Annotated in this window: 55 protein-coding genes (1 of these 55 cut by a window edge); 35 read left to right on the top strand and 20 right to left on the bottom strand. The window is 54.3% G+C overall.

Features of this window, described 5'->3' with window-relative positions; translation table 11 throughout:
• Nucleotides 1-118: 118 nt before the first annotated feature.
• Complete coding sequence (locus tag ABWV47_RS20720; RefSeq protein ID WP_353315315.1) at nt 119-1030, bottom strand: LysR family transcriptional regulator; 912 nt, start codon at nt 1028-1030, stop codon at nt 119-121.
• A 116-nt stretch (nt 1031-1146) separates the two neighbouring features.
• On the opposite strand from ABWV47_RS20720, the gene ABWV47_RS20725 reads away from it, so the two are divergent.
• The 3 genes from ABWV47_RS20725 (at nt 1147) to ABWV47_RS20735 (ending at nt 3039) form a co-directional block, all read left to right on the top strand.
• A complete protein-coding gene (locus tag ABWV47_RS20725) occupies nt 1147-1575 on the top strand; it encodes a DoxX family protein (RefSeq protein ID WP_353315317.1) in 429 nt (142 codons plus the stop codon).
• Between the two features lie 63 nt (nt 1576-1638).
• Nucleotides 1639-2529, top strand: a complete 891-nt coding sequence (locus tag ABWV47_RS20730) for a VOC family protein (RefSeq protein WP_353315318.1) — start codon at nt 1639-1641, stop codon at nt 2527-2529.
• A gap of 9 nt (nt 2530-2538) precedes the next feature.
• Nucleotides 2539-3039, top strand: a complete 501-nt coding sequence (locus tag ABWV47_RS20735; RefSeq protein WP_353315319.1) for a cytochrome b — start codon at nt 2539-2541, stop codon at nt 3037-3039.
• Nucleotides 3040-3880: 841 nt separating this feature from the next.
• Here ABWV47_RS20735 and ABWV47_RS20740 read toward each other — a convergent pair.
• Nucleotides 3881-4756 carry a LysR family transcriptional regulator gene (locus ABWV47_RS20740; RefSeq protein ID WP_353315320.1) on the bottom strand — a complete coding sequence of 292 codons (876 nt, stop codon included), beginning with the start codon at nt 4754-4756 and terminating at the stop codon, nt 3881-3883.
• 109 nt (nt 4757-4865) lie between these two features.
• Between ABWV47_RS20740 and ABWV47_RS20745 the strand changes: the two genes are divergently transcribed.
• The 6 genes from ABWV47_RS20745 to ABWV47_RS20770 all read left to right on the top strand — a co-directional run bounded on the left by ABWV47_RS20745 (nt 4866) and on the right by ABWV47_RS20770 (nt 10478).
• Nucleotides 4866-6026, top strand: coding sequence for an ABC transporter ATP-binding protein (locus ABWV47_RS20745; protein WP_353315321.1), 1161 nt, complete (start codon nt 4866-4868; stop codon nt 6024-6026).
• 109 nt (nt 6027-6135) lie between these two features.
• A complete protein-coding gene (locus ABWV47_RS20750; protein WP_502959730.1) occupies nt 6136-7005 on the top strand; it encodes a carbohydrate ABC transporter permease in 870 nt (289 codons plus the stop codon).
• Entirely contained in the window at nt 7002-7964 is a 963-nt protein-coding gene (locus ABWV47_RS20755) for a carbohydrate ABC transporter permease (RefSeq protein WP_353315323.1), read from the top strand. The genes ABWV47_RS20750 and ABWV47_RS20755 overlap by 4 nt, the downstream gene beginning before the upstream one ends.
• A gap of 99 nt (nt 7965-8063) precedes the next feature.
• The gene (locus ABWV47_RS20760; RefSeq protein WP_353315324.1) at nt 8064-9311 is read left to right on the top strand and encodes an ABC transporter substrate-binding protein; all 1248 of its coding nucleotides are present in this window, start codon (nt 8064-8066) and stop codon (nt 9309-9311) included.
• A gap of 61 nt (nt 9312-9372) precedes the next feature.
• Nucleotides 9373-10206, top strand: a complete 834-nt coding sequence (locus tag ABWV47_RS20765) for a phosphodiesterase (protein WP_353315325.1) — start codon at nt 9373-9375, stop codon at nt 10204-10206.
• The gene (locus ABWV47_RS20770; RefSeq protein ID WP_353315326.1) at nt 10203-10478 is read left to right on the top strand and encodes a metallophosphoesterase family protein; all 276 of its coding nucleotides are present in this window, start codon (nt 10203-10205) and stop codon (nt 10476-10478) included. Before ABWV47_RS20765 ends, ABWV47_RS20770 begins: the two co-directional genes overlap by 4 nt.
• Here ABWV47_RS20770 and ABWV47_RS20775 read toward each other — a convergent pair.
• Genes ABWV47_RS20775 through ABWV47_RS20785 form a run of 3 tightly spaced genes read right to left on the bottom strand, consistent with a single transcriptional unit; the run spans nt 10475 to nt 14303 of the window.
• Complete coding sequence (locus ABWV47_RS20775; RefSeq protein ID WP_353315327.1) at nt 10475-11491, bottom strand: Gfo/Idh/MocA family protein; 1017 nt, start codon at nt 11489-11491, stop codon at nt 10475-10477. The genes ABWV47_RS20770 and ABWV47_RS20775 overlap by 4 nt on opposite strands.
• A gap of 45 nt (nt 11492-11536) precedes the next feature.
• Nucleotides 11537-12493: a 2-hydroxyacid dehydrogenase gene (locus tag ABWV47_RS20780; protein WP_353315328.1), complete on the bottom strand. Its 957-nt coding sequence runs from the start codon at nt 12491-12493 to the stop codon at nt 11537-11539.
• A 13-nt stretch (nt 12494-12506) separates the two neighbouring features.
• Nucleotides 12507-14303 carry an IlvD/Edd family dehydratase gene (locus ABWV47_RS20785; RefSeq protein ID WP_353315329.1) on the bottom strand — a complete coding sequence of 599 codons (1797 nt, stop codon included), beginning with the start codon at nt 14301-14303 and terminating at the stop codon, nt 12507-12509.
• Nucleotides 14304-14488: 185 nt separating this feature from the next.
• Here ABWV47_RS20785 and ABWV47_RS20790 point away from each other — a divergent pair, with 185 nt between their 5' ends.
• Complete coding sequence (locus ABWV47_RS20790) at nt 14489-15370, top strand: NAD(P)-dependent oxidoreductase (RefSeq protein WP_353315330.1); 882 nt, start codon at nt 14489-14491, stop codon at nt 15368-15370.
• Here ABWV47_RS20790 and ABWV47_RS20795 read toward each other — a convergent pair.
• The gene (locus ABWV47_RS20795) at nt 15365-16054 is read right to left on the bottom strand and encodes a GntR family transcriptional regulator (protein WP_353315331.1); all 690 of its coding nucleotides are present in this window, start codon (nt 16052-16054) and stop codon (nt 15365-15367) included. The genes ABWV47_RS20790 and ABWV47_RS20795 overlap by 6 nt on opposite strands.
• Before the next feature lie 194 nt (nt 16055-16248).
• Between ABWV47_RS20795 and ABWV47_RS20800 the strand changes: the two genes are divergently transcribed.
• From ABWV47_RS20800 to ABWV47_RS20825, 6 genes are all read left to right on the top strand, one after another.
• Entirely contained in the window at nt 16249-17265 is a 1017-nt protein-coding gene (locus tag ABWV47_RS20800; RefSeq protein WP_353315333.1) for a TRAP transporter substrate-binding protein, read from the top strand.
• Nucleotides 17266-17339: 74 nt separating this feature from the next.
• Nucleotides 17340-18506 carry a mandelate racemase/muconate lactonizing enzyme family protein gene (locus ABWV47_RS20805; RefSeq protein WP_353315334.1) on the top strand — a complete coding sequence of 389 codons (1167 nt, stop codon included), beginning with the start codon at nt 17340-17342 and terminating at the stop codon, nt 18504-18506.
• A gap of 13 nt (nt 18507-18519) precedes the next feature.
• On the top strand, nt 18520-19392 hold the full coding sequence (locus ABWV47_RS20810; RefSeq protein ID WP_353315335.1) for a TRAP transporter small permease subunit: 873 nt from the start codon (nt 18520-18522) through the stop codon (nt 19390-19392).
• On the top strand, nt 19392-21020 hold the full coding sequence (locus ABWV47_RS20815) for a TRAP transporter large permease (protein ID WP_353315337.1): 1629 nt from the start codon (nt 19392-19394) through the stop codon (nt 21018-21020). Before ABWV47_RS20810 ends, ABWV47_RS20815 begins: the two co-directional genes overlap by 1 nt.
• A 65-nt stretch (nt 21021-21085) precedes the next feature.
• Nucleotides 21086-21976 (top strand): NAD(P)-dependent oxidoreductase, encoded by an 891-nt coding sequence (locus tag ABWV47_RS20820; protein ID WP_353315338.1) that lies wholly within the window; start codon nt 21086-21088, stop codon nt 21974-21976.
• Entirely contained in the window at nt 21969-22865 is an 897-nt protein-coding gene (locus ABWV47_RS20825) for a DMT family transporter (RefSeq protein ID WP_353315339.1), read from the top strand. The genes ABWV47_RS20820 and ABWV47_RS20825 overlap by 8 nt, the downstream gene beginning before the upstream one ends.
• 27 nt (nt 22866-22892) lie before the next feature.
• Here the strand turns inward: ABWV47_RS20825 and ABWV47_RS20830 are convergent, their stop codons facing one another.
• Together ABWV47_RS20830 and ABWV47_RS20835 are read right to left on the bottom strand one after the other, a co-directional pair.
• Nucleotides 22893-23600 (bottom strand): FCD domain-containing protein, encoded by a 708-nt coding sequence (locus tag ABWV47_RS20830; RefSeq protein WP_353315341.1) that lies wholly within the window; start codon nt 23598-23600, stop codon nt 22893-22895.
• A gap of 55 nt (nt 23601-23655) precedes the next feature.
• Nucleotides 23656-25287, bottom strand: a complete 1632-nt coding sequence (locus ABWV47_RS20835) for a GMC family oxidoreductase (protein WP_353315342.1) — start codon at nt 25285-25287, stop codon at nt 23656-23658.
• A gap of 264 nt (nt 25288-25551) precedes the next feature.
• Between ABWV47_RS20835 and ABWV47_RS20840 the strand changes: the two genes are divergently transcribed.
• From ABWV47_RS20840 to ABWV47_RS20875, 8 genes are all read left to right on the top strand, one after another.
• Nucleotides 25552-26976 carry an aldehyde dehydrogenase family protein gene (locus ABWV47_RS20840; protein ID WP_353315343.1) on the top strand — a complete coding sequence of 475 codons (1425 nt, stop codon included), beginning with the start codon at nt 25552-25554 and terminating at the stop codon, nt 26974-26976.
• Nucleotides 26977-27033: 57 nt separating this feature from the next.
• Nucleotides 27034-28008 carry an ABC transporter substrate-binding protein gene (locus ABWV47_RS20845; protein WP_353315345.1) on the top strand — a complete coding sequence of 325 codons (975 nt, stop codon included), beginning with the start codon at nt 27034-27036 and terminating at the stop codon, nt 28006-28008.
• Between the two features lie 66 nt (nt 28009-28074).
• Nucleotides 28075-29598 (top strand): sugar ABC transporter ATP-binding protein, encoded by a 1524-nt coding sequence (locus ABWV47_RS20850; protein WP_353315346.1) that lies wholly within the window; start codon nt 28075-28077, stop codon nt 29596-29598.
• Nucleotides 29595-30602: an ABC transporter permease gene (locus ABWV47_RS20855; RefSeq protein WP_353315348.1), complete on the top strand. Its 1008-nt coding sequence runs from the start codon at nt 29595-29597 to the stop codon at nt 30600-30602. The genes ABWV47_RS20850 and ABWV47_RS20855 overlap by 4 nt, the downstream gene beginning before the upstream one ends.
• A gap of 5 nt (nt 30603-30607) precedes the next feature.
• Complete coding sequence (locus tag ABWV47_RS20860) at nt 30608-31603, top strand: ABC transporter permease (RefSeq protein WP_353315349.1); 996 nt, start codon at nt 30608-30610, stop codon at nt 31601-31603.
• Between the two features lies 1 nt (nt 31604).
• Nucleotides 31605-32705 carry a mandelate racemase/muconate lactonizing enzyme family protein gene (locus ABWV47_RS20865; protein ID WP_353315350.1) on the top strand — a complete coding sequence of 367 codons (1101 nt, stop codon included), beginning with the start codon at nt 31605-31607 and terminating at the stop codon, nt 32703-32705.
• The gene (locus ABWV47_RS20870) at nt 32702-33739 is read left to right on the top strand and encodes a zinc-dependent alcohol dehydrogenase (RefSeq protein ID WP_353315352.1); all 1038 of its coding nucleotides are present in this window, start codon (nt 32702-32704) and stop codon (nt 33737-33739) included. The genes ABWV47_RS20865 and ABWV47_RS20870 overlap by 4 nt, the downstream gene beginning before the upstream one ends.
• Before the next feature lie 2 nt (nt 33740-33741).
• Nucleotides 33742-34506 carry an SDR family oxidoreductase gene (locus tag ABWV47_RS20875; RefSeq protein WP_353315383.1) on the top strand — a complete coding sequence of 255 codons (765 nt, stop codon included), beginning with the start codon at nt 33742-33744 and terminating at the stop codon, nt 34504-34506.
• Nucleotides 34507-34836: 330 nt separating this feature from the next.
• Here the strand turns inward: ABWV47_RS20875 and ABWV47_RS20880 are convergent, their stop codons facing one another.
• From ABWV47_RS20880 to ABWV47_RS20895, 4 genes are all read right to left on the bottom strand, one after another.
• Nucleotides 34837-35607: an ABC transporter ATP-binding protein gene (locus tag ABWV47_RS20880; protein WP_353315353.1), complete on the bottom strand. Its 771-nt coding sequence runs from the start codon at nt 35605-35607 to the stop codon at nt 34837-34839.
• Nucleotides 35591-36646 carry a FecCD family ABC transporter permease gene (locus ABWV47_RS20885; protein WP_353315354.1) on the bottom strand — a complete coding sequence of 352 codons (1056 nt, stop codon included), beginning with the start codon at nt 36644-36646 and terminating at the stop codon, nt 35591-35593. The genes ABWV47_RS20880 and ABWV47_RS20885 overlap by 17 nt, the downstream gene beginning before the upstream one ends.
• On the bottom strand, nt 36643-37647 hold the full coding sequence (locus tag ABWV47_RS20890) for an ABC transporter substrate-binding protein (RefSeq protein WP_353315356.1): 1005 nt from the start codon (nt 37645-37647) through the stop codon (nt 36643-36645). Before ABWV47_RS20890 ends, ABWV47_RS20885 begins: the two co-directional genes overlap by 4 nt.
• A gap of 109 nt (nt 37648-37756) precedes the next feature.
• Nucleotides 37757-38662, bottom strand: a complete 906-nt coding sequence (locus tag ABWV47_RS20895; protein ID WP_353315357.1) for a DMT family transporter — start codon at nt 38660-38662, stop codon at nt 37757-37759.
• A 169-nt stretch (nt 38663-38831) separates the two neighbouring features.
• On the opposite strand from ABWV47_RS20895, the gene ABWV47_RS20900 reads away from it, so the two are divergent.
• Nucleotides 38832-39386 (top strand): GNAT family N-acetyltransferase, encoded by a 555-nt coding sequence (locus ABWV47_RS20900; RefSeq protein WP_353315359.1) that lies wholly within the window; start codon nt 38832-38834, stop codon nt 39384-39386.
• Nucleotides 39387-39647: 261 nt separating this feature from the next.
• Here the strand turns inward: ABWV47_RS20900 and ABWV47_RS20905 are convergent, their stop codons facing one another.
• From ABWV47_RS20905 to ABWV47_RS20925, 5 genes are all read right to left on the bottom strand, one after another.
• Nucleotides 39648-40160 carry a DUF3299 domain-containing protein gene (locus tag ABWV47_RS20905; RefSeq protein ID WP_353315360.1) on the bottom strand — a complete coding sequence of 171 codons (513 nt, stop codon included), beginning with the start codon at nt 40158-40160 and terminating at the stop codon, nt 39648-39650.
• Nucleotides 40161-40182: 22 nt separating this feature from the next.
• Nucleotides 40183-41430, bottom strand: a complete 1248-nt coding sequence (locus tag ABWV47_RS20910) for an ABC transporter permease (RefSeq protein WP_353315384.1) — start codon at nt 41428-41430, stop codon at nt 40183-40185.
• A complete protein-coding gene (locus ABWV47_RS20915) occupies nt 41430-42125 on the bottom strand; it encodes an ABC transporter ATP-binding protein (protein WP_353315361.1) in 696 nt (231 codons plus the stop codon). The genes ABWV47_RS20910 and ABWV47_RS20915 overlap by 1 nt, the downstream gene beginning before the upstream one ends.
• A gap of 21 nt (nt 42126-42146) precedes the next feature.
• On the bottom strand, nt 42147-42767 hold the full coding sequence (gene zrgA / locus ABWV47_RS20920) for a zinc uptake protein ZrgA (RefSeq protein WP_353315362.1): 621 nt from the start codon (nt 42765-42767) through the stop codon (nt 42147-42149).
• 664 nt (nt 42768-43431) lie between these two features.
• Nucleotides 43432-44202, bottom strand: a complete 771-nt coding sequence (locus ABWV47_RS20925; RefSeq protein WP_353315363.1) for a GntR family transcriptional regulator — start codon at nt 44200-44202, stop codon at nt 43432-43434.
• A 120-nt stretch (nt 44203-44322) separates the two neighbouring features.
• On the opposite strand from ABWV47_RS20925, the gene uxaC reads away from it, so the two are divergent.
• The 10 genes from uxaC (at nt 44323) to ABWV47_RS20975 (ending at nt 53466) form a co-directional block, all read left to right on the top strand.
• The gene (gene uxaC, locus ABWV47_RS20930; RefSeq protein WP_353315364.1) at nt 44323-45729 is read left to right on the top strand and encodes a glucuronate isomerase; all 1407 of its coding nucleotides are present in this window, start codon (nt 44323-44325) and stop codon (nt 45727-45729) included.
• A 24-nt stretch (nt 45730-45753) separates the two neighbouring features.
• Nucleotides 45754-46737, top strand: a complete 984-nt coding sequence (locus ABWV47_RS20935) for a TRAP transporter substrate-binding protein (RefSeq protein ID WP_353315365.1) — start codon at nt 45754-45756, stop codon at nt 46735-46737.
• Nucleotides 46738-46796: 59 nt separating this feature from the next.
• Entirely contained in the window at nt 46797-47321 is a 525-nt protein-coding gene (locus ABWV47_RS20940) for a TRAP transporter small permease (RefSeq protein ID WP_353315366.1), read from the top strand.
• Nucleotides 47321-48601: a TRAP transporter large permease gene (locus ABWV47_RS20945; RefSeq protein ID WP_353315385.1), complete on the top strand. Its 1281-nt coding sequence runs from the start codon at nt 47321-47323 to the stop codon at nt 48599-48601. Before ABWV47_RS20940 ends, ABWV47_RS20945 begins: the two co-directional genes overlap by 1 nt.
• Nucleotides 48602-48609: 8 nt before the next feature.
• Complete coding sequence (locus ABWV47_RS20950) at nt 48610-48915, top strand: cupin domain-containing protein (RefSeq protein WP_353315367.1); 306 nt, start codon at nt 48610-48612, stop codon at nt 48913-48915.
• Nucleotides 48916-48931: 16 nt separating this feature from the next.
• On the top strand, nt 48932-49756 hold the full coding sequence (gene kduI / locus ABWV47_RS20955) for a 5-dehydro-4-deoxy-D-glucuronate isomerase (RefSeq protein WP_353315368.1): 825 nt from the start codon (nt 48932-48934) through the stop codon (nt 49754-49756).
• Entirely contained in the window at nt 49753-50496 is a 744-nt protein-coding gene (gene kduD / locus ABWV47_RS20960; protein ID WP_353315369.1) for a 2-dehydro-3-deoxy-D-gluconate 5-dehydrogenase KduD, read from the top strand. The genes kduI and kduD overlap by 4 nt, the downstream gene beginning before the upstream one ends.
• Nucleotides 50486-51901, top strand: coding sequence for a mannitol dehydrogenase family protein (locus ABWV47_RS20965; RefSeq protein ID WP_502959729.1), 1416 nt, complete (start codon nt 50486-50488; stop codon nt 51899-51901). The genes kduD and ABWV47_RS20965 overlap by 11 nt, the downstream gene beginning before the upstream one ends.
• Nucleotides 51898-53067: a mannonate dehydratase gene (gene uxuA, locus ABWV47_RS20970; protein WP_353315371.1), complete on the top strand. Its 1170-nt coding sequence runs from the start codon at nt 51898-51900 to the stop codon at nt 53065-53067. The genes ABWV47_RS20965 and uxuA overlap by 4 nt, the downstream gene beginning before the upstream one ends.
• Nucleotides 53068-53154: 87 nt before the next feature.
• Nucleotides 53155-53466 carry a hypothetical protein gene (locus tag ABWV47_RS20975; protein ID WP_353315372.1) on the top strand — a complete coding sequence of 104 codons (312 nt, stop codon included), beginning with the start codon at nt 53155-53157 and terminating at the stop codon, nt 53464-53466.
• Between the two features lie 233 nt (nt 53467-53699).
• Here ABWV47_RS20975 and ABWV47_RS20980 read toward each other — a convergent pair whose 3' ends face one another.
• The 3 genes in view from ABWV47_RS20980 to ABWV47_RS20990 are tightly spaced (at most 17 nt apart) and all read right to left on the bottom strand, a layout consistent with a single transcriptional unit that may run on beyond the window.
• A complete protein-coding gene (locus ABWV47_RS20980) occupies nt 53700-55112 on the bottom strand; it encodes a 3'-5' exonuclease (protein ID WP_353315373.1) in 1413 nt (470 codons plus the stop codon).
• Complete coding sequence (locus tag ABWV47_RS20985) at nt 55112-55633, bottom strand: hypothetical protein (protein WP_353315375.1); 522 nt, start codon at nt 55631-55633, stop codon at nt 55112-55114. The genes ABWV47_RS20980 and ABWV47_RS20985 overlap by 1 nt, the downstream gene beginning before the upstream one ends.
• Nucleotides 55634-55650: 17 nt before the next feature.
• Nucleotides 55651-57013, bottom strand: partial view of a DUF294 nucleotidyltransferase-like domain-containing protein gene (locus tag ABWV47_RS20990; protein ID WP_353315376.1) — the 3' portion only. 473 nt of this gene lie beyond the right edge of the window; 1363 of the gene's 1836 nt are visible here — the last part of the coding sequence; its start codon lies beyond the right edge, outside the window; the stop codon is at nt 55651-55653.

Raw genomic sequence — 57013 nt, forward strand, 5'->3', positions numbered from 1 at the left:
GCTGGGCTATATCGTTTTGCATAGAATAGCTGACGTCAGTGGCATCTGACCTAGAAAATGGCCGCTGCAGTGAAGGGTTCTTCTTTAAAAAGACGTTCCAGATTTTCCAGTCGTCCCCTCAGGCTAAAGAAAAGTCCCGTAGGGCAGAGGCGATACCACTTGGTCCAGCCAAAAAATCCAGAAAGCTGCGCGTTTTGGCTGGTAGATAGCTGCGGTCTGCATAGATCGCTTGCAATTGCAGTTTTGGCCACTCAACTTTTGGCAGGACGACTTCCAAGCGGCCTTCGTTCAGATCATTTTGTGCGGACCAGCTTGGCACCATTGTAAACCCCATTCCAGCCATTGCGGCTTCACGAAGAATGCTTTCGTTGCCGCTGACCAACAAGGGCCTGAGTTTTACATCTAGTCCATTCTTCGCTCCGAATTTGATCCTACCGTCTCCAGCAACCTGAGAATAAGCAAGCAACGGCGCGTCATTCAGATCGCTCGGCGATTGAGGGCGCCCGAAGCTGTCCAAAAAGGCTGGGGCCGCAACCAATTGAAAGGTCACCTCCCCCAATTTGCGGGCAATGAGTCCCTCGTCCAGCTTGAATGCAACGCGCAGCGCCAAGTCAACGCCTTCTTCGACCATGTTAATTTTGCGGCCACTCAGATCAATATCAAACGCCACATGGGGGTTTTGGTGATGGTAGGCGGTCAAAATTCTCGCGAAGGCTGGGTTTGACATCCACACAGGCATTGAAATTTTCAATGTGCCGCGCGGAGACAGAGTATCGGTGGCCAATTGCGCCTCGGACTCGCTCAAGCCATCAAGCAAAGGACGGATTACCTGCAAATATCGCGCACCAGCCTCTGTCAGACTGACGTTCCGGCTATTTCGATTCAAAAGGCGTGCGCCGACGCGCGCCTCGACATGCTTGACATGTTTGCTGGTCATCGCGGGCGAAAGGCCAAGGCGATCCGCCACAGCAGAGAAGCTTTTGTATTCAGCGACTTCGGCAAAAACACGTAGGCTGAGCAGTGTATCCATTATGAACTCACAGTAAATGTTTAGTCAACAAAGAGCATAATGATGTCGCGATTGGAAACCTTTATTTCTGTTCTCATCATAAACGCTGTGTAAGCGATTAATAGGAAGAAAACGACATGACAACGATTGACACAAATCCGGTAAAAACCAGCAAAGGCTGGAACATTGGCCTGTGGGTCGCCCAAGCCCTTTTGGCTGCGATGTTCCTGATGGCCGGCGCGACGAAGCTGATGTCCGGATCGGCTGAATTGGTCGCGATGGGCATGGGCTGGGCAGAAAACGCGCCCTTCCTGCTGATCAAATTCATTGGCCTTGCAGAGGTCGCAGGCGCGCTTGGCTTGATCCTGCCATCAGTGACACGCATCATGCCAAATCTGACGAAACTGGCCGCAGCCGGTCTTGCCGTGATCATGGTTCTGGCCGCTGGCCTCCACATCGCACGCGGTGAACTCGAAGTGGTCCCGATGAACGTGATCCTATTCGCGCTGGCCGCTTTGGTAATCTGGGGCCGGATGAACAAAGCGCCAATTGCACCACGCGATTGATCCCCCCAAGCGCGCTCCGGTTTCTCCCACCGGAGCGCTTTTTTCTTCAGAAGGTTGCCTCCTATGCTCAATTTCACGTCTTCCGCCAATACAAATTTATCTCCGCTAAGTGATCGCCTGTCTTGGGGAGCGGTCGAACTTCAGGTGACCAACCTTGATCGCGCGGTTGCCTTTTGGAGCTCGGCCTTGGGACTGATTGAACGCACCTCTACAGCGCCGGGAATCGCATTGGGAACAACGCATCGAACCCTTATAGTTTTGCGCCCCGGTGCGGACAGGCCTGTTAGAGCGCCCTTTACGGGCATGTATCACGTCGCAATCGGCGTGCGCAGTCAGGTGGAATTTTCGCGCATGCTTGCCCGTTTGATCCAACTGAATGTCCAAGTCGGGCCGACGGATCACTTAATGGCGAAATCGTTATATTTCCACGATCCTGATGGTTTGGAGATTGAGATTACATACGAGACACCGGAACGGTTTAGCCATTTTGGCGATATGTCTAGAACCCTTACTTTGTACGATGTCGAAGGCAACGCGCATTCTGGCCGCGGGCCACTCGATGTCAGAGCCGAGCTGGCTCACGCGGCGGATGCAGACCCGATGACACACTTGGCGGATGACAGCTACCTCGCGCATCTGCACCTCAAAGTGGCAGCACTCGAGCCCGCTTTGGATTGGTTCGAATCCCTTGGATTTGAGCGTCATCTGACGCTTGATGCCTGGGGCTTTGCCGATATGGGCGCGGGCACGCCCAACACGCACCGTTTAGCCATGAATATCTGGGCCGGCCCCAATAAACCGCCTATGCCGCAAGATATGGCTGGGTTGGTGCATTACGAGCTGCTCGTCCATGGCGACCTTCCTGCTGCCTCTCACCATCTGCGTCAGGACGGCAATGTGCTGCGTGGTACCGATCCTGCAGGTGTCGCTGTAACTTTGCGGACCGACAAATAGGAGAACGCCATGGACACAATTCCCGCAGCTTACCGCCCAACGCAAATAATTTTGCACTGGGTTGTTTTCGCAGCTATCTGGGTGCAATGGCTTTTCAACGAGCCGATAAAACGCACCATTGCGGCCATGCAGACAGTCGCCACGCCCGCTCGCAATGACATGACCATGGCTTGGGTTCATGTGAGCTTTGGATTGACGATCTTTGTTGCTGTTATGGCACGGATCTATCTGCACTACCGCGATGGCGCGCCTGGTCGCGCACCCGGCACACCCCCTATGCAAGCCAAGATTGCCACAATTGTTCACTGGTCGCTTTACGGCGCTCTGATTGCCATTGTTATCACAGGCGTAGTGACATGGAACGGTATCGCTGATCTGGGCTATGTGCACTGGCTTATGAACGTTGTGCTCTTTGGCCTTATCACAGCTCACGCCGTTGCTGCTTTTTTCAATCAGTTCGTGCGCAAGGATGGCACTCTGGCCCGGATGATCCCTGCTCTCAAGAAATGAAAATATCATTCGAACTGCGAAGAAAACCGTGGCTCGGGCGTATCGTCCCAACGCCCACATAAGGATGGACCCTGGTATGCAACGTTTCTTTGCTTCAAACTCACCTTACCTCACATGGTCAGTGCTAGTTTCCCCCGGGATCATGATGACCTTCACCGCGCTGACAACCGATGGTCATCGGATTTGCCTCCAATTTGTCCACCCTTCCGGTGAAACCACCGCATGGTTGTTAATGATACTGATGATGGTGCCCCCATCTGGCGCTGCTGCTGAAAGGATGGCGCGGACCGCAATGGCTAAAACGCAGCCGCGGTTACTTGGGCGTTGCCTCTTTGGGCTATGCGCCGCTGCACACACTTTTCTACCTGCCGGATAAGGCATCGCTGACGGACGTGGTTGATGAGTTGTCACGCCTTTAGATCGGAACCTGCTGGATCGTGTTTATCATCTTTCTGCCGTTGGCGCCGACATGAATGGGTTACTTCATGCGTAAAATGGGCAGTTGTTTGAAGTGGCTGTAACGGCAGACCTATGCCGCTGCGGTGCTGAGCTTGGTACATTGGGCCGCTTTGCATGATTGGAACGAAGCGGTATCAACCCTTGTCCATGTTGGTTCCCTTATCGCGCTCGAGGCCCACCGTGTTTGGTGTTGGTACTTGCGCCCTCGACCGCAAGCTGCGGCCTTTCGGCAGCGGTAAAGCGCGCACTAATTGCCAGCTATGTCGTACAGATCACAATTGTGACGAGTGAGCACCGATTGCTACAGGCTTCGGCCCGCTATCGAAATGAATAATTCTGGTTTGGGTAAGCTTTTCTTCGCCTTGCGAATAACGTTCTCTGTTTACCTAAAGCCTGATGACGATGCGATTTCTATAAAGGCCTTGGCCAGTCGCAGGCGCGCCCGATCCTTTGGTGCGACCACTGCGGTTTCATGCTCCTGCGACAGCTCCGCCACGGGGATTTCAACAAGTCCTCTAGAAATCAGCCCGCTGTTGCTGAGAAAAATGGCAATTCCAGCGCCTTGGAGAACCGCTTCGCACATGAGGGGGAACGTGGTCATCTTGATTGAACGCCGGAACTGGATGCCATGCGCAGCTTGCGTCTCGCGGACGACGCGTTCTGTTAGCGAGCCGTTTTCGGGCAAGATGATGGTTTCTTTTGCCAACTCACTGAAGTGCAGATGTTTTCGGTTTGCCAAAGGCGAAGAGGGAAGAACGTAAGCAACATAGCGCGATTTTTGAATGGTCAGTCGCTCCCAGTCGTCGACATCAGGGGGATCGGTGATAAGGCCGACGTCCGCCCGGCGTTCCCTGAGCAACTGGGTCGCAGTTGTCCAGTCATAGAGTGCGAACTCGATTTCCACCTCCGGATAGGTTTGGCGGAACTGACTGACAGCTCTTAAGGCTGGGAGCGGTGCGTTGGCGATGATCCGGATATGACCGCGCTCCATAGCCTCAAAGCCTTCGAGCCTTTCGGTGATGGTGGCATCCAGCGTCACCATGCGATCCGCTAGGTCATATAGTTCGCGTCCTGTTCGGGTGAGTGTTACTCCGTCGCGACTGCGCAAGAGGAGCTGTGAGCCCACCTGTTTTTCAAGTTTGGCCACATGTTGCGTGACAGCAGATTGCGTTACCCCAAGACAGATTGCAGCCGCTGAAAAGCTGCCTTCGCGCACCACATGAGCGAAGGCTACGAAACGATGATGATTGGCACGCATAAGGTCTCCTGTGTTGCGCAAACCTTAGGGGCTATTAGTCACGCTAATATGACGTCACAAAACTGACGGTCCGCTTGCCTAAACCCGCCCTGTCAGATGGAGGAATCGGATGGCAGGACTGAAGATCGAGAACATCGCCAAGCGTTTTGCCGACGTCGATGTGCTTAAGGGCGTTTCACTAAACATCGCAGACGGCGAGTTTGTGTCTCTGGTCGGACCATCGGGCTGTGGCAAGTCCACGTTGCTGCGGATCATTGCCGGTCTGGAAGAGCAGAGCGAAGGCGATATCCATATCGGTGGGAAGTCAGTTGCTGGACGCCGTGCTGCAGACCGCAACCTCTCCATGGTGTTCCAATCCTATGCGCTTTACCCGCACCTGACGGTATTGGAGAACATTGCTGTGCCACTAAAGATGCGCCGGTTGAACGGTTGGCAACGTATGCCATTTCTCGGACGGTTTATGCCCGGGGCGCGCAGGCTTGTGAATGATATCGACGCCGAGATTTCCCAAGCCGCCAACATGCTTGAGATCGCGCATCTTTTGGATCGCAAACCCGGTCAGCTTTCTGGCGGTCAGCGTCAGCGGGTCGCATTGGGCCGTGCGCTGGTGCGCAATCCGGCAGCCTTTCTGTTGGACGAGCCGCTTTCGAATCTTGATGCCAAGCTGCGCGTGCAGACACGCGCCGAAATCGCCCAACTGCATCGCCGCCTGGAGGCGACATTCATCTATGTGACCCACGATCAGGTCGAGGCCATGACCATGTCGGACAGGATCGCAGTGATGATGGGAGGGCGCATTTTGCAATGTGCAACGCCGGATGTGATCTATGAAGACCCTGACACCATCGAGGTGGCCGAATTTATTGGCTCTCCAAAGATCAACATATTGCCGGTCAGATGTGAGGCCGGCGGGCGGTTGGCGTTTTTTGACCAAACGTTGGATCTGCGGGTAACGGAGCGGATCAACGGGGCGGTCTCGCTGGGGCTGCGGCCCGAGGCGTTGCAGCTTTGCAGCGAAAATCCTGTCTTTCAAGGCACTGTGGCGCATACAGAGAACCTTGGCGCGGAACTCTATGTGCAGGTCGGTATTCCGGGTCTTGAGGGCCGCATTGTCGTGCGTGCGGACGCGGCGCGACGTGCTGATTTGGGCATAGGAACGTTGGTAGGCTTGCGATTTGACCTCGCCCGCGCCCTTGTCTTTGACGGTCAGGGCCAGCGGGTGCGGTGTATCGAAACGCGTGCCACTGCATCCTCTCATGAGGTTGCGTAACATGGCTATGACTGAGTGTTCATGCACCCCAGCAACGACCACAGCACTAAGTGCTCAGCGACAGGAGGGGCGGGCGGCGTGGTCTTTGACGGCGCCTGCGTTGGTCCTGATGTTTGTGATCCTTTTGGTGCCGGTGCTGGTCGCAGGGTTTTTGTCCTTCACCAACTATTCGCTGGGCAATAACGGGTTTGATTGGGTTGGCACAAAGAACTACGAAAAACTATTCACCCGTTCCACGTATGAAAAGATGTTTGTTGCGACCTTCACTTATGTGGTTACGGTGGTACCTATCTCCGTCGGCTTTGGGCTTGGGGCTGCATTGCTGATCAACTCGTTGGGGCGGTTTCGCGAGGTATATAAAACCATCTATTTCCTGCCTGTGATGGCCACGCTTCTGGCGATGGCGATTGTTTGGGAGTTCATGCTGCATCCATCGATTGGCATGGTGAACCACGTGCTTGAGATGAGCTGCGGCACGCTGCTTGAAGTGATCCCTTTCATTGCGAACGGCTGCGTTGACCGCTTTCCGTTGTGGCTTGGCGATCCGGATTACGCGATCTGGGTGGTTTGTTTCATTGGCGTTTGGCAAGGCTTTGGCTTTAACATGGTGCTCTATCTGGCTGGTCTGACCTCGGTGCACCGTGAGCTGTATCACGCGGCCGAAATGGATGGGGCCAAATCCGGCTGGGAGCGGTTCCGTTTGGTCACGTGGCCTGCGCTTGGCCCGACCACGGTTTTTGTCGTCACCATCTCTTGCATCCGTGCCTTTCAGGCGTTTGACACCATTGAGGCCTTCTGGCCGCAAGGTGGCGGGCCAAACAAATCCGCCTATGTGATGATGTTCGCCATCTTTGAGAAAGGTGTACAGCAGAACCTGATCGGGATCGGCTCGGCCATCACCATGCTGTTCCTCGCCTTTGTTATGTTTCTCACCCTGATCCAGCGGTGGCTGGTCGAGCGCAAGGTGCACTACGGATGACCCGCGAAATCCTCAAACATATGGTGCTTATCTTTGGTGCCATCGTTGTGCTGGCGCCATTTTACATGATGGTCAGCTATTCCTTCAAGAGCCCCGGCGAGATTGATCGCGGCGAAGGAGGCTTCTTTGGGCGTCAGGAGCTTATGGTGGATGAGCGTTGTGTGAAGCTTCGTGATCCCAACCGCGACGACATCGCCGCTGCGCGGGCCGATTTCCCTGGCCAGTCAGACAGAGACATCAGCGCTGCCCTCATCGATCAGGCCGAGGCAGACTGCGCTATGCGCCCGGCCATGTTCAACTACACCAAAGCCTTCAGCGAAGCGCCGTTGCTGCGCTATCTGGTGAATGGCGTAATCGTCACGGCGTCGATTTTCTTGATCCAGATCGTTGTGGCGCTTCCTGCCGCCTACGCCTTGGCCAAGCTCAAATTCTGGGGGAGGGAGGCCGTGTTTGGTCTCGTGCTCTTTTGCCTGCTAATTCCGGTGCACGCCATCGCGCTGCCGCTCTACATCATGCTAGCGAAGGTCGGGCTGACCAACACTTACGCGGCGCTTGTTGTGCCGTGGACTATCTCGGTCTTTGGCATTTTCCTGATGCGCCAGTTCTTCATGACGGTACCCGATGATCTGATCGACGCTGCCCGTATGGATGGCATGTCCGAACTCGCCATTGTTTGGCGGGTCATGCTGCCCACTGCCATTCCCGCACTTTTGGCTTTTGCGATCTTTTCTATTGTGGCCCATTGGAATGATTATTTCTGGCCGCGCATCGTGGTGACAGGTAACCGCGATCTATTCACACCACCGCTGGGCCTGAGGGAATTCAAAGGCGACGGCGACGGGTCGTTCTTTGGCCCCATGATGGCCACAGCCACCGTCATCGTAACACCGCTGATCATCGTGTTTCTGGTAGCGCAACGCCGCTTTATCGAAGGGATCACGCTGTCTGGAATGAAGTAGGGCGGGGTGTCCCGCCCTACTTATCAGCCCCGCAAGGGGACAATCACCGGGGTCGTCCAATCGCCAAATCTTCCGGCCCCGACAACAGGAGTAGATGTAATGAAATATAATGTAACTGCAATGGCTTTGGCGTTTTCTGCCTCCGCCGCTTTGGCCGAGGACATGGTGACCATCGAGTTTGCTTATCCATACAGCCACCTCTTTGACGTGACCTATGAGGCGATGATGCCCGCGTTCAAAGAAGCGCACCCTAACATCGATGTGAAATTTCGCGCGACTTATGAATCCTATGAGGACGGCACCAACACCGTTCTGCGCGAAGCTGTCGCAGGCAGCTTGCCAGATGTGACCATGCAGGGCCTGAACCGTCAGCAGCCGCTGGTGGAAAAAGGCATTGCCCAGTCGCTTGAGCCATTCATCGCAGCAGAAGATGACTTTGAAAAAGATGGCTACCACAACGCGATGCTTTCACTGTCCACCTTCAACGACGAAGTGCACGGTCTGCCTTTCTCTGTTTCCCTGCCGGTTGGCTACTACAACATGGACATCCTGCGCGCCGGCGGCATCCAAGAGCTGCCAAAGACTTGGGACAACGTGATCGCTGCTTGCAAAACCATGAAAGCAAACGGCATCGACAACCCAATCTTCTGGGGCTGGAACATCACCGGCAACTGGTTCATGCAGGCGCTTTTATGGTCTCAGGACAAAGCAATCGTGGAAAACGGCCGCGTGACGCTGGACAGCCCAGAGGCACTGGTTGCGCTGAAGCAAATGCAGGAGATTTTCACAGAGTGTGAGATGCAGAACCTTGAGTGGAAGGCGGCCCTGTCGTCTTTCTCTGCCGGTGAAATTGGCATGATGTTCTGGTCCACTTCTGCCCTGGGCGCAGTTGAGCGGTCTCAAGGCGACTTTGAATTGGTGACTGGCCCGTTCCCCGGTCTTGGTAAAGCGCCAATGGGTCTTCCAGCTGGCGGAAACGCTGCCATGCTGACGTCGACCTCCGACGATCCCAAGGTGCGCGAAGCGGCTTGGACTTGGTTGAAATACATCACCTCCGGTGACGGTGCCGCGGAAGTGGCGAAAACCACTGGATACATGCCGCCCAACAAAGCTGCGAACGAAATCATTCTTGCGGATTTCTATGAGCAAAACCCAAACAAACAGACCGCTGTGGATCAGCTGCCGCTGCTACGCGATTGGCTGGCTTATCCCGGGGACAACGGTCTAGCGATCACGCAGGTGATCTATGACAGCATCGAACGCATCGTGACTGGCGACGCCACTGACATGAAAGAGCTGCAGATCGAAATGGTCGAAGAAGTGAACGACCTTCTGCCCAACGGTTAATCAGACTGGTCCGATCGCCTATGTAAACATGGGCGGCCGGATTCTTTTTTCAGGACAGGCCATGAAAATCATCCATATCTCTGACATTCACCTCACCATTCCTGGCGAAGAGATGGGTGGGCTTGACCCTCATGCCCGCTTTGCCCGTGCGCTTGCCGACGTGGCCAATCACCACGCCGATGCCGAGAGGCTTGTGATCACAGGGGATTTGGCGCATTGGGGCGAGGTTGATGCCTATGAAGCGCTGAAATCGGCGCTGGAGGGTGCCCGTATTCCAGTACGACTTATGATCGGCAACCATGATAACCGCGCCAATTTCCTAAAGGTATTTGACAGCCACCCAGCTGATGCAAACGGCTATGTCAACTACGCGGAAACGCTGAACGGTACGCGGATGATTTATCTCGACAGTGTGGGCCATAAAACCCACGCTGGTCATTTCTGCTCCCAACGCCGTACATGGCTTGATGCGGAACTCGCTAATGCGGAAAGGGCGCGGATTTTCCTGCACCACAACCCGATGCCTGTGGGGTTGCCTGCCGAGGATAAAATCGCCCTCGTTCGCGCGGATCGTGCAGCCTTTAAGGCCTTGCTTGAAACCCACAGCGCGCGAATTGACTATATCCACTTTGGACATGTGCACGCGCCGATCCACGGGCGTTTCGCGGGCATCCCTTTTGCCAGTGTTCCGTCGACCGGCAACCAGTCTCTGCCAGATATGACCGAGACCGAGGTGCTGACGGGCGCGCCGTTGGAGCCAGCTTTTTTCGTTCTGTTGATCGATGGTGATGACACTACGATCCACCAAATTCCATTTGCGTGGGACGGGCCGGTGATGACGTCTGGCACCGGTTGGGACGACTGGGCAAAGCCAAACATGACGGCAGCGGAGTGAATTCAGTCACCTACCCAACACCCTATGTCATTGGCGGGGATTGTGTGCTCTACGATGCTGATCCTGCGCGTCATCTGGCTTTGGCCGTGGACAACTTAAATGCGGAAGACAGCGACGAGGCCTTCGTTGTGCTGACCGGGGATATGACCCATTGGGGCAATCCAGACGTGCATGCCGCCTTCGAAGCATCGATTCACGTCTTGACTTGTGTCCATGTTCTGAAAGGCCGTGGGACAATCGAAATCAAAGACCCATTGGCACCACATCTCTAGAACAATTGAACACGTAGTTTTGTCAATGCAGCTTTTTTAATTGCTTCGACAACTTCCAAGCTTCGCAAGCCGTCTATTCCCCGCACCAACGGCTGGGCGCCTTGGCACACGTCCAAAAAATGTTGCAATTGGGCTGCCAGAGGGTCTTTTGGATCAACGTGCAGTTTTGTCGATGCTATCGGCTCCCACCAACTGCGCTTTTGCGGGTGTTTCCAGAGGCGTAGGTCGGGAACGGACAAGGAACCATGGGACCCGGATATTCGGTAGGCATCTGCGTCCACTAGTGGATAGGCCGGGTTTTCGCCGGCGGTAAACTCCCAGCTCCATGGCGCGCAAACAGCGTCTGAGACCATAAATGTTCCCAACGCTCCGTTCTCAAATTCCAAAATGATCGAGGCCGTTTCTTCGACGGCGTAACCGCGTGCAGTTGAAGACTGAACGGCCTGAACAGCTCTGATCTCTCCTACGATGAATCTTAGCAAGTCCACATCGTGAATGAGGTTTATGAAGATGGGCCCTGCACCGGAGTTGCGACGCCAGTTTTGATCAAAGTAGTCATCGGGCTTGAAGAGCATGAAATGTCCGCTCACGGCGCGAATATCGCCTAGATCACCGTCGGCGACACATTGTGCGGCCCGTTGGGAGATCGGGTTGTGACGCCTGTGATGAGCCACCAAAAGCGGTACGGATGCCTTAGTGGCTTCTGTAACCAAACTTGCTGCAGTTGCCGACACGTCCGAGATTGGCTTTTCAATCAACACAGGCAATTTGTTTTGGACACACAGGCGGGCATGCGCGATATGTAAATGGTTCGGGGTTGCCACAATCGCCCCCTCCAGCGTGCCTGTGTCCAGGCAAGCTTCTGGTGTTTCAAAATAGGCGCAGCCCAAAGCTTGTGCAAAGCTGCGGGTTTCCGGATTGGGATCGACGATCGCTGACAATACCCCGATATCAGCGGCAAGTTGGGCGTGTTTGCGGCCTATCAACCCCGCTCCGATGACTGCCAACGACATTTCGACCTCGCTGTTTTCTCGTGCTGTTGTTGCTGCACGCCGAGTCTAATTGAACAAGTGAATGCACTCGGGGACCGGTGTGTGCATCTTTCCTGAAGCCTTGTGTTCGACAATGTTGTCGACGGCCAATGCCCCCATGGCGCGGCGCGTTTCAATTGTGGCACTACCGATATGAGGTGTGACGACTACATTGGGCATCTCGCGTAAGGTTTTTGGGATATATGGTTCGTTTTCAAAGACATCCAATCCTGCTCCGCCAAGCGCACCACTGTTTAGCGCGGAGGCTAATGCTATTTCATCCACAACAGATCCACGACCGACATTGATCAAAACACCGTTCGCGCCCAAAGCGGCCATGACATCTGTGTTAACAATGTGGTGGGTCGATGCACCGCCAGGCGCTATACAGATCAGCACATCAACGTGCCGAGCCATTTCGGTCAGGGACGTAAAATACTGGTAGTCATTGTCCTGTATGCTACGGCCGCAGTAACTGATTTCCGCACCAAAGGGTGCCAGTTTGCGCGCCAAAGCTTTGCCGATGCGACCGAGGCCCAAAATGCCAATTTTTCGTCCGTCGGCGGAGCGTGTCAAAGGTAATCCACCTTGGGTTTCCCAGCGGCCGGCCTTGGCATGATTTGCCTGTGTCACAAATCCACGCATCACGCTGAGGTATAGCAACAAAGCGGTGGTGGCGACTTCCTCATCCAATACGCTCGGAGTGTGAGACACTGGGATCCCTCGTGCGTTGGTTTTGCCCGTATCGATTGCGTCATAACCAACCCCGTAAGAGCTAACTGCTTTGAGGTTGGGCACGCGGGAGAGAACCTCGGAGGGCAGCCCTAGATGCCCATCCGTTAGGATGTAGCGAATGTCCTCGCCATGCTCGTCCAGCCATGTTGGGACGTCTGGTAAATCGTGCTCGTAAACCACATCAAAAGCGCCACTCAGGCGTAGTTGCATTTCAGGTGTGGTGGAGCAAAGCACCATAAGGTCAGCCATAGTCGGTGTGTCCTCAGTGATTGTTACGTGGTGTGTGTTTGCGGGCGATATCGCGGTAGGTTGGGGCATCGCGCAGAGTCATTCCCCGATCAAACGGTTGCACCAGTTCGCGGAAGTACTGCTGCCAAGGCGATTGGCTTTCTGGCACGCTATACCCACCTTGCGCCATAAGGTCTGTGGCACGTTTTTGCAGCTCCTCCATATCCACCAACATGTCCGCCGTGCATTTATTTAGGTCAAATCGCACCCGGTCGCCGGTCTTCAAAAGCGCCAGCCCACCATTGTCAGCGGCTTCGGGGGAAGCGTTCAGAATGGAGGGCGAACCCGAGGTGCCAGATTGCCGACCATCTCCCACGCAGGGCAGTTCGCTTATGCCTTGTTTGAGAAGGTATGACGGCGCGCGCATGTTCACCACCTCCGCGCCACCGGGGTAGCCTTTTGGGCCTGCGCCACGCATAAAGAGAACACAGTTTTCATCAATATTTTCAGTCGGATCGTCAATGCGTTTGTAAAAGTCTTCAGGGCCGTCAAACACAATCGCCCGGCCTTCGAATGCATTTGGGTCATGTGGATTTGACAGGTATTTTTGGCGGAAACTTTCAGAGATAACGCTGGTCTTCATGATTGCGCTATCAAACAGGTTTCCACTTAGGTTGATGAAGCCTGCAGCAGCAACCAAAGGCTCCGCAACAGACTTGATCACCTTACGGTTCATCACATCAAGGTCTCGGCAATTGGTGGCGATTGTCTGGCCGTTGACGGTGACCGCGTCGGGGTGGGGCAAGAGATCGGCCTTAAGCAATTCAGACACAACGGCAGGGACGCCCCCTGCGCGGTGGTAGTCTTCGCCGAGATATTCGCCTGCGGGCTGCAGGTTCACCAAAAGCGGCACATCATGACCGATGTTTTGCCAGTCGTCATTGCTCAGCGGTACGTTGAGGTGGCGCGCGATGGCGTTGAGATGAATGGGCGCATTGGTGGAACCACCAATGGCAGAATTGATCGCAATAGCGTTTTCAAAAGCCTTGCGGGTCATGATGTCAGATGGGCGCAGATCCTCCCAAACCATGTCTACAATGCGCATACCAGTTTCGTAAGAAATTTGTCCGCGTTCGCGGTATGGGGCGGGAATTGCGGCGGAACCCGGGAGCTGCATGCCCAAAGCTTCAGCCAGTGAGTTCATTGTTGTGGCTGTGCCCATGGTGTTGCAGTAGCCCACAGACGGGGCGGAGGAGGCAACAATATCCGTAAATCCTTCATCATCAATTTCGCCTGCAGCGTGTAATTCGCGCGCTTTCCAGACAATGGTGCCAGAGCCAGTGCGCTCGCCGCGGAACCAGCCGTTCAACATGGGTCCAACCGAGAGCGCAATGGCGGGGATGTTGACCGTGGCGGCGGCCATCAAAAGGGCCGGGGTGGTTTTGTCGCATCCAATGTTTAACACAACGCCGTCAATGGGATACCCAAACAACGTCTCAACCAGAGACAAGTAGGCGAGATTGCGATCCAACATCGCCGTGGGCCGCTTGCCGGTCTCTTGAATGGGATGCACCGGGATCTCAATGACCGTACCACCGGCGGCAATCACCCCATCGCGCACGCGCTTTGTCAGTTCAATATGGTGGCGATTACAGGGGCTTAGGTCGCTGCCGGTTTGGGCAATGCCAATGATGGGTTTGCCACTTTGCAATTCTGCGCGAGTCAACCCATAGTTGAGGTACCGCTCCAGGTATAAAGCGGTCATTTCTTGATCTTCGGGGTCGTTGAACCATTTGCGCGACCGGAGTTGCTCTTTGGTAATCTTGGGCATTTGGTCCTCCTGACCGTGTCGGTATCGCGTCGGTATTCCGGTGGTAATGCGACGGTGGAAAATAGCACATTTGCGCCCATTTCGCAGGACGCTGTTAGCGCCTATAAACACCGAAATTTCTTGCCTGCGTCAATAAGTTAGTATGTTAGTTGGGTTCGCAAGCGCTTTCAGGGGAGAAAAAACGGGTGGAGAAAAATCCAAAAACCGCGTTGCTAGGGGTCGGCCTCATGGGGCGGCCAATGTCCGAAAATCTGGCTGCTGGGCAGGTGCCTTTGACGGTGTGGAACCGCAGCAGCGGTAAATGTGACGGGCTGCCGGACATCGGCGTGGAGGTTGCAAAAAGTGCGTGTGATGCCGTGCGCGGCGTTGCGGTGGTCATTAGTATGGTCGCGGATGGCGTCGCGAGCAGGGCATTGGCAGAAACATGCCTTGAAACCCTCGCGCCTGGTGCGGTTTGGATCGATATGTCCAGCACCAAGCCAAGTGACGCGCGAGACATCGCTGCGCTCTTGGCGACACGCGGCATCGCCTTTTTGGATGCGCCGGTGTCCGGCGGCACCAAAGGCGCAGAAGCCGGTACGCTGGCGATTATGGCGGGCGGTGACGCGGATACATTTGCGCAGGTCAAACCGATCCTTAGCCACATGGGGCGTCCGGTTTTGGTGGGCCCGGTCGGCGCCGGTCAGTTGGCGAAACTGGCGAACCAAGCGATTGTTGCCTGCACCATCGGAGCGGTCGCAGAGGCGACGCTATTGCTCACGCAAGGTGGTGCAGATGCGGCCGCGGTGCGCGACGCTCTTAGCGGGGGCTTTGCTGACAGCGTGATTTTGCAACAACACGGTACCCGTATGAGTGAGGGCAACTTTGTGCCCGGCGGTCTGTCGCGCTTGCAGGTCAAAGATTTGATAAATGTGGCAGATGAGGCTGAAAGTCTGTCATTGAGACTGCCAGTGACAGAGCAAATACTATTGCGGTTCAAACGTTACGTGGATGATATGGACGGCGGAGAGCGCGATCATGCTGGCCTCTACGAAGAACTCAAAGACCTCAATGGGCTATCGTCATGACACGCCTTCAGTCCAAAGCTTGCGCCTTGCGCTCTGGCTGACACTTGGCGGCGCTTTGCTTGGATCGATCAAGCTGCGTGCGAGGTGTTGTGTGATACGTTCACACACCAGCGTCTCATCTCGTGCGAGTGCGGCATCAATGATGCCCTGATGTTGTGCGACGTTTTCCGGCACAAATTGGAACAGCCGATCCGCAGTGATCAATTGTTGCCGAATGCGCTGGTAGACCTGATCATGAGATTGGATCAGCAGCGTCGACCCGCAGGCCTCAATCAACGTTCTGTGAAATTCCAGCTCAGCAGTTGTCCACATAATTAGGGTATTGCGGTCACTTTTTCCAAGATCAACATGTCGCTCAATGTGGCCAAGTTTGTGATGCGCGGCAGTCAGGCGTGCCTCCCACTCAAGGTCACCGAGTCGAATCGACAGGCAAGCTCCTTCACACTCAAGCAGGATGCGCATTTGTGTGAGTTCCTGTTGAAGTTGTGGGGAGTTCTTGGGAAGTCGAAAGCCCTTCTGATCTCGGAAATCCACCAGTCCCAACGTGTGCAATCGGAACAACGCTTCGCGGATCGCGCTAGCGGAGCAGCCAAATTCGGACGCCAGTGTCGAGGGCTTAAGTCTTTGCCCCGGCTCAAAATGTCCGTTTACAAGTTGGTCGCGCAGAAGGGCAAAATGATCCAAGAAGGTGTCTCCAAGCGCAAAAGTTACGGATGTTGTCCGACAAAAAAATTTCGTGATTACAATCAAATCTCGAAAATTCAAGAAATTCAACAATTTTGTTGCCTGAAATGACTCTTCGCCATAGTTTCGTCATACCAAAAACAACAACGGCTAACGTTGGGTCAAGTGTTTAGATCTAAGGGAGGAAAAGATCTATGAAAGCGACGAAACTGATGGCGGCGGCAGCTGCTTTGACCATCGGGGCAAGTGCCCTATCTGCTCAGACAACAACTTTGCGTATTCAAACCCATTTTTCACCAGAAACATTGTCCGGCCAATTGGCTGAGAAATACGTCAACGACGTGACAGAGATGTCCAATGGCGAGATTGCTATTGAGATGTTCTATTCGTCCTCGGTTGTGAAATCCGCGGAAACTTTTGATGCGGCGGCTACTGGTATTCTGGATTGCGACATGACCGGTGGTGCGTATCAAACCGGCAAGAACCCAGCGTTTCAGTTCACCGGCGATTTGATGGGTGGTTATACCAACCCTTACCAACAAATGGCCTGGCTTTTGCATGGGGACGGTCGCGCGGCGGTAAATGATCTCTACAATGCGCACAATATGGAGTTTGTCGGTTGGTGGATTCCAGGTCCGGAGTCGCTGGCATCAACACGTCCTATTCGTGGTGTGGAAGACTTCAAAGACTGGAAATTCCGCTCACCTCCTGGCATGGCAACGCTGGTGTTTAAGAACCTCGGTGCCTCACCCATTGTGATGGATTTCAACGAGATATTTACCGCACTGGAAACCGGCATCATCGATGGGGCTGACGCTGCAAACCTGACCAACAACATTGGTCTGGGTCTTTATGACATTGCGGAGCACACCAACTATCCGGGCTTCCACTCTATGCCAGCAGACCACCTTGCGTGCCGCAAAGACGCATGGGACGCGATGCCGGCCCATCACCGCAAGATCATGGAAGTGGCCATGGACAGCCTCGCACTGCACAATGCAACCATCAACGAGGTTAAAAACGCTCAGAACGCTAAAGTGCTGCGTGACAAAGGTGTTAACCTGTACGAATGGTCCCCGGAAGAGTTGGGCAAATTCCGCGCTGCTGTGAAAGCTGGTTGGGAAGAGTTTGCCACCACTCCGGAAGCCAAAGCACTGTTGGCGAGCCACGTTGAGTTCTTGGTGGGTATGGGTGCGATGTCGGCCGACTAATCTGACGCAACATCCCCTAGATTGGCGGCTGCTTCGGTGGCCGCCAATTTTCACCCACCCGGATGTGGCGCGATATGAAAATCACCAAGATCACCAGCCATATTTTGCAATATGACATGCCCGAGCGGCTTGGCTATTCGCAGCAGTATTATGACAAGCGGAGCGCTCACATTGTTGAGGTCGTGACCGCAGAAGGGGTGACCGGCTGGGGCGAGTGTTTTGGGCCGGGCAATGTAGCGATTGCCAATAAGGCGATTGTTGAAGGTGTGATCCAGCCAATGGTGCTGGGTATGGATCCGTTGGATCGAGATGTGATTTGGCACAAGGTTTACAATCTGCTGCGCGACCACGGCCAAAAAGGCATGCCGCTGCAAGCGCTGTCTGGTGTGGATATTGCGCTGTGGGATATTGCTGGCAAAGTTGCCGGGCTGCCGCTGAGCCAGATGATTGGCGGGCAGCATCGCAAGGACGTCACAGTCTACGGTTACGGTATGATGCTGCGACCGGAACCGTTTAAAAGCCTTCGTGGCCGATTTGTTGAGGAGGCCGCCGCGATCCGTGATGCTGGCTTTGTTGCCACAAAGATGAAAGTGGGGCTCGGCCCCAAAGAAGACATCGCCTTGGCCGCAGCTGTGCGAGAGGGGGTTGGGCCGACGTTCAAGTTTATGGCCGACGCCAATCATTGTTACACCACCAGTGACGCGCTCTACGTTGGGCGTGGATTGGAGGAGCTTGAGGCTTATTGGTTTGAAGAGCCGATAGCGCCGGAAGATTTGGATGGCTATCGCGAGCTGCGTACACAGTTGAAAATCAATATTTCCGGTGGAGAAGCGGAGTTTAACCGATGGGGGTGGCGCAGTCTGTTAGAGGCGCGTGCACTCGACATTGCGCAGCCCGAAGTCTGTGCGCTGGGCGGTATCAGCGAATACTTGCGCGTGTTGGCGTTGTGTCATGCGCATTTCACGCCTGTGATCAATCATGTGTGGGGGTCCGCAATTGCGGTCGCCACCAATTTGCATCTGCTGTCGGCGATGCCGCCGCTGCCCGGCGGGTTGCACCCGTGGGAACCGATGCTGGAATTTGACACCACCGACAACAAGTTCCGCGATGATTTGCTTCAAGAGCCGTTGAATATTCAGCAGCAAGTCAAAGAAAACAAAGGTCGGGTGACAATCCCGACGGGTGTGGGGTTAGGTGTGACGCCAGACCGCGCCTTTATCGAACACTACAAAGTTGCATAGCGGGGAGAGCGACGTGACGAAGACCGTAGGGACATCAAAAGCAATATCCACGGGCGCGCTCATTGAGTGGGTGCTTCCGATCGCCTTTTTGATCTGCGCAGGTTGGGCGGTGTGGCACACACCAGCCTACATCCTGAGTTTCATCCCCCCCGCAAACGAGAGCCTTTTTGAGCAGATGAGCCAGCTGCACTATCGCAAAGATGTGACGCCCGATATGAAAGGACTGTTTGGCGGTCGCGCTGATGTGCTTGATTGGCTCGCTTTGATCTTGATGCCAGTTGTGTTTGTGCTCGGCACCCGGACGGTGCGCCACCACGCAATCGAATTTCCGCATTGGCGCCGCATCGATCGCATCGCGCTGTTTGTCGGCCGGATCACCATGATGCTGATCATCTCCATGACGTTGGTGATGCTGTATGAGGTGTTTTTGCGCTACGCGATTGAGGCGCCAACGCTTTGGGCCAACGAGCTTACGCTTTGGTTTGCGGGCTATGTGTTTTTGTTTTCCGGTTTCTACGGCATGCAACAGCGCGGCCACATCCGCATTTTCCTGCTTTATGATGCTGTGCCACGGTGGCTTCAGCGCACATTCGATGTGATCAGCGCGAGCCTGATTGTAGTGTTCGCGTTTTTCCTGATTTTTGGCAGCTACAAGCAGGTGTTTGTGGTGAAATTCTACAAATGGGAAATGTTTGGCACCGCCTTTGATCCGCCGATCCCGGCAACGGTGCAGCCGATGATCCTAATCATCGTGGCGCTGATTGCGGCACAATCAGTGATCAATGTGATTTCGGATTGGAATCTGGAACCAGAGGTGCACACAGCCGCCGATGACATCGACAAAGAAGAACTTGAAGCCCTGAAAAAGAGCGTGGGAACAAACTGATGGACGTAGGCACTATTTCTCTCATTCTGGTCTTTGGATTGATCACGCTATTGGCCATAGGTATGCCGCTGGGCTTTGCTTCAGCGGTGCTGGCGCTTGTTGTTTTGGTGCTAAAATTTGAGCCCAATGTTATTTTGGCGCCTTGGACATTTGGGGAAGGGCTGTTGACGGGGCGTCCGGGCACCGGACCGCTTTACCTTTTGACCCAGAAGATATTCGATCTTTTGACCGAATATGTGCTCATTTCCGTGCCGCTGTTCATATTTATGGCCGCATTGCTGGAGCGGTCAGGCATCGCCAAACAAATGTACACCTCGCTTGATTTTTGGCTGAGCCGGGTGCGTGGCGGCGTGGCGATTGTGACGTCACTTATGGCGGTCATTATGGCGGCAATGTCCGGGATTATCGGGGGCGAAGTGGTTCTGTTGGGTCTGATTGCGTTGCCGCAAATGCTGCGACTTGGGTACAATCAAAATCTTGCGATCGGCACCATTTGTGCCTCCGGCTCGCTGGGCACAATGATCCCGCCTTCGATTGTTTTGATTATCTATGGCCTCATCACAGAGACGTCGATCAAAGCGCTATTCACAGGCGCGTTTGTGCCGGGTTTCATGCTGGCCAGTTTCATCATTTTATACATTGTGATCCGCACACAGTTGCGCCCTCAGGATGCGCCGCTTCCCGAGCCGCAACCTGGTGACCCCACCGGGGTTCAAAAGCTTGGAATGTTCGGTGCCTTTTTGTGCATTTTGGCCTCTGGGTTTGGCACATTGCTGTTCCTGCGGGCGGTGTATTTCACCCTGACGGGCATTAACGCAAATCCTGACCTTGTTGAGGACCCGATTGGCCTTGGCATGAGCTATCACATGCTGCCTCTGGCGATTTTTGCGGCGGGAGCCGCAGCTGTGGCATTTTTCATATTTGGGCGAGAGCGCAGTCGATTGGGCTGGGAACACGGCAAAGGTTTGGTGCCGCCGTTTACGGTCATTGGCGTGGTCTTGGGCTCGATTTATGGCGGTATCACAGGCATCACCGAAGCGGCCGGTATGGGCGCGCTGGCGGTGTTCATCATTGCGGTGCTGAGAGGTGAAGCCTCGGTTGCGTTGGTGTGGGACAGTTTGTTGCGCACGCTACGCTCGACGGGAACCATCATCTGGGTGACCGTTGGCGCGGCTGCTCTGGCGGGTGCGTATACCTTGGCGGGGGGGCCAAACTATATCGCGAACCTGATTGTGGGTAGTGAAATGCCCACCATGTTGGTGCTTTTGACGATGATGCTGATCTTGTTGTTCATGGGCGCATTTATGGATTGGGTTGGCATCGTGTTGTTGATCATTCCAGTGTTCCTTCCAATTGTGCAACGTTTGCCGATTGAGGAAATCGGCTTCATCGGACAGCTTGCACCGCACCACGTGTCGATTTGGTTTGGGGTGTTGTTCTGTATGAACATGCAGGTCAGTTTCCTATCGCCTCCCTTTGGGCCAGCGGCGTTCTATTTGAAATCAGTTGCGCCGCCACACATTTCGCTGACCGATATCTTTAAGGGGTTTTTGCCGTTTATTGGGGTGCAAATTCTGGCGCTGGCGGTGCTGTTGATTTGGCCAAATATCGTGACAGTCTTGTTGTAACAAAACCGGAGCTTTTGGGCGTGCATCGGATGTGATGTGTTCGCCCGTTGAGAAGGAAGAGACAAATGAGCAAACCCAAAATTGGATTTATTGGCATCGGGCTTATGGGCAGTGCTATGGTGCATCGCTTGCTCGCTACGGGCTATGAGGTGACGATTGTTGCCAATCGCTCTCGACCATTGGTGGACAAAGCTGTTGCCGCAGGTGCCGTTGAAGTCGGCAGCGCAAAAGAGCTGGCCGCGTGCAGCGACATTGTGATGATGTGCATGAGCACCAGCGATCAGGTTGAAACCCGCATGCGCGGCGATGACGGCGTACTGGCGGGGCTTCCAGCTGGAGCGGTTGTGATTGATTTTGGCACGTCGCTGCCCGCGTCGACCAAGGCGCTGGGCGCGGAGACTGCTGCCGTGGGTGGCACGTACCTTGATGCGCCGCTGGGGCGCACACCTCAGCAGGCGATAGATGGGCTGCTCAATATCATGGCAGCGGGTGACAAAGAGGCATTTGACCGGGTGAAACCCGTGCTCGATGATCTGGGGGAAAACGTCTTTCATTTGGGTGCATTGGGCGCAGGACACACCACCAAGCTGATCAACAATTTTTTTGCTCAGAACATCGTCAATGCACTGTCGGAGTCTTTTGCCATGGCCGATAAAGCGGGTCTGAGCCGTCAGGATCTCTACAACGTGATCTCCGCAGGACCGCTGCACTCTGGCATGATGGATTTTTTGTCGGTCTATGCGTTGGAAGGCGACCCCTCTAAGCTGCAGTTTTCCATAAAAAACGCGTCCAAAGATGTTGGCTATTACGTTCAGATGACCAAAGACGCCGGCGTCAAAACCTTGATGGGGGACAACACTTTGGCGGCGCTTGAAGGGGCGAACGCCGCTGGCATGGGGGAGCAGTTGGTGCCGGAAATCCTTGAGTACTATATCGACCAATTCAAGGATGGGTGACCCAAAACAACGCGCAGGCGACCTGAGCACGATCACCGTCGCGGTGTTTATGATGTTGGCAGCCAACGTGTTGTTTTCCATGACGGACACATCAACCAAATGGTTGCTTGCCGGGGGATATGCCGCGTTGCAATTGGCGTTCTTGCGCTATGCAGTTCAATTCGCGATCACCAGTGTCGACGTGGCGCGGCGCGGCCCACAGCGTTTGCGTCTACCAGCGAAAGTTTGGGCGGTTTTGTTTTTACGGGCGAGCCTGTTGGTGGGGTCGACAATTGTGAATTTCGTGGCGCTCAAATTCCTGTCTCTGACAATGACCTCAGCGATCATGTTTTCCTCGCCCATTTTTGTGTGCCTGTTGTCAGGACCTTTGTTGGGCGAACAGGTGGGCGCGAAGCGCTGGGCGTTTGTTGGTTTGGGTTTTGTTGGCGTTTTGGTTGTGATCCGGCCGTTTGGCCAAGACATAGAGTGGGCGGCCGTGATGATGTTGCTCCCGGCCATTGGACTGGCGCTGTATTCAATTTTGACCCGCAAGCTGGCCAAAGACGTGGACGCGGCAACCATGCAATTTGCCCTTGGTTTGCTGGGCACGCTTGTGTTGGCACCCTTGGCGATGACCGTTTGGATCGCGCCGTCCCGCCCGCTTGATTGGGTCTTCATGGGCGCGATTGGCGTCTGCGCTTGGGCAGGGCATGAGCTCCTAATACGGGCACACAAACGGGCTGAAGCCAGTTTTTTGATGCCGTTTTCGTATAGCTATTTGGTGTTTATGGCGCTGGCCAGCGTATTGGTTTTTCATGATGTGCCGGATTTCGCGACGCTGTTGGGGGCCGTTTTGATCACGGCCTCAGGCATCCTGATCTGGCACCACAGCCGCAGTGCGAAAGCCTAAACAAAGTGCCCTAACGTGTGCGTTTGTTCAGATGCCCACGAACGTTTTGACAACTTGCTCCCATGCGGCGTTCAGGTGATTGCGCAACGCAGCCTCAGCAGCGTCGGCATCTCGTGCTAAAATGGCGTCAAAAATCGCTTGATGGGCTTCAAAGTTGGCCTGATTGCGATCGGGCAAACGAGGCATTTGTGACCATTGGGGGGCGAGCCAGCTGGTGTAGGCCTTGTGGATCGCTGGTAGCACTGGATTGTTTGAGATCTGATAGATCACGTTGTGGAACGCTATGTCAGTTTGATAAAACTCTTCGCTGTTGTGAATCGCCTCTTTGTTGATGGCCAATGCTGTGCGCAGGGCAACAATGTCATCCTTGTCGGCGCTCTCTGCGGCTTGGCGTACAAGCGCCGCTTCGATGATGATGCGGGTATCAAACAGATTTTTGACGCCTCCTGGTTCGTGCAAGAGGTGCTCAACGATGCTTTCAACAGCGGTGAAGGCTGCATCGATGCCGGGTTTGCGCACAACAGGTCGATAGCGCGGCCGTGCCTCGACCAGGCCGCGATTGGAGAGCGCCAGAACCGCCTCGCGAACAACGGTGCGACTGATGCCAAACTCTTCGATCAGGCTGCGTTCTGATGGCAATGGTTGTCCATCGACAAGGTCGCCGCTTTGAATTCTTGCCGCCAATTGGTCGGCTACCAAATCGGACGCTCGTTGCTTCTTTTCAGTGCTGGGCACGGGGTGTGCTCCTTTGTCTTGTTCTCTTCTGGAGTGGCTGCGTGTCAGGTCCGATTCACAAGCGGCCCATTATCATGTCTGCGCAGCGGTCGCCAAGCATCATCGCAGGAGCCTGCGTGTTGCCTGCGTTTATGTCAGGCATCGCGGAGAGATCTGAGACCCGTAAGTTGTCCACGCCGCGCACGCGCAGGCGGGGATCCAAAACGGCCATCGGATCGCGGTCATGGCCCATTTTTGCGGTTCCGGCTGGGTGGTAGTTGGTTTTGACAAAGCGGCGGCAGTGATCGCGCAATGCCGAGTCGGATCGCGCATCTGGCGCGGGCAGCATCACCTTGTCGACATGAGCGGCAAGCGGCGCGTTTTCAAACGCCTGCAAAAAGAACTTTTGTCCGGCAACCATGGTGTCCAGATCGCCGTCGTCTTTGAGTAAGTTAGGCGAAACGGCTGGCATCTCTGTGGGGTCCGCGGAGGTCAGGCGGACCGTTCCTCGGGATTTTGGTTTGACAACAACTGTGGTCACAGTCAGCCCATAGCCGTCTTCGACCAAGTGTTGCGTGTCACGATCCACGTAGACAATCGGCACACAAAACGCCTGAACAGATGGCGGGCTGTCTGGATCAGATGGATTGACAAATGCGCCGGCTTCGACCCCGGCGGAGGTCACGGGGCCGCTGCCGAAAAGTTTGAATTGCAAGCCATTTTTGATCATGCGCCACCCGTCACCTTGTTTGTAGTACCCTGCTCGACCTTTGATGCGCGCCGTGATTGGAACTTCTGGATGATCCACGAGGTTTTCACCAACACCAGGAAGATCGATGTGGGTGGTGATGCCATGCTCGGCCAAATGCGCTGCTGGTCCGATCCCGGAAAGCATCAGGATTTTAGGTGTGATGAGCGCGCCGGCGGAGAGGATGACCTCTTTTTGGACGGATACCTCATGTACATCGCCCTTGGCGTCGCGATAACGCACAGCTGCAACGCGATTATCTTCCAAAACCAATTTGTCGACTTCGGATTTCAAGCGCACCACAAGATTGGGATTGTCTTGTTGCGGGGTAATGTAGGCATAGGCGCTGGAAGAGCGCCGTCCATTTCGGTTCATGAATTGATAAAAGCCAACGCCGCGTTGGGTGCCATTGTTGAAGTCGGATGAAAACGGCTCACCCAGTCCCTGAACCGATTGAACGAATAGACGTGACAGCGAGTCAATGTGGCCGGGATCGGAGACTTTCAAAGCGCCGCCAACTCCGTGGTGTTCGTTGTGCAAGCGGTTGTTGTCTTCCATGGCGCGAAAATGTGGCAGTACGGCATTCCAGTCCCAATGCACCGTGTCGTTGCAGCCGCGCAATGTGTCCTGCCAGCTGTCGTAGTCAGCGGGTCTTCCCCGCATATAGACCTGCGCATTCACGGACGAGCCGCCGCCAAGCACGTGGCCTTGCGGTATATCGTGCACACGCCCATCGAGATGCGCCTGCGGCGTGGTCTTATGGTAGCGCATGAATTTTGTGCCTTTGATCATCTTGAAGATGCCCGGTGGCATGTCCAAAAGCGGATGCTTATTAGAGTATCCTGCCTCCAGTAACAGAACCTTGCCTTGCGAGCCGCGCAGTTCAGCGGCGAGCCGGCCAGCGACAACGCAGCCCGAAGCGCCTCCGCCCACAACAATATAATCAAAGGTTTCGTTCATTTCGTTCACTTTCGGTGGCGGTGGTCCACTGTTGAGTGTGCTCGTGAGGAGTCGGTGCCTTCATTATAATCATACCAAATGTTTTTGAAAGTAGAATAAAAGAAGGCTGTCAGGTGGCCATTTGGGCGTGAAGTTCCATTTTTTAATATATTGGTTGACAGAAAATTGGAATCAGATCAAACCTAAGATCAACTTTGGTCATACCAAAATGGATAAGCTGTGTTTAACTTCGATCTCGCTGGAACATCCCCTATTTCCGCCCACATGTTTGTTGACGGCATCTGGCATGCCGGTTTTGGATCAGAGGTTAGTCATGTCCTCAATCCCGCCACAGAAGGTGTCATTGCCATCACGCCACGCGGAACTGTGGAGGATGCAAGAGCCGCACTTGAGGCGGCACGACGGGCTCAGATTTCTTGGTGCAAGGTGCCGCCGGTTGAACGTGGCAGGGTGGTGCGTAAGCTTGGCGAATTGGTTCTCGCGCGGCGTGCAGATTTTGCCCAACTTATCACTGCAGAGCAGGGCAAGCCTCTGGATCAGGCGCTGGGTGAGGTGGGGGCGACGGCAGAGTTTTTGTTTTATGCCGCCGAAAATGCCCGGCGGATCGAAGGCGACATTTTGGCCTCCGACAATCCAAATGAAGAAGTCCACATCCGCCGCTTTCCATATGGCGTTGTGGTGGGTTTGACCGCTTGGAACTACCCCGCCGCGCTGACGGCCAGAAAACTTGGGCCTGCTTTGGTCGCGGGCAACGCTTTTGTGCTTTTGGGACACGAAATCACACCGCTGTCAGGTTTGTTCTTGGCGGCGCTCTCTCAAGAGGCGGGTCTTCCAAACGGCCTCTTCAATGTGGTGACCGGGAAGGGGCCAGAAATCGGCCGTGCCTTGGTAGAGGATCCAATCACCGCGATGATCACGATGACCGGTAGCACCCGCGCTGGTCAGGAAATCTTTCGCTCCGCTGCTGATGGAATAAAAGTTCTTCGTTTGGAGCTTGGCGGAAAAGCTCCGTTCATCGTGATGGAAGACGCGGATATTGATGCGGCAGTCGCGGCTGCGGTTGTAGCGCGATACACCAATTGCGGGCAAATCTGTACCTGCAACGAGCGCATGTATTTACATCGCGATATTGCAGATGAATTCCTAGAAAAGTTTGTCACGCAATCCGCCGCGCTCACCATTGGTGATCCCACGCAATCGCCGGACATGGGCCCAAAAGTCAGCCGCGAAGAAGTGCAAAAGGTCGCGAGGCTGGTCGATGACGCTGTGGCGCAGGGCGCGGACGTGCTTCTTCAGGGGGGGGCCTTAAGCGACGGCGACTTTGCCAAGGGATTTTGGTATGCGCCAACGGTTTTGGAGGTGCCCAACAATGCCTCCCCTATCATGAGGAATGAGGTCTTTGGGCCTGTTGTTCCAGCTTTGCGCGTGGATGATTTTGATCATGCGCTCGCGCTTGCGAACGACACGTCATTCGGGCTCTCAGCCTATGTATTCACCCAAAATCACCGCCGCATCATGCAGACGCCCTATGCGCTGAAATTCGGCGAAATCTATCTTAACCGGGCCAATGGCGAGCAGGTGCACGCGTTCCACAATGGCTGGGGCCAATCGGGCCTTGGGGGGGAAGATGGAAAACATGGTTTCGACGGGTACCTGCGAAAGCAGAGCCTGTACGTCAACTGGGCTTAAAGCCCGGATCACATGCGGCCACGAGGAGAGGGTCGCCGTTCAACTGGAGGAAAACTTATGAAACGTCGTATTTTGCTTGGTTCTGCTATGGCCATTGGATTGGGTTTCGGCGCCACGCTGACATCCGCCGAAACACCGCCGTTGGCTGTGAAAGACACCTACAAGGTTGGCTTCTCTCAAATGGAGAGCAACAACCCTTGGCGGATTGCGGAAACCAAATCGTTCCATGATACTGCGGAAAGCTGTGGCTGGGAGCTCATCGCAACTGATGCCGCAGGTTCTGCCGCCAAACAGGTCGCTGATGTGGACAGCATGATTGCCCAAGGCATCGACGTGCTGTTCCTACCGCCACGCGAAGAAAAGCCGCTGATCCCTGCGGTGATGAAAGCGCACGCGGCTGGCATCCCAACGTTCTTGGTGGACCGGTCTGTTGATCCCAATGTCGCCAAAGCCGGCGAACACTTCGTGGCCTTCTTGGGGTCTGATTTCATCGAGCAAGGCCAGCGTGCAGCGGATTGGCTAATCGCGAACTTTGATGGCGATAAGGGCGTGATTGTGGAGCTAGAAGGCACCACGGGTTCTTCTCCTGCGAATGATCGTAAAAAGGGTTTTGATGATCAGATTTTGACCGATGATCGCTTTGAAATTGTGGCGTCCCAAACCGGTGATTTTGCGCGGGATCTTGGCCGTCAGGTCATGGAAACGCTGCTGCAGGCTCACCCCGATGTGAATGTGGTTTATGCACACAACGACGAGATGGCGATTGGCGCGATTCAAGCGTTGGAGCTGGCTGGTCGCAAGCCCGGCGTTGATGTGACCATCGTGTCCATTGATGGAACTCGGGATGCGTTGCAGGCGATCATTGACGGCAAGATGGGCGTCACCGTGGAAAGCTCGCCCTTCTTTGGCCCGCTCGCTTGCGACGTGATGAAGCGCTACGCGGCTGGCGAAGAGATCCCCGGTTGGGTCAAAGTTGAGGACCGTGTCTTCACCATCGACAATGCCGTCGATCATATCGACGAAGCCTACTAAACACTCCCTGTGCCAAAAGGGGCGGTCCGCCGCCCTTTTTGGACATCTGCATCAAGGTAGGTCCACATGACCCATTTGATCGAAATGTCTGGTATTTGCAAAGCATTTGCCGGTGTGATCGCTCTTCAAGACGCGAGCCTTCACGTTCAGCCAGGCGAAGTACATGCCATCATCGGCCAGAACGGCGCCGGTAAATCTACGCTGATCAAGATTCTCACAGGTGTTTATCGCAAGGACGGTGGACGTGTGATGATTGGCGGTCAGCAGACCAAAATCAGCACCCCGCGCGAGGCGCAAGATGCTGGTATCGCGACCATTTACCAAGAGCTCAGCCTGGTGCCGCTGCGCAGCGTCACTGAGAACGTAATGATGGGCTATGAGCCACGCACCCGCTTTGGCATGATTGATTGGAGTGCCGCTCATCTTAAAACGCAGGAAATTCTGTTGCGTTTTGGCGTTGATATCGATGTGCGTGCGCAGCTTGGCACCTATTCAACCGCCATTCAGCAGCTGGTTGCCATTGCCAGGGCGGTGTCAATGAAAGCGCAGTTGGTGATTATGGATGAGGCCACATCCTCGCTGGATGATCAGGAAATCGACATCTTATTTGGTGTGGTGCGCGAGTTAAAAAAGGAAGGGGTGGCCGTCCTGTATATCTCTCACTTCCTAGACGAGTTGTATCAGATTTGCGACCGCGTGACAATTATGCGGGATGGTCAAACGGTGGGACAGCACGTGATCGCTGAGACCACTAAGTTGGGTCTGATCTCCGAAATGTTGGGCCGTGACCCCGAAGAGATCGAAGCCGCAGGTATGACAGCTCTTGGGGGGCAGAAAGCACAACCGGGTGAGGTGTTGCTCGAAGCCGAGGGCATCGCCACGAAACATGGCCTAAAAAATGTCTCTATGTCGGTGCGCAAAGGTGAAATTGTTGGTTTGGGTGGCCTGCTTGGCTCGGGCCGCACAGAGGCGGCGCGCGTGCTTTTCGGGCTGGATGATCTCACAAATGGTAAGATCAGCTACAAAACTGGGCCGGATCGGCTCAACACACCTGCGCAGGCCATCGAGGCCGGGGTGGGGTTTCTCACGGAGGACCGAAAAAGAGAAGGCATCATTCCGCACATGTCCGTCCGCGAGAACATGACGCTTGCGCTTTTGCCGCGTCTCAAAAAAATGGGCCGGGTTGATCGCAAGCGGGAAACCGAGCTGGTGGAACGTTTCATCACCTCTCTGGGGATCAAAACCGCCGGTATGGAACAACCCATTCGCGAGTTGTCCGGCGGCAATCAACAAAAAGTGCTGTTGGCGCGCTGGTTGGCGTTAGACCCCAAAATTTTGATTTTGGACGAACCAACGCGCGGCGTGGATGTTGGCGCAAAGTTCGAGATCCAATCGATCATTCGAGACTATGTCGAAAAAGGCCTCGGTGTGTTGCTGATCAGCTCTGAGTTCGAGGAACTTGTCGAAGGCGCTGACCGCATTGTGGTGCTGCAAGACGGCTACTCGGTCACCGAGTTGCAAAACCCGGGCGTGACCGAAGAAAGCTTGATCGCAGCCATCGCGCACCATCATGAGAAAGGCGCGTCATGAGTGCAGAAAACAAACCAATGTCATCAACGCAGGGCGACGGTCTGCGGCGGCTCTCCTTTGATTGGAAGCGGATTAGCAAGAACGGCGGCGCCTTGGCGCTACTCGTGATTTTGGCGTTCAATATTTTGGTGACACCGAACTTTTTACATCCGCAAACCCTGTTTGTGAACATATCCCAGGTCGCCACCATTGCCATTGTGGCGGTTGGAATGACTCTCGTGATTGCCACCGGTGGTATTGATCTCAGTGTTGGCGCAGTCATGGCGTTGGCTGGAGCCTTAGCGCCCTTGATCTTCACCTCGCCGTTTGCCCAAGCAAACCCAGAACTGGGTCTTGCGTTGGCGATTGTCGTGCCGGTGTTGGTCGCACTGGTCTGCGGTGTGTTCAATGGCTTCATGGTGAGTTACCTCAATGTGCAACCAATTGTGGCAACGCTGATTTTCTTTATTTCCGGGCGCGGCATTGCGCTGGTACTTACCAATGGCAATCTTCAAACCTTCACCCATCCGGGGTTCAGTTACTTGGGCACCGGCAAGGTTCTTGGGTTCCCATTTCAGGGCTATCTGGTTGTGGTTATCGCCATCATTGTGTGGTGGCTAGTCAACCATTCCGTGTTTGGCCGTCAATTGTTGGCAGTGGGCGGCAATGAGAAAGCCGCGAAGCTTTCTGGCGTTCCCGTCAAGCGCGTCAAAATCGGGGCCTATGTGATTTGTGCCGGGTTGTCTGGCATAGCGGGCCTGATTGTGGTGGCGATCAACTCTGCCTCTGATGCGGCACGGATCGGCAACCTCATGGAGCTTGATGCAATTGCTGCTGCGGTGGTTGGTGGCACGCTGTTGCAGGGTGGAAAGGCCCCAATCTTTGGCGCCATTCTTGGTGCCGTGATCATCCAACTGGTGAAATACACACTATTGGCCAATGGCGTGGCAGATGAGGTCGCGCTGATCGCGAAGGCCGGCATCATCATTATGGCCGTCTACGTGCAACAGGCACGCAAGGAGTAATCGCGATGCTAGACACAACTGCTTTTGACCTGCGCCGGTATCTGCAGGGCAACACTCACACAATTGGGGTCTGGATCACGTTGATCGTGCTCATTTTATTTGGCCTGATGCGCTATGATAACTTTGGCGGCGCCTACAATATTTCTTCATTTCTGAACTACAATGCCATGTTCATCGTGATCGCTGTTGGAATGTGTTTTGTCATTCTGACGGGCGGCATTGATTTATCGGTTGGCTCGGTCGCAGCATTTACATCGGTTGTGGCCGCCTATCTGTCGCCTTATGGCATTCAGGTTGCCTTGCCCGGGGCGGTGGCGGCTGGGCTCGCCATTGGTGCGATCAATGCCTTTTTTGTGGTCGCCATGCGCATTCCACCCTTCATCGCCACGCTGGCGACGATGTTGGGTGCCAAGGGCGGCGCATTGGTGATCTCTGGCGCGCAAACCATCTCAATCGACTGGGGGTCCAATTTCACCAAGCTGGGGATGGAGAAAGCCTTTGGGGTCTTGCCGTGGACCATAGTGATTACGGCGATTATGGTGGTAGGGCTTTGGATTGTTTTGGAAAAAACGTCGCTGGGGCGCACGGTTTTGGCTGTGGGAGGCGGCGAAGACGCCAGCACAATGATGGGCCTGAGCGTGATCAAAGCCAAAGTGTTTGTCTATGTGCTCAGCGGAGGCTGTGCCGGAATGGCTGGGCTATTTTTGGCATCCGGTTTTGGCGCGGGGCAGCCGCTTGAAGGCGTGGGGTGGGAGCTTTCTGCGATCGCCTCCGTTGTGGTAGGTGGCACGCTTTTGACCGGCGGCTTGGGGTCTGTACCGGCCACTGTGGCGGGCGCACTTTTGCTTGGCCTTGTGTTCAATATTCTTAACTTTGAAAACGGCCGTGGGGTGATTAGTCTCAGTGCTTATTGGCAGATGGTGATCCGCGGCGCGTTTTTGTTTGTGGTGATTGTCTTCCAAAGCCGCGTTGCCGCCAGCGGCAAAAAGGGAGTTGTGTGATATGTCTAGAGTTTCCAAAGTCCGGGTGCGTCTTTTTGATGTGCCTTTGGAAGAAGTGCTGACGGACGCCAAACACGGGGATCACACGCATTTTGAGTTGATCACGGTGGCTGTTGTGCTGGCGGACGGTCGGGAGGGAACCGGTTACACTTACACGGGTGGCAAAGGCGGACGCGCCATTGCGGCGATGATCGAACATGACTTGGCGCCGTTTTTGATTGGGCAAGAGGCCACGGATGTCGAGGCACTGTATGATGCTATGCAGTGGCATGTGCACTATGTGGCGCGCGGAGGGATTGCGTCGTTTGCGATCTCCGCCGTGGATATCGCGCTGTGGGATCTGCGCTGCAAGGCATCCGATCAGCCGCTTTGGAAGCTGGCAGGTGGCTGCAGTGACCGGTGCCGGGCCTATGCGGGTGGCATTGATCTGAACTTCCCACTTCCGAAATTGCTGCGGTCGATTCAAGGGTATCTGGATGAAGGTTTTAACGGGGTGAAAATCAAGATTGGCCAACCGACTCTGGAAGAAGATGTGGCGCGCGTGAAGGCCGTGCGTGAGCTGATTGGGCCGGACATCACTTTTATGGTGGATGCCAATTATTCGATGACAGTGGAGGAGGCGATTATAGCCTCCAAAGCCTTTGAGCCCTATGATTTGACTTGGTTTGAAGAACCTACTATCCCAGACAACTATAAAGGTTTTGGTGTCATTGCGGATGCAACCAACATCCCTCTGGCAATGGGGGAAAATCTACACACGATCCATGAGTTTGAATACGCAGTTGCGGAAGCTAAACTTGGTTTTTTGCAACCTGACGCTTCCAACTGTGGTGGGATCACCGGTTGGTTGCAGGTTGCAAAACTAGCTGCGGCGCATGGTCTGCCGGTCTGCTCACATGGGATGCAGGAATTGCATGTCAGTTTGGTGAGCGCGCAAAGCAACGCTGGTTGGATCGAGGTGCATTCTTTCCCGATCGATCAATACACCACCCGCCCGCTTGTGGTCGAAGACCACAAGGCTGTGGCCTCTAGCGAACCCGGCATTGGCGTGACTTTTGACTGGGATAAACTACATCAAGCACATAAGGAAATGCACCCATGAGTGTTGAGATCACCGCCGCTTTTTACCGTGGCAACAAGACCTTTGAGGTGAAGCAGATAGAGGCATCTCCGCCGGGGCCCGGTGAGGTTCAGATAAAGGTTGCCTATTGCGGAATTTGCGGCACGGACCTGCATGCCTATCATGGCAACATGGATGGGCGCGTTGGGTTTGCGCGTATTCTGGGCCATGAAATGTCAGGCACGGTTGCCGCGGTGGGCGAGGGCGTGGAGGGCTGGGCAAACGGCCAGCCAGTTGTGGTGCGCCCGCTTGATCCCGGTGCGCCCAATCCGGCGACTGAGCGGGGACATCACCACATCAGCCATAACCTCAAATTCATCGGTCTGGACAGCGACGGCGCCTTTCAGGAGCTTTGGAATGTGCCTGCCTTCACCTTGCATGCGTTGCCTGAAACCCTGCGTCTGGATCATGCTGCACTGATCGAACCTGTGGCGGTGGCTTGCCACGACGTGCGGCTCTCTGGGCTTGAGCCGGGCGAGGATGTGGTCGTGATTGGCGGAGGCCCCATTGGCATTCTGGTGGCCATGGTGGCACGGGATGCAGGTGGCAAGGTGGTGATTTCGGAGGTCAATCCGCACCGGTTGGGTATTGCGCAGAAGCTCGGCTTTGACACCGTTAATCCGCTGGAACAGGATCTCAAAGCAGAGATCGACGCGCGGACGGGCAACAAAGGGGCGGATGTGGTCTTTGAGGTCTCCGGCACACAGCCGGGCGTGGATGCCATGACGCAAGTGGCCGCAACCCGTGGGCGGATTGTGATGGTCGCCATTCACGCCACGAAACCGGCTATTGATCTGTTTCAGTTCTTCTGGCGTGAGCTCCAGCTCATCGGCGCGCGCGTTTATGAGCCGGAAGACTACGAGAAAGCGATCCAAGTGGTGGCTTCTGGTGGCGTGGATGCGGCGACGGTCATCACAGATGTCAGCCCGCTGTCTGACATCCAATCGGCGTTTGAAGCGCTGGATAGCAGCCCGACCGCCATGAAAAGCCTTATCAAAGTAGGGGCAGACGCATGAGCGTGCTGAACACATTTGACCTATCTGGCAAAACTGCGCTGGTGACCGGCTGTAAACGTGGCATTGGGCGGGGCATGGCTGAGGCGCTTGCGCAAGCAGGGGCTGACATCATCGGCGTGAGTGCCTCGTTGGAGCATGAGGGCAGCGCAGTGGGGCAGGCTGTACAGGCTTTGGGTCGGCGCTTTAAAGCCTATCAATGTGACTTCTCTGATCGTGCGGCGGTCAGGGCCTTCTGCGCCCAGTTGGAAACGGATGGCATCACACCCGATATCCTGATCAACAATGCTGGTACGATCAAACGCAAACCTGCAGCAGAGCATGACGACGAGCTTTGGGATGAGGTCATTGAGGTGAATCTGTCGGCGCAGTTTGTGTTAAGCCGTGAGATCGGCCGCCAAATGGTGGCGCGCGGCAGCGGCAAGATCATCTTCACCGCGTCCTTGTTGACGTTCCAAGGTGGCATCACGGTGCCCGGGTACGCGGCGTCCAAAGGGGGCATTGGCCAGTTGACCAAAGCGTTGGCCAACGAATGGGCGGGCAAGGGGCTCAACGTGAACGCCATTGCGCCGGGCTATATTGCTACCGATAACACGCAGGCGCTGCAGGACGACGCTGACCGCTCTAAGTCCATTCTCGAGCGCATTCCTCAAGGCCGATGGGGCACGCCACAAGATTTTGCTGGACCTGCCGTCTTTCTGGCGTCAGATGCCGCCAATTACGTCAACGGCGAAGTGCTCGTCGTCGACGGTGGATGGATGGGACGATAGAGAAAAACGCCAAAACAAAGTAAAGGCGTGATCGGCGCCTTTCCTTTGCAGCTGCCTTTGGCCTTGTGGGGATACCTGGAGGCTACCATTGTGTGAGGACTGTCTTGGCGCATTAAATTTGGCGCATTCCAGAATCGAAAATCCATATCTTTGACGAGATATTCAATGCCCTCGATACCAAGGTTCGGACGATCGGCAACATGATACACTGTCACGTCGAGCACAGGTTGGCGTGAGAAGATAGCTGATGTGCGCCGTTGGCTGTAACAAGATCTGACTGTGGTGCCGCGCATTATTGGGTTGTAACGCGCACTGTGTTTCGGTCACACGTTATGCAACCTTTGACTTGGCGAAGGTCAGGACCGGATGACCGATGTGCTCAGCGCTATTTCGATGCAAAGCCACCTGAAAAATTGGCTCAATGACGCTGGCTACCAAGACTTCCTCTGGCGATCCAAATGCGGCCAACGTGCCGCCATCTAAAACCGCCACACGGTCGCAGGCGAAAGCATGGTTAAGATCGTGCAGCGCAAGCACCACTGTAGCGTCTTGATGTTTGATCCAATCAATGATCGCAATTTGGTGGCGGATGTCCAAATGGTTGGTGGGTTCATCCAGTAGGAAGACTTCAGGCGTCTGTGACAACACACGTGCGATGTGTACCCGTTGTTTTTCTCCTCCTGAAAGCGCGTTGAAGAATTTGTGTCCGTCATCGCTTATCGCCATTTCGCGCATGGCTTTTTCGACAATCTGTTGGTCACGATGACCAAACGGTGCCGCAAAAGACAGCCAAGGCGTGCGGCCTAATTTGACGGCCTCCATCACCTGTATCGCATCAGTGGTGCCGGCTTCTTGCGTGACAAATCCTAGGCGTTGCGCAAGTTTGCGCGGTGAGAGTTTGTCGACCCTTTCACCGTCTATGGTGACCGCGCCTCGCTCGATAGGAAGCAGCCCGGCTATTGCCCGCAAGAGTGTCGATTTGCCGGACCCGTTTGGTCCGATCAGTGCCAATGATTGCCCTGACTCGATGGTGAATGAAACATCTCGCAGGATGGGTTTGCCCTGAATGGTTTTGGAGACATTATCAACCTGAATGTGCACGGGAGCTCCTGACCAGAATGACAGCAAAGGTGGGCGCGCCAACTAAGGCGGTCACCACCCCAATTGGGAGCGTCTGCCCGGGAATGAGAACCCGCGCGCCAATGTCGGCAAGGATCAAGAATATGCCGCCAGCCAGCGCCGTGGCAGGTATCAACCGTACATGACGTACTCCCACCAAAAAGCGCATAGCATGCGGCACAACAAGACCAACAAACCCGATGGCACCTGTGAGTGAGACCATCACGGCGGTGAGCAAAGCGGTGACACTGAGCAAGACGGCCATCACCAAGCCGGTGCGGATGCCCATTGTTTGCGCGGCCTCACGACCAAAGGTCATGGCGTCCAACGCGCGAAAATGGGCAAAGATCACTCCGGCGCCGGCCAAAGCAATCGGGACCGCCAAGTAGACATCGGGCCAGCGACTTCCGGAAAGGTTCCCCATCATCCAGAACATGATCCCGCGCGCCTGATTTGCATCAGCAGATTTGGCAATGATAAGTGCGGTAAGGGCGTGAAAGAGTTGAGCACCGGCCACGCCAGCGAGCAACAGGGCAAGGCTGGATGTCGCTGTCCCAGAGTTCCCGCGCGCTAGGCGGGCCAGCCAAGCGACAAAGCCAAAGGCCAGCATTGCGCCAATAAAAGCCCCACCGGAGAGCGTCAGTGCACCTGCGCCGAACCCAAGGATGGCCACAGCGACGGCACCGGTGGAGGCCCCGGCAGAAAGGCCAAGAATATAGGGATCTGAGAGCGGGTTGCGCAGGAGCGCCTGCAACACAACGCCGCTCAGTGCCAAAGACATTCCGCAGGCCATGGCAACGATGGCACGTGGGAGACGGTAGCTCCACAGGATACCATGATCGATTGGATTGACCTTCGGGGCCATAAATCCAAACTCAAATCTCAAGACATTCCAAATGACGTCTAGGGGAATTCGAGTTTCCCCGACCACCAGAGCAAAGCCAAGGGCGGCAACCATGGTTGCCACCCCAATTGTGAGTGAGACGACGGGGCTGAGCCCGCCGAGTGTTTTTGTCGTCACTGAGTCGCTGCCTGCTGTTCCATGATGTTGGCCAGAAGTTCGAGACCAGAGATCGTACGGATTGTTGAGTCCATGGCGTGGGCGTCCAGTACAATCACACGGCCTGCTTTCACAGCGTCCATGTGGCTGGCCACTGGATCTGTTTGCAGAAACTCTTGTTTGACCTCAATGGCATCGGCGGGAAACTTGCGACGCTGCAGATCAGCAAGAACGATGTAGGTCGGGTCGGCTTTGGCAATCGTTTCCCAGCCAACGGTTGGCCATTCTTCACTGGACTGCACCACGTTTTCGATGCCCAGTTGTTTCATCATAAAGCCCGGTGCGCCTTTTTCGCCAGCCACATAGGGATCGGCGTCCATCTTGGCGCTGGAAAACCAGAAAAGCGCGGAGGTGTCTTGAAGGCCCAGTGCTTTGGCGCGGTCGATTGCTGCCACCTCGCGCGTCTTCAGCTCAGCCACTGCTGTCTGACCTTTTTCGGGCACACCAAAGATTTGCGACAGCTCAATAAGGCCACGGTAGATCACTTCGGTAGAGATGAGCTCTTCGCGGGTGCCGTCCACTCCAACACTGTTGTCTTTGCCAACACAATCTGCGGGCCAGATGTAAGTCGGCACAGACAGATCATGGAATTGCTCGCGGGTACCGACAGAGCCTTTTGGCCCCACATACCATTCGTATTGGCTGGTCACGAGGCCCGGATGTTTGTTAACAACGGCTTCAAAGCTCGGCGTGTTGTCCGCGAGCCGCTCGACCTTTGCGTTCACTTCCGCGAACTGGGGCAGAACATCCGTGAACCAGACAGCGGTCCCGGCCAGCTTGTCTCCTAAACCCAAAAAATACAGCGCCTCAGAGGTGGCTTGCCCAATGCTGACCACACTTGCCGGTGGCGCCTCGAAGGTGATTTCGTGACCGCAGTTTTCAATGGTCAGTGGGAAATCCTGTGCCATTGCAGCACCTGCGGAAAGCGCAGAAAGCGCCAGGCCAAAAGAGAATCTATTCATAGTACCAAAGTCACCCTGTCGTTTGAGGTTCAAGCCGTATGGCAGTCGCTTGCTATTTGAATATATACGATATGTTATAACGTATCATATTGACAAGATGAAATTCGGGTCACCCCGGCAGTTTCCGTGTCCGCTCCACTGCCGCAATCACTGCGCCACCAAGTACCAAGGGCAATGCGACGAAAAATGCAGTTGATAAGGACTGCCCAAAAATCATGAGGTCTGCGAGGACAAGCCATATCAGGGCAATGTACTCAAAGGGCGCAAGGCGCGTCGCTTGCGCAAAACGGAAGGCCAATGTCATTGCGATATGAGCACACCCGCCCAAAATCCCAGCAGCGGCCAGCAAAGCAAAGGTTTTCGGATCGGGTATCACCCACCCAAAATGCAGCGTCCCCAAACCGGCGCCGGCAGTGGCAACCGCAAACCAAAATGCGATTCCACCGACGCTATCTGTGCGTGTCAAAATTCGTGTCACGATCAAAGAGAGAGCTGTCAGGATTGCGGTTGTGACGCCAAGCGCCATACCGATGAGCCTTTGCTCTTCACCGATTTGATCTTGCAGGTAGATGGATGACAGCTCTGGCCAAACTAACACAAAAACACCGGCGAGACCCAACAAGAGTCCACCGGCCCTATAGATTGTCAATCTTTCACCGAGCAGCGCGACAGCAATTACAGCTAGCAACACCGGCGCGATGTAGGAAAGCAAAGTGGCCTCCGCAGCGGAGAGCCGTGTGATCGCAGCAAAAGATGTAAAGGTGGCCATTGCGCCAAACACTGATCGTGCCACATGCAACCATGGCCGTTGCGAGCGCAGACCAGATGGAAAGTCCTGTCTTAACCACAAAAACGCAACCAGCGGGACCAATGCAATAGCCGACCTAAAGAAAACGATTTCACCCAATGGAACGGCGACACTGACGAGTTTCACTGTGACAATCATGGTTGCAAAGAAAAAGCCAGACAATACGCGCAGCAGAATTCCAACGTGATCTTGATGCAAATGGGCCATTTGTAGCGCTCGCTTTTGACAAAACGCGGACACTAAGGACTGGCGTTTGAAGTGTGTTATAGTATTACACTTGCTAAAGTGTGCCTAGCGGAGTTTCAAGACGCTGGAGCCGCCACTGCCTTCAATCGAAGTCGTTGCCAAAACGGTGTAAAAGCAAAGGTTCTAAATCATGATCGAGATACGCCGCTTCACGGACGAGAATATTGCGGATCGAAATGCTCTTTTCGATCTCATAGATCGTGTACAGCGTGGAGTTCCCTACAATGACACAGACGGTTCAATGTCGGCCGCAGATTGGGCTCCAAAGGCGCTTGACGACTCCAGTCTCATTCTTTTGGCGATGGAGGGATCAGAGGTTCTGGGTTACTGCTTCGGTCAGCCCTATCAGTCTTATGAAGGGTTTTTGAGTTCTGCGTCGGAATACGGTGTCCAACCGAATAGTTGCCTTTATTTGTCGGAGTTCGGAGTGGATGAACGCGTCAGGAAACGAGGCGTTGGAACGAAACTTATCAACGCGCTATTGGCGGAGACAAAAGGCAACCATGAGAGCATCTTGGTTCGAACTATGTTGCATGTGTTCGGCACACACTCGGAAAATCCTGCGATCCAATTCTACAAAAAGGCGGGCTTTGATCTGGTTCTAAGTGGCGAGGAAATTCTGATTGAGAAGGCCGGCCGCTTTGCCGAAAGGCCGCGCATATTTTTGAGATGGCGCGACATATGATGGCTATGAAGGCCGGGACTTGAAGTAAAGTTGGCCCAACTATGGGCATTTGATCCTCAAGTGTTACGGCACGCTTCAAGGTGTGTCGGACCAGTTCGTGTTTGTATACGGCGCTAGTGCACCTTCGGCTTGGGAGCCTGAGTGAGATGGTTCCGCATTCTCTACGGTCACACAGCGTCGCTTTGCTGGCTCATATGCGGGATGCTCTATGGCCCGCGGGAGTTGGTGTAGCTGACATGCCTCTGGGTCGGCGTGGGGCTCTTAAATCCGGTAACGGTGTACCTTCGCATCGCTCAATGTATATCCGATTTCGGCAAGATCGGTGGTCGTTGCGGCGGTGCCAAACGTTCCGGTCACTTCCACCGGATCAAAGAGATCGGTCATCGCATACGGGCTCTTTGCCGTCACAAGAATCAACTGATTGGCCGGGGGCGGTGGGACATGAATACAGGCGCCAACAAAGGGGGCTAGGATAAATTCGGTGACACCGGATGGCCTAAAATCCAGAGGGACGACGAAGCCGGGTAGACGAACGGTCTGGCCATTAAACTCCTCGGTGACTCCGCCCGCAGCGGCTTGCTCGAACCCCGTTGAAAGCTGGCCATGTTGGACCACGCCGATTCCACGCAGTTGCTCCATTAGTTTGCCAGTATCGCCTGCTGGGATCAGGTCGGACCAATCCAACTCTACCAAGTTGCTTGCAAAGAGCGGTGTCGACAGAGACGCCAAACTTGTGGAACCTACGTTTGCTAGAAACCTGCGACGTGTGATCATTTTGAGCCCGTTTCCAATGTATTTAAGACCGCATCTGCATTCCGTCTGCGAGTGAGATGAAATAGCCCCGCATAGCAGGAACCAGGCTCACTGTCGTGCCGGCTATCACCACTGATACCAAAACCAGATACTCGCGGGCCGTCGGCCATGTGATGTCCAAGTATAGACCAAATGTTGCATCAATGTAGCCTCGTGCAATAAACAATCCCGTGTAGAGCAGTGCCACACCCAACAGAACCGCCAGCAGGCTTATCAAAGCCGCTTCGGCCGTCAGCAAAAGAAAAATGCTCCACGGGCGCGCGCCAATCGCGCGCAGCAGCGCCATTTCCCGTCGACGTTCATTCAGGCCGGAGAAGATCATCGCGACCATGCCCAAGAGTGCTGTGATCACAACCATCGCCGACACGCCTATCAACGCGGTTTCTGCCACGCCGATGAGACTCCACAACTCGCTCAGGGCCACACCAGGTAAGATCGCTAGGAGCGGCTCTTCGGGGTATTCGTTCACCCATCTCTGAAGTCCAAAAATCCTCAGGCGGGAGGTCACTCCCACCAGCGCAGCAGTGATTGCCTTTGGGGTCAATTCCATTTCGCGCACTTCTTGGGCGCTGATGGTATTCTGGGATCGGCCACCACCTTGCCAGTCAATGTGAATGGCTTCGATGGCCTCAAGGCTGACAAACACTGTGCGATCTAGTGGGGTGCCTGTTTTTTCCAGCACGCCGGTAACCGTGAAAGGTTTGTCATCATGTTCGGTAAAAGAGGCAATCCCATGTGCGACGACAATCTCTGAGCCGGGCTGGTAGCTCAGTTCCACCGCGACATCAGCTCCGACAACCGCATCAAACAGATCGGTGAAGGGTTGTCCCTCAGCGAACTCAACACCGCGCCCTTCACGATATCTATAGCGATCAAAGAATGCGGTTGTGGTACCCAAAACACGAAAGCCGCGGTGGCTGTCGCCCAATGAGAGCGGAACACTCCACTCGACGTCATCTCGCGCCGCGATATCCTGATAACTTTGCCACGTGACATTGTTGGTGGCGCTGCCAACATGGAACACCGAATAGAGCAAAAGCTGCACACTGCCGGAGCGTGCACCAACAATCAGATCGGTGCCAGAAATTGTGTTTGCGAAGCTGGCCTTTGCTCCCGTCCGCACCTTTTCCACCCCCAGAAACAGAGCGACTGACAAGGCGATTGCAAAAACCGTGAGGCTGAATGTTACGACCCGGCTCAGCAAAGACTTGTAGGCAAGGCTGAGTAGGATCATGCTGCGCCTCGAGTGATTTCGGCAACGTCGGTCAATTCTAGACTGCGGTCAAACTGAGAGGCCAATCGACTATCATGTGAAACCATGACCAGAGTTGCACCGACTTGCTCGGTTTGTGTCATCAGTAGCGAAATAAAGTCCTTCTGCGCGGAAGCGTCCAGTGAGGAGGTGGGTTCATCTGCAACGATCAACCGCGGCTTACCGATCAGGGCGCGCGCCGCAGCGACCCTTTGCTGCTGCCCGATGCTGAGTTCGGTTGTGTCGGCTTGCACCACCAGCGCTTCCGAAAGGCCGAGCGCAGCGGTGAGCCTTAACGCTTCTTTACGTGGATCGCTTAGCCGCCTTCGGCGGGGTGGCGAAAAGGCAAGCGGCAGCAGGATGTTTTCAAGCGGTGACACATAGGGCAAAAGATTGAACATCTGAAATATGACACCAATGTTCTCGGCCCGAAATCGGTCTCGTTGTGAGGCAGGCAATTGCCCAAGATCCACACCATCGACAGAGACCGATCCCCTGTCCGGACAGTTAATACCGCAAATTAGGCTCAGCAGCGTGGATTTTCCACTGCCGCTCTCTCCAAGAAGAAAAACCCGCTCGCCCGCGGGTATTTCTAGGCGGGAAATGGAAAGCGAAAAATTGGCTTTTCCCCGCCAGGTGAATGCCGCATCTTTGATGTCAATTGCGGCACTCATTAGGGTACTAGGCCTTTCGGATCAGTTCAATTCAATGGTTGTTTCTGTCCGCGATGCTTCAACTTTCTTGGCGCCATCATCGGTTACAACCTGCACGTCCAACTCTTCCGCATTTTCAAAGACATTAAAATAGCTGAGATCGATCTTTGTCAGTTTTGAGGCATCTTCACACACGAAAGCGTATTCCGCGTGAAACTCGGAGTGGGTCTCGTTGTCGTCGTGATCGGCATGGTCTTCGTGATCATGGTCATCATGGTCATGTTCGTCTTTGTGATCGTCATGCGCCTCATCGTGTTCATCATGCGTGTCGTGATGCTGCTCATCACCATGTAGCTCCGCCGCGGCGCTGCTCACCAAACATCCAGCTGCTTTGGGCAGCGCAAAGAGCGCAGTAGGGTCTTTAAGCTGCGTAAGCTTGGCGTCGACCGCTGCCTTATCTGCATCAGTTTGCGCGACATGCTCAAAACCGACAATGTCAAACCCGGGCACCTCAAGTTCAATTAGAAGAACGTTGTCATCAACTGCAATGTTGAGTGCACCGTGGCCATGCTCATGCGACTGCAGCTCGCGCTTTTCTTCAGCTGTGAGTGGCAAAGCAACGCAAATGAGCGAGCTGCAAAGAAGCGTGGCTTTGAGTTTCATGACTGTTTCTCCGATATAAAAAGGTGTGGATCGTTGTTGTTTTCGCTATGTTATTACATTTCAAGTCGTGAAGCTCAAGATGGCTAATGAGATGGCAAAGAAAGAGTTCAGCACAAATCCGCTGTTTTCTCTCACCTAAGTACCGAAAACGAGGCAAGCAGCGGAGATGGCATCCTTCGAGTATTTCACCCAATTTCAGGCCGTCGTCATTGGAGCGCTGTCGCAGCGAAGCGCAAACTAGTGGACCGATGCGGAGGTAGTGGAGTGCAAACAGCTCTCTCAAAGACCGAGCGTTGTGCGCTGGACGCGCAAGGGTTTGGGTAGACTTCGTAGGCGATGAAATATCGTACTAGATCTAAAGCAGCGGGGGAAGCTGCGCTCGGTGACTGATGGGGGAATTGGCCTCAGCCCGACCTTCAGGCCGACACGGCTGATGTTGGGGGCCACAGACGTTCATACCAGAGTCAAAGCTCTCTGTAGCTGATCGAAAAGTGTTCCGCTTTACAGTTGATACAAATCCACTTGGCGGTTGGGCGCGCACAGGGGTGGGCTAAAATTTTCCAATGCGATCAACGTCTGAATTGTGAATCCAACCGTGATGGGTGGTCCGAACTACTCACGACATTTTCGCAGTACACTCCGCAATCAAGTGTGGCGATTCCGGTCATGGGGTGTTTTCAGTGAACCAATTGTGCTTGTCAGCTTTTATTGCCTCTATTTGGATTAGAATGCGCGCTAAGTGTTCTGTCATTTCCCGCTCGACCGCATCTGTATCGTTCGACCTGATGGCATTGAAAATCTTGATATGGTCATCCAATGCTAATTTTTGTGAGGCGGAGTCCAAGGTGAGCATGCGTACGCGGTCCATGTGTGCCTTGTTCTCATGGATCAGATTCCACACATAGCCGACACCAGATTGCTCGCAGATTTCTCGATGAAAAGCATCATCCAAGGCGTGGAATCTGTCCCTGTCTTTGGCGGAGATCGCGTCTTTTTGTTCTTCGATAAGTGCGGCGAGTTCCGCAAGTCCCTCTGGACCTAATGTTTCAGCGGCTGTTCTGGAGGTTTTCACCTCTAGCGCGGTGCGAATGAACCGTGCTCGCAACACCGCGCTCTCCGAAATTAGGCTTACAGTTGTGCTACTTTGCGGGCGAATGAACAAAAATCCAAGCTTTGCAAGACGTTTGAATGCTTCGCGAACAGGCTGCCGCGAGACACCCATTTGTTTGGCGACTTCAGCCTCCGAAATTTTGGTGCCGGGGGGGAGTTTTAGCGAGAGAATTCGCTGACTAAGCGCATCAAAAATCTGGTCGGCAACGCTTGGCGTTGTGGCCTGCCGAATGACCGGCAGTGGCAAATGGTTGTCGTTTTTCTCAGGTGCGTTTGCCACAGAATTTTTCGTCCTCAGTGTCGCTTTACTTAAAGGACAATACATTTTTCTAGGAAAGTCGCAACTGGGTTATTAGTTGACAAGGCGATTCTGTAATCCTAGGATATCAGTTGAGATCAGACACCCGCTGTGGTGCTGGATGGATGTGTGAATGCAGGAGAAGCAATGGCTTTGCTGGACGAAAACCGCCTATTTCCGACCGACCCGACGGTAAGGAATTTGGCAAAGGCGCTCTACAAGAGTGTCGCGCAGCTGCCCATTGTCAGCCCTCATGGACATACAGATCCGCGCTGGTTTGCCGAGAATGAAAACTTCGATAATCCAACTGATTTGTTTGTAACGCCGGATCACTATGTTTTCCGAATGCTGCATTCGCAAGGTATCGACTTAAATGCGCTGGGTGTGCCGCGAGTCGATGGGGTTGCTGTCGAGCAAGACAAAAGAAAAACTTGGCAGCTGTTCGCCGAGAACTTTTATCTCTTTCGGGGAACGCCCTCTAGCCTTTGGGTCAATCACGCGTTTCAAGAGGTGTTCGGGATAACCAAACATTTGTCGGCAGAAACGGCCGATGAAATCTACGATCAGATAGCCTCCAGCCTAAGCGAAGATGCCTTTCGTCCGCGCGCCTTGTTTAGCCGGTTCAATATTGAAGCAATTTCGACGACTGAAAGCGCGATTGATGACCTGCGCTGGCATAAAATGATCCGTGATAGTGGCTGGGACGGGAAAGTTGTAACCGCCTATCGTCCTGATGCAGTTGTTGACCCTGAGTTTGAGGGTTTTGCCGACAACGTTCAAATCATGGGTGAAATGACCGGCGAGGATACCACTACCTGGGCGGGATATATTGCGGCACATCGTAAGAGGCGCGCGTTTTTCAAGACCTTTGGTGCGACATCTAGTGATCACGGACACCCAACTGCACGCACAGAAAATCTATCACAAACAGAAGCCGCTGCATTGTTTTCGAAGGCTTTGCAGGGGCAGTGCAGCGCCGAAGAGGCAGACCGTTTTCGCGCTCATATGCTGACCGAAATGGCGAAGATGAGCTTGGATGATGGGCTAGTTCTCCAAATCCATCCCGGTTCGTTTCGCAACCACTCAGCAGAGATCGCAGCACAGTTTGGGCGTGACAAGGGGTGTGATATCCCGACGCGCACTGACTATGTCACTGCTTTGCGTCCCCTTTTGAACGCGGTTGGTCGAAGATCCGATTTGACAATTATTGTCTTCACGCTGGATGAGACCAGTTATTCGCGTGAACTGGCGCCGCTAGCTGGCGTTTACCCCGCACTGAAACTCGGACCCCCTTGGTGGTTCCATGACAGCTATGAAGGCATGCTGAGGTTTCGCGAAATGGCGACGGAAACCGCGGGTTTTTACAACACCGTCGGCTTCAATGACGACACACGCGCCTTTTGTTCAATTCCGGCGCGCCATGATGTGGCCCGCCGTGTGGATAGCACATTTCTTGCAACGCTGGTCGCCACAGGGCGGCTGCGTGAGGATGAGGCATTCGAGGTCGCACAAGACCTTGCATATCGGCTTGCTAAACAAGCCTATCGGCTCTGAGAGCCATTTCCAGGGAGGAAAACAATGACTTACGTTAAAACTATAGGTGCGGCTCTATTGGCCAGTGTTGCGATGGCGTCAGCTGCCGTTGCATCTTGCGAGATCACGCTGCGCTCGTCTGACACCCATCCAGATGGATACCCGACTGTTGCGGCAGTGAACGCAATGGGCGACATGTTGAAAGAGCGTTCGGAAGGTCGGTTGTGTATCGAAGTGTTCCACTCGGCTCAATTGGGTGAAGAGAAAGATACCATCGAGCAGACGCAGTTTGGTGTGATCGATATGAACCGGGTCTCTTTGGGGCCATTCAACAACATCATCGAAGAAACCCAAGTTCCGTCTTTGCCCTATATCTTCCGTTCAGTTGAGCACATGAACAAAGTCATGGACGGCCCAGTAGGTCAGCAAATTCTGGACGCATTCAGCGACCATGATCTGGTGGGTTTGGCGTTTTATGACGGTGGCTCGCGCAGCTTCTACAACTCTGAAAAGCCAATCACTTCCATTGAAGATCTGGCTGGCATGAAATTCCGCGTGATGCAGTCGGATATGTTTGTGGACATGGTTAGCGCGCTAGGTGCTAACGCCACGCCAATGCCATACGGAGAAGTGTATTCGTCCATCCAAACAGGTGTTATTGATGGCGCTGAAAACAACTGGCCGTCCTATGACAGTTCGGGACACTTTGAAGTCGCCAAATATTACACCCTAGATCAGCATTTGATTGTACCAGAAGTGCTGGTAATGGCGAAGGCATCGTTTGATAAACTCAGTGCCGAAGATCAGGCATTGGTTCGCCAAGCTGCACGTGACTCTGTTCCGGTTATGCGTGAACTTTGGATAGCACGTGAACAGACTTCCGAAGCTCGTGTGCGTGAGGCTGGTGTAGAAATCATCACCGACATCGACAAGACGCCGTTCATCGAGGCCATGGTGCCTGTCTATGAAAAGTACGTCACCTCACCGGTTCTTCAACAGATGGTCGCGGATATCCAAGCCACCAAATAACACGTTGGGGCCTGCACTTTTAGGTGCAGGCCACTTTTTGCTCGATCAAGGATGTGCGCGTGAAAGACACAATGAAATCAGTGGCCCTTACCACCGGTCTGCTGGCCCGGGTGGCACTTTGGGTGGCAGGTGTGGGGTTGGTCGCAATGACAGCTCTGATCGCGGCTCAGGTCTTCTGGCGCTATATTTTGAATGACAGCATCGTCTGGACCGAGCCTGCCTCGGTGATGATTATGGGCTGGTTCATCTTTTTGGGTGCCGCTGTCGGTATCCGCGAAGGATATCATCTGTCCTTTGATGTGATGCTTTATCTTGTACCCGAAAAGGCCAAACTGGTCCTTTATTCGATCTCTGATCTGGCCGTCACTGGATTTGGGATTGGCATGGTTTGGTTTGGTTGGAAATTGGCAGTTAAAACCGCCGGAAATATGCTGCCAAGCCTTGGCATCTCTGGTGCCTTTGACTTTGCCCCTCTGGTTGCCGGAGGGATTCTAGTGGTTCTGTTTTCGGTGGAACGCGTGGCCCGTAGAGCTGCGGGATTGCCAACCGCCCGGTTCGGCGAAGACGTAGCGGAGCCTCAATGATGGAACTGTATGTCTTATTCGGAACTTTCGTATTTCTGCTCCTGATCGGCACCCCGGTAGCCTTTTGCCTGGGCGTCTCCAGCTTTGCAACAATTGCATATTTGGGCCTGCCGCCAGTGGTGGTTTTCCAGCGGTTGAATTCTGGCGTCTCGGTTTTTGCCTTAATGGCAATTCCCTTCTTTATTTTCGCCGGTGACTTGATGGTCCGGGGTGATATCGCCCGCCGGCTGGTCGCCTTGGCAGGCGCGTTTGTGGGCCACTTGCGGGGCGGCCTCGGTCAAGTAAATGTGTTGTCATCAGTGATGTTTGGTGGCGTGTCTGGGTCGGCCGCAGCCGATGCGAGCGCGGTGGGTGGCCTAATGGTGCCACAAATGAAAGAGCGCGGCTACGACGTTGACTACGCTGTTAACATCACCGTCGTCAGCTCGATTATCGCGCTGATGCTGCCCCCGTCGCACAACATGATCATCTATTCTATTGCTGCAGGAGGACGCATCTCAATTGCTGACCTGTTTACTGCAGGTATCGTGCCCGGTTTCCTTTTGGCGCTGGCGTTGATGGTCGCGGCATGGTGGGTGGCAAAGCGCAAAGGCTACCCCATCCAAAAGTTTCAGGGATTTCGCATGATCGGAACGCTTTTCGTGTCTGCGGCTCCGGGTTTGGTGCTTGTCGCTATTATTTTTGGTGGCGTGCGGTCGGGCATCTTTACCGCCTCGGAATCGTCCAATATCGCGGTCGTTTATGCCCTCCTGGTGACTTTTTTTGTATACCGGAGCCTGAGCTGGAACGATTTTGTAGAGGCCACGCTGGCGGCCGTGCGAACCACCGCGATGGTATTGCTGGTCATTGGATGTGCTGCGGCATTTGGGTGGTTGTTGGCCTATACGAAGGTCCCAGCTTCAATGGTTGCAATGTTGAAAGGCGTCTCTGACAACCCGATCATCATCCTGTTGCTCCTCAACGTGGTTCTTTTGTTGCTGGGCACCTTTATGGATATGTCGCCGCTGATCGTCATCACCACACCGATTTTCTTGCCAGTGGCAACGGCCTTTGGCGTCGACCCTGTGCATTTCGGGGTCATTTTGATCCTCAATCTTGGCATTGGCCTTTGCACGCCGCCCGTTGGCGCGGTGCTGTTTGTTGGCTGTGCCGTGGGTCGAATTCCGGTCTGGGACGCGGTGCGTTCGATCTGGCCATTCTATGGAGCGGCTTTCGGCACTCTGATGCTTGTTACTTACATTCCGGCGCTGTCGCTTTGGCTGCCGTCGTTGTTTCACTGAGGGAACCAATGGAATATCCAATCAAGTCCACAGGGCCAGGCGTGACGCGTCAAGTTCTGGCGGAAAATTCAGATCTCATGCTGGTCGCATTTAGATTTGAGACAGGTGCCAAAGGTGACCTGCATAACCACCCACACGTGCAGGCAACCTATGTTGAATCTGGGCGCTTTGCTTTCTTTGTTGAAGGCACTGAGCACGATTTGGGAACTGGGGACAGTTTGATAATCCCGTCCCAAGCCAACCATAGCTGCGTCTGTCTTGAGGCCGGCACTTTGATTGACACATTCACGCCGCGCCGCGCTGATTTTCTCTAACTCGAAAGACACAAATATGCTTAAGAGCCAAACTCGATACGCCATCGACCCTGCCACCGCCAAGACTCTAGACACGGATCAGCTTCGGGATCATTTCCATGTCGGCGGATTGTTCGCTGAGGGAGAGATCAACCTTGTTTACAGTCATTATGACAGGTTGATTCTGGGATCAGCTGTGCCGAAAAACGGCGCTTTGACGCTGGATCACATGCCAGAAACTGGTACCGCCTCTTTCTTAGAGCGGCGCGAACTTGGTGTCCTCAATATCGGTGAAACAGGCACCATCAGCGTGGGCGGTGAAGACCATACGATTGAGCGTGGAGAAGTGCTTTACATCGGTATGGGTGCCGGTCCGGTGACGTTTTCGGGGGCCGGACGTTTCTACTTGTTGTCTGCACCGGCCCATCGCAAATGTCCCACCAGGTTGATCAAGTTGGCCGATGCGAAACGGGTCGAACTTGGTGCTCGCGAAACAGCGAACGAGCGCGTTATTTTGCAGTTCTTGCATCCCGAAATTGCCGACACCTGTCAGCTTGTAATGGGATGTACACAGTTTGCCGAGGGGTCAGTCTGGAACACGATGCCGGCCCATCTGCATGATCGCCGGATGGAAGCGTACCTGTATTTTGATGTTGGCACAGATCAACGGGTTTTCCACATAATGGGCGAGCCTGATCAAACCCGACACATTGTAATGGCAAACGAAGAGGCGGTAATCTCACCGCCTTGGTCGGTGCATTGCGGGGCTGGCACCGGATCTTATACGTTTTGCTGGGCGATGGCAGGCGACAACGTTGATTTTACAGACATGGATATGGTTGCCATGGGGGATTTACGGTGAACAACCCATTCTCTCTTTCAGGACGTCGCGCGCTCGTGACTGGGGCAAACACAGGTATTGGGCAGGCGATTGCCATTGGTCTCGCGCAAGCAGGTGCCTACGTTATCTGCGCAGGCCGCAGACCATCTGATGATACATTGCGCGAAATCGAAAATTTGGGTGGTGGCGCCGAAAACCTTAGCGTGGACTTCGGGGACCCTATGATTGGGCAAACCTTGTTCGCAGACCAAGAGATCGACATTCTGATCAACAACGCCGGAGTTATCCGACGCAATGACTCGGTCGATTTTACCGAAGACGACTGGGACGCAGTGATGGATGTGAACCTGAAGTCTTTGTTTTTCACCACGCAAGCTTTCGCCAATGAAATTTTGGCTCGCGACGGCAAGGGAGCGGTTGTGAATGTCGCGTCCCTGTTGTCGTTTCAGGGGGGAATCCGTGTTCCGTCATACACCGCATCCAAACATGGCGTGGCAGGGTTGACCAAACTGTTGGCCAATGAATGGGCTGCAAAAGGCATCAACGTCAACGCTGTGGCCCCTGGCTACATCGAAACCAACAACACCCAAGCCCTACGCGATGATCCAGCCCGCAATCAGTCAATTCTTGACCGAATTCCCGCTGGGCGTTGGGGAAGCCCATCGGATATTGCTGGTGCGGCAGTCTACCTTTGTACGCCAGCCGCGTCTTATGTGCATGGAGCAGTGCTAAACGTAGATGGAGGATGGCTTGCCAGATAGAGCTGTGAAATCTGGCCCAGCTACGGGAATTGTGCATTTGGGTTTAGGTGCATTTTTTCGGGCCTTTGGATGCGTTTACGTTGCTGACGCAATGAAAGAGTCAGGTGGCGATTGGGGTATTGTTGGCGTCTCATTGCGCAGTCCAAATACGCGTGATGCACTGCGCCCACAGAACTGGACTTATACAGCCGTTACACTGGCAGAGGACAGCGCAGTGCCGCGCAAGATAGATGTTCTCAACGATGTATTGGTGGCAACGGAGGACCCAAAGGCTGTCCTGGATGCTATGGTTGATCCAGCAGTCAAAATTGTGTCGCTGACGGTCACAGAGAAGGGCTATTGCCACAATCCGGCAACCGGGATGTTAAATCCAGACCATCCCGATGTGCAGCATGATTTGACCCATGATGTGCCGGTATCTGCTATCGGATTTCTGATGCGGGCGCTGCAAATTCGCCGCGCAGCTGGAACCGCGCCCTTCACAGTACTGAGCTGCGACAACCTGCCCGAAAACGGGCGTGTTGTTCGCGGTGTGGTCCTAGAGATGGCGCGTCAGATTGATCCCGGTTTGGCGGATTGGATTGCAGCCGAAGGTCGTTTCCCCTGCACAATGGTAGATCGTATCACGCCAGCCACGACCCAAGATGATATCAGCCATGTTGCGGCACTTACAGGAACGGCTGACGCCGCTCCTGTAATGCATGAACCGTTCTCTCAGTGGGCGATAGAAGATGATTTCGTAGGAGGGGAGCGCCCCGATTTTGCGGCAGCTGGTGCAGAATTGTTGGCGGATGTCACCGCTCATGAGCACATGAAGCTAAGAATGCTGAACGGGACACATTCCGCGTTGGCCTATACAGGCTATTTGGCAGGGTATGAGACGATTGATCAGACAATTGCTGATCCGGTTTTTACCGCCTATGCCCGCGCTTTATGGAAAGAGATAATTCCTGCTGTGATACCGCCTGTGGGCGTCAGTCTTGAGACCTATGCTGGTGAGTTGCTCGCGCGCTATGCCAACCCTGCCATTAGACACAGTACTTGGCAGATCGCCATGGACGGCAGCCAGAAGTTACCGCAGAGATTGCTAGGAACCCTGCGTGAGAACCTCGCGGATGGGCGTGCATCGCCATGTTTGTGCCTCGCTGTGGCTGCATGGATGCGTTACGTCAGCGGCACAGATGAGAGTGGCGAACTTATTGATGTTCGCGACCCTTTGGCAATGCAACTGCGCGGGATTGCGACAGCTCAAAAGACCACTGCTGATATCGTATCGGCTATGCTGTCAGTGCGCGAAATCTTTGACGAAGACCTTGCTGGCAAGCTTGCTGCTCCCGTAACTCAAGCGGCAGACCTTTTATGGAACCAAGGCGCACGATATGCATCACAAGAGGTAACGGCATGATCGAAAGCTGGCGATGGTACGGCGAATATGACACCATTGCATTGAGTGAGGTCGCCCAGACAGGCGCGCGTGAGATCGTGACTGCGCTGCATGATATCCCTTATGGTGAAGTCTGGCAGATCGACGCGATTGCCGCGCGCAAGGCGCAAATACAAAACGCTGGTTTTGAATGGAACGTTGTTGAAAGCCTACCTGTCCACGAACGGATTAAGCGTGGAGAAGGTGATTTGGCACAGCTGTTTGCCAACTACCGCCAGTCTATGGCCAACCTAGCGGCTGAAGGCATCAAGACGATCTGCTATAATTTCATGCCTTTGCTGGATTGGACCCGCACTGATTTAGCCGCGCCGGTTTCTACTGGAGCGACGTGCCTGCGCTTTGACGCTGTAAAAATGGCTGCGTTTGAGATCAACATTCTGGGTCGTCGCGCTGCCGAGGACGACTATCCGGAAGATGTCCGTCAGCGCGCTGTTGCGTGGTTTCAAAAATCAACGGCAACTGAACGCGACAACTTACTGGCGGCAATCATGGCAGGGTTGCCGGGGGCATTTGAGCGATTTGATGTCGCTGGTTTGCGCAACGTTCTGGAAAGCTATAAACACATTGACCGCGAAGCGCTGCGCGCGAATTACCGCCGCTTCCTGCAAGAGGTTGTCCCGACGGCTGAGGAACTTGGGATGCGTCTATGTGTGCATCAGGACGACCCGCCGCGCGATATCCTTGGGCTGCCGCGGATCGTTTCAAATGGGGCCGATCTTGATTGGGTATTGGATGCGTATGACAGCCCGGCCAATGGCGTTACACTGTGCGCCGGGTCGTTAGGGGCAAATCCAGATAATGATGTGCCTGCGATTGCAGCGAAAGTTGCCGAGCGTATCCACTTTGTGCACCTGCGCAACGTTCGGAAAGACCCAAATGGATCGTTTGAAGAAGCAGACCACCTGGGTGGAGATACTGACATGGTGGCGTTGGTCCGAGTGATTTTGCAAGAAGAAGCTCGGCGCCGTGACATTGGGCGCAGCGACCATGAGATTCCGTTTCGCCCAGATCACGGCCATCATATGTTATCTGATCTAGCGCGCGATTTGATCCCTGGATATCCGTTGATAGGACGTTTGAGAGGTTTGTCAGAATTGCGCGGGGTCATCCGCGCTTTGAGTTACTAGACTTAACCGGTCCGACCTCAGCGCTTTTGAGACCAAAAAGCGGTATGTGCTGGGAAGGGGTTTGTTGCTCCTCCTAGCCACCCAAGAATGGATGACGAGAACAAGAATTCTGAGCCCCGGCGAGAAGATCATCAAAGACATCATCATGTCACGTGCAAAGAGTATTTAGCTGAAGAGATTGATGACTACGTCAACATATTGGTGCTGCGCCCTGACAAATTCCCAATGGGCGCGATCAAAGCGTATAAACAGCGAGCCCACTGTTCCATCGACACGCCAATTGGCGAAGCCCTAAAGTCCGAGGCCTGCTGGCTGTGTCAGGCGGCCAGCAAGACGGCGGCAGTGAAGCGTTTTAACATTTCAAGTGAACAGGGGCTCGAACATGCCATTGACAACTAGTGCAACTGGGAAACACCTGTGATGGATGTTCTAAGCATCGGCTAAAAGGCAGGGTTCAGAGGGTACCTGCACCTCTCGACCAGAGGTCCGCCTTGACCGGTAAAATCCCCGATGGCGCGGCCTACCTCGCGGCGTCGGCAGCGGCGTTTGCGCTCAAAACTATCGAATGCAATTGCACTGAGGCACGCACTGCGGGCAAACTCAGGGAAAGTGGATCGATGCCGAAGTCGCTCCTAGTTTAGATCGTCAAGCAATCGCCCATGTTTGCGGCTCTGTGCGAGGACGTCGCCCAAGGTGGTATATCCGCGGGCTGCAAGCATGGGCAACATTCGACAAAGAGCCTCAGCTGTTGCAGTGGCGTCACCCAATGCTGTATGGCGCAGCGCTGGCTCAATCGTTACGCCCAGTCTGTCGCACAATGCATCAAGAGTGTGGCGCTCAGTCGTTCCAAACAGGATCGCGGACAGCAGTACTGTGTCCAAAATAGGGTTTGACCAAGTGATATTCATCTGATTGCCATGTCGGTGCATGAAGGCCATGTCGAACGGAGCATTGTGCGCGACAATAACGGAGTCACGTGCAAAGTGGTGGAACTCGTTTACCACGGATTTTGGTGTTGGTGCATCCAAGACCATTGCATCGGTTATGTGATGCACACGGGAAGAAGAAGATGGGATCGGCCGCCCGGGATTGATCAAACGATTGATATGTTCCCCTTCAATGATCTTGTTTCTATGAACACGCACGGCGCCGACCTGCACCAACTCGTCTTTGTGTGGTAGAAGTCCGGTCGTTTCACAATCAAATATTACAAATGAAATTTGATCGAGTTTGCGTTGTGAAAGATCTGACGTTGGTTGGTCCGCGAGCAACTCAAAATCAAATGTCAGCGGGCGGGTGTCGTCTGGCGCAATCATTGCATGCGCTTCGTCAATCAAAAGCAAGTAGCTGTGTGCGCCTTGAAGTGGTTTTAGACGTGCATCAAATGATACGCGTCTGTCTGGACACGTCGCTTTGAACTTGGTTTCAATCCCGGTTTTCACGAGGCGATTGTAGGCTGCGATAAGTTGTTCGCGCGCTACATAGTCAAAGATCACGGCATTCAACCGGGGGGGGGCGATTTGCGCAAGCGTTCCTGCAGCTTGACCGTCGTAGAGAACAATTCTGTGTTCTGGACTGATGAGTAGGATGGCCACCGGCACTTCGGTCAAAATAGCTGCCAGCTGTTCTCGTTGTGCCACAAGAGCATCGGTTTCAAGTGCAACCATCCCGGCAACATCCGTTGTTGTGCTGCTCAGCTTTAGACTTACGGCTTCGGCGGCGTGCGCAAGATCGCCAAGAAAGCGAGCCGAATGTGTGTCGACTTTCACATCAACGCCTGCATGGGCACGGGCGCGAAGTGTTGTGGACAAGGACTGGATCGGTTTTGCGACGTTTTCGTCAAACAACAACCAGATACCGATCGCCAATCCAAGAAGGCCAAAGCCGGAGATGATTCCAGCCAAAATAAAACCGTTTGCGACGCCCTCGGTCAGGGCGCTGCGATACCCAAAAGCAAGTGCGACCGAGACAATTGTAAACCCGCCGCATGCAAGGAGCACAAAAAACAAAAAGATGCGCAAACGTAGGGAAACATCCGATAGCATCACATCGCCTCGCACATTGCTTTCAGCAATGGATCTTCAGAAGAGGCGGACACCCATTGCGCGCCTTGGATTTGCCCTGCATCGTCAAACGAGATCGCATCGATCAGTGCGGCGCGCTTTCCTTTGATGCAGTCTGCGGCCACGTTAAGACGGTTCAGAGGTGCCCAACGGCCATAAAAATAGACTTGGGCAAGCTTCAACCCAGGGTGGCTTTCGTTGATTTGTATCGAGGTCGTGTCTAATGCGACAAATCGTTCGGTCATTGGCGCCACATAGGTCCAGGGCCGCCAAACAGCTGTTGTCTGAACGGTTTCAACCACGTTCAAACCATCGGGTAGAGTAGAGGACGTGCGTGAGTACCAGCTGTATTCTGAACTGATGGTTGCTGCTATCATCGCAGCGCCCGCAGCCACCGGTGTCAGCCAATTGGGCAGACGCCCTCTGGAAAAGCGCACGGCAACCATCATCAGGCCCGCGCCGGCGACTCCGGCAAAAATAACACCTAACAATTCGAGAAACATGAGCAGAATCCTTTTGTCTAATGCGGCGCGCTGCGTCCGTGACCAATGGCAGCTTGTAGGGATTTCACAACGACAAAAGCATCGCGCAAATGGCTGCGCTCAAAGTCTGAAAGATTGGCCGGAGCAAGGAAGTTGTCAGGGGCTGTGCCTGATTGAATTTGATGGCGTTGATGTTCCAGTCGCGTTTCGGCGATAAGGTCATAGGCGTTGAGTAAGTCGGCAACCCCTGAGGCGGACATACCCGATTGCCCGTCACGTGCGGCCTTAAGCCGAGCACGGGTGTTTGCTGGTGGCAATCGCCCTTGCAAAGCTGCAAGCCGAGCAAGATCAACTACGGGCACCACCCCGTTGTGTTTCATGTCGATCTGATGCTTGTGTTCACCGGACCGAATGGTGGCGAGTCCGCGCAGCATTCCTAGTGGCGGATGATGTTTGAGTGCATTTGATGCCATGTGGGCGACAAAAATGGAGTTTTGCGACGCGGCGTTGAGCGTTTCATTCTGTAGGTCTGCAAAACAATCTAAAGGGCCGCCAATTGGGCGCAGGTCGAACATGACGCTTGCCAACATTTGCGCTTCTGGGTTCGGCGTGCTTATCCATCCAGCAAAATAGTCTCGCCAGACCTGCAGCGGTTGCCGCCAAAGATCCGTGGTCGCCATCATATCGCCGGGGCAATACACGTAACCGCATGTGTTGAGCCCGTCGCAAACGAATTTGGCCAGTTCTGCAAAGTAGCCATTGCGCATGTCTTCCGTGGTCGCGTCATCTAAAATCAGGCAATTGTCTTGATCACTGACCCCTGTCTGTTCCTGTCGCCCCTGAGAGCCGCAGGCCAACCAAAGATAGGGCACTGGTGGCGGGCCAAAATTGGCTTCGGCCAATGCAAGCAGGCGGCGGGTCACAGTATCGGCGACATCTGTGATCAGGCGCGTGACGACGTCGTGGCGGTGACCTGCTCCAACCAATTGCGCGAGGAGTTGAGGAATGCGAGCTGTGGTCCGAGCCATTTCTTGAGCGGTATTGGCCATGGCAATGTCGCGGACCATTTCGGCACTGGTAACAGCCTGAAAACGCGTCAGATCGGTTTGAGTGACAATGCCAACGAGTGTATTCTTGTCAACAATGGGGATATGTCCAAATCCGTGCTCCATCATCATGTGAAGGACGTCCGAACCAATCGCGCTTGAAGGCAAGGTGTGTGGGGAAGGGGTCATGATTTCGGCGATGGCTGTGTCTGGCTTTCGATTTTCCGCCAAAATTCGGTTCACCAGGTCGCCGGTAGTGACAATGCCCAAGAGATTGTCACCATCAACCACGCAGAGGGATGAAATTCCTGTAGACCGCATTTTTTGGGCGGCGGCGTCCACTGTTTCATGGAGG

This window comes from Shimia sp. NS0008-38b, assembly GCF_040370365.1.
Lineage (GTDB): Bacteria > Pseudomonadota > Alphaproteobacteria > Rhodobacterales > Rhodobacteraceae > Shimia.

Bases quoted from the DNA above. Each gene is read 5' to 3' on its own strand.
- ABWV47_RS20915 (WP_353315361.1), bottom strand. From the start codon at position 42,125: ATGAGTGCCGCAATTGACATCAAAGATGCGGCATTCACCTGGCGGGGA.
- ABWV47_RS20785 (WP_353315329.1), bottom strand. From the start codon at position 14,303: ATGCCCAAGATTACCAAAGAGCAACTCCGGTCGCGCAAATGGTTCAAC.
- ABWV47_RS20800 (WP_353315333.1), top strand. From the start codon at position 16,249: ATGAAAGCGACGAAACTGATGGCGGCGGCAGCTGCTTTGACCATCGGG.
- ABWV47_RS20765 (WP_353315325.1), top strand. From the start codon at position 9,373: ATGAAAATCATCCATATCTCTGACATTCACCTCACCATTCCTGGCGAA.
- ABWV47_RS20745 (WP_353315321.1), top strand. From the start codon at position 4,866: ATGGCAGGACTGAAGATCGAGAACATCGCCAAGCGTTTTGCCGACGTC.
- ABWV47_RS20935 (WP_353315365.1), top strand. From the start codon at position 45,754: ATGACTTACGTTAAAACTATAGGTGCGGCTCTATTGGCCAGTGTTGCG.
- ABWV47_RS20850 (WP_353315346.1), top strand. From the start codon at position 28,075: ATGACCCATTTGATCGAAATGTCTGGTATTTGCAAAGCATTTGCCGGT.
- ABWV47_RS20860 (WP_353315349.1), top strand. From the start codon at position 30,608: ATGCTAGACACAACTGCTTTTGACCTGCGCCGGTATCTGCAGGGCAAC.
- ABWV47_RS20775 (WP_353315327.1), bottom strand. From the start codon at position 11,491: ATGTCGTTGGCAGTCATCGGAGCGGGGTTGATAGGCCGCAAACACGCC.
- ABWV47_RS20950 (WP_353315367.1), top strand. From the start codon at position 48,610: ATGGAATATCCAATCAAGTCCACAGGGCCAGGCGTGACGCGTCAAGTT.
- ABWV47_RS20870 (WP_353315352.1), top strand. From the start codon at position 32,702: ATGAGTGTTGAGATCACCGCCGCTTTTTACCGTGGCAACAAGACCTTT.
- ABWV47_RS20855 (WP_353315348.1), top strand. From the start codon at position 29,595: ATGAGTGCAGAAAACAAACCAATGTCATCAACGCAGGGCGACGGTCTG.
- ABWV47_RS20750 (WP_502959730.1), top strand. From the start codon at position 6,136: ATGTTTGTGATCCTTTTGGTGCCGGTGCTGGTCGCAGGGTTTTTGTCC.
- ABWV47_RS20725 (WP_353315317.1), top strand. From the start codon at position 1,147: ATGACAACGATTGACACAAATCCGGTAAAAACCAGCAAAGGCTGGAAC.
- ABWV47_RS20755 (WP_353315323.1), top strand. From the start codon at position 7,002: ATGACCCGCGAAATCCTCAAACATATGGTGCTTATCTTTGGTGCCATC.
- uxaC (WP_353315364.1), top strand. From the start codon at position 44,323: ATGGCTTTGCTGGACGAAAACCGCCTATTTCCGACCGACCCGACGGTA.
- ABWV47_RS20740 (WP_353315320.1), bottom strand. From the start codon at position 4,756: ATGCGTGCCAATCATCATCGTTTCGTAGCCTTCGCTCATGTGGTGCGC.
- ABWV47_RS20890 (WP_353315356.1), bottom strand. From the start codon at position 37,647: ATGAATAGATTCTCTTTTGGCCTGGCGCTTTCTGCGCTTTCCGCAGGT.
- ABWV47_RS20925 (WP_353315363.1), bottom strand. From the start codon at position 44,202: ATGTATTGTCCTTTAAGTAAAGCGACACTGAGGACGAAAAATTCTGTG.
- ABWV47_RS20815 (WP_353315337.1), top strand. From the start codon at position 19,392: ATGGACGTAGGCACTATTTCTCTCATTCTGGTCTTTGGATTGATCACG.
- ABWV47_RS20845 (WP_353315345.1), top strand. From the start codon at position 27,034: ATGAAACGTCGTATTTTGCTTGGTTCTGCTATGGCCATTGGATTGGGT.
- ABWV47_RS20805 (WP_353315334.1), top strand. From the start codon at position 17,340: ATGAAAATCACCAAGATCACCAGCCATATTTTGCAATATGACATGCCC.
- ABWV47_RS20895 (WP_353315357.1), bottom strand. From the start codon at position 38,662: ATGGCCCATTTGCATCAAGATCACGTTGGAATTCTGCTGCGCGTATTG.
- ABWV47_RS20840 (WP_353315343.1), top strand. From the start codon at position 25,552: ATGTTTGTTGACGGCATCTGGCATGCCGGTTTTGGATCAGAGGTTAGT.
- ABWV47_RS20820 (WP_353315338.1), top strand. From the start codon at position 21,086: ATGAGCAAACCCAAAATTGGATTTATTGGCATCGGGCTTATGGGCAGT.
- ABWV47_RS20780 (WP_353315328.1), bottom strand. From the start codon at position 12,493: ATGGCTGACCTTATGGTGCTTTGCTCCACCACACCTGAAATGCAACTA.
- ABWV47_RS20905 (WP_353315360.1), bottom strand. From the start codon at position 40,160: ATGATCACACGTCGCAGGTTTCTAGCAAACGTAGGTTCCACAAGTTTG.
- ABWV47_RS20975 (WP_353315372.1), top strand. From the start codon at position 53,155: ATGGATGACGAGAACAAGAATTCTGAGCCCCGGCGAGAAGATCATCAA.
- ABWV47_RS20865 (WP_353315350.1), top strand. From the start codon at position 31,605: ATGTCTAGAGTTTCCAAAGTCCGGGTGCGTCTTTTTGATGTGCCTTTG.
- kduI (WP_353315368.1), top strand. From the start codon at position 48,932: ATGCTTAAGAGCCAAACTCGATACGCCATCGACCCTGCCACCGCCAAG.
- ABWV47_RS20730 (WP_353315318.1), top strand. From the start codon at position 1,639: ATGCTCAATTTCACGTCTTCCGCCAATACAAATTTATCTCCGCTAAGT.
- ABWV47_RS20760 (WP_353315324.1), top strand. From the start codon at position 8,064: ATGAAATATAATGTAACTGCAATGGCTTTGGCGTTTTCTGCCTCCGCC.
- ABWV47_RS20720 (WP_353315315.1), bottom strand. From the start codon at position 1,030: ATGGATACACTGCTCAGCCTACGTGTTTTTGCCGAAGTCGCTGAATAC.
- ABWV47_RS20945 (WP_353315385.1), top strand. From the start codon at position 47,321: ATGGAACTGTATGTCTTATTCGGAACTTTCGTATTTCTGCTCCTGATC.
- ABWV47_RS20980 (WP_353315373.1), bottom strand. From the start codon at position 55,112: ATGCTATCGGATGTTTCCCTACGTTTGCGCATCTTTTTGTTTTTTGTG.
- ABWV47_RS20825 (WP_353315339.1), top strand. From the start codon at position 21,969: ATGGGTGACCCAAAACAACGCGCAGGCGACCTGAGCACGATCACCGTC.
- uxuA (WP_353315371.1), top strand. From the start codon at position 51,898: ATGATCGAAAGCTGGCGATGGTACGGCGAATATGACACCATTGCATTG.
- ABWV47_RS20735 (WP_353315319.1), top strand. From the start codon at position 2,539: ATGGACACAATTCCCGCAGCTTACCGCCCAACGCAAATAATTTTGCAC.
- ABWV47_RS20900 (WP_353315359.1), top strand. From the start codon at position 38,832: ATGATCGAGATACGCCGCTTCACGGACGAGAATATTGCGGATCGAAAT.
- ABWV47_RS20985 (WP_353315375.1), bottom strand. From the start codon at position 55,633: ATGTTTCTCGAATTGTTAGGTGTTATTTTTGCCGGAGTCGCCGGCGCG.
- zrgA (WP_353315362.1), bottom strand. From the start codon at position 42,767: ATGAAACTCAAAGCCACGCTTCTTTGCAGCTCGCTCATTTGCGTTGCT.
- ABWV47_RS20835 (WP_353315342.1), bottom strand. From the start codon at position 25,287: ATGAACGAAACCTTTGATTATATTGTTGTGGGCGGAGGCGCTTCGGGC.